Annotated in this window: 45 protein-coding genes (2 of these 45 cut by a window edge); 14 read left to right on the top strand and 31 right to left on the bottom strand. The window is 35.6% G+C overall.

All coding sequences use genetic code 11. The features are described from left to right. The 4 genes from gyrA to G7Y56_RS03820 all read right to left on the bottom strand — a co-directional run. On the bottom strand, window positions 1-1416 hold the 5' portion of the coding sequence (gyrA, locus tag G7Y56_RS03835; protein ID WP_165041225.1) for a DNA gyrase subunit A. 1143 nt of this gene lie to the left of the window's left edge; 1416 of the gene's 2559 nt are visible here — the first part of the coding sequence; its start codon is at window positions 1414-1416; the stop codon falls past the left edge of the window. A 228-nt stretch (window positions 1417-1644) separates the two neighbouring features. Continuing rightward, window positions 1645-4944, bottom strand: a complete 3300-nt coding sequence (gene secA, locus G7Y56_RS03830; protein WP_165041223.1) for a preprotein translocase subunit SecA — start codon at window positions 4942-4944, stop codon at window positions 1645-1647. Window positions 4945-4986: 42 nt separating this feature from the next. Further along, window positions 4987-6567: an alkaline phosphatase family protein gene (locus tag G7Y56_RS03825; RefSeq protein WP_165041221.1), complete on the bottom strand. Its 1581-nt coding sequence runs from the start codon at window positions 6565-6567 to the stop codon at window positions 4987-4989. 17 nt (window positions 6568-6584) lie between these two features. Next, window positions 6585-7811 carry a DUF4105 domain-containing protein gene (locus tag G7Y56_RS03820; RefSeq protein WP_165041219.1) on the bottom strand — a complete coding sequence of 409 codons (1227 nt, stop codon included), beginning with the start codon at window positions 7809-7811 and terminating at the stop codon, window positions 6585-6587. A gap of 152 nt (window positions 7812-7963) precedes the next feature. Here G7Y56_RS03820 and G7Y56_RS03815 point away from each other — a divergent pair, with 152 nt between their 5' ends. Then, on the top strand, window positions 7964-8566 hold the full coding sequence (locus G7Y56_RS03815; protein ID WP_165041217.1) for a SagB/ThcOx family dehydrogenase: 603 nt from the start codon (window positions 7964-7966) through the stop codon (window positions 8564-8566). 83 nt (window positions 8567-8649) lie between these two features. Here the strand turns inward: G7Y56_RS03815 and G7Y56_RS03810 are convergent, their stop codons facing one another. The 3 genes from G7Y56_RS03810 to G7Y56_RS03800 all read right to left on the bottom strand — a co-directional run bounded on the left by G7Y56_RS03810 (window position 8650) and on the right by G7Y56_RS03800 (window position 11028). Beyond that, window positions 8650-9561, bottom strand: a complete 912-nt coding sequence (locus G7Y56_RS03810) for a dihydroorotate dehydrogenase (protein ID WP_165024788.1) — start codon at window positions 9559-9561, stop codon at window positions 8650-8652. Continuing rightward, window positions 9549-10331 (bottom strand): dihydroorotate dehydrogenase electron transfer subunit, encoded by a 783-nt coding sequence (locus G7Y56_RS03805; protein ID WP_165024787.1) that lies wholly within the window; start codon window positions 10329-10331, stop codon window positions 9549-9551. The genes G7Y56_RS03810 and G7Y56_RS03805 overlap by 13 nt, the downstream gene beginning before the upstream one ends. A 193-nt stretch (window positions 10332-10524) precedes the next feature. Further along, window positions 10525-11028, bottom strand: a complete 504-nt coding sequence (locus G7Y56_RS03800; protein WP_165041215.1) for a helix-turn-helix domain-containing protein — start codon at window positions 11026-11028, stop codon at window positions 10525-10527. A gap of 629 nt (window positions 11029-11657) precedes the next feature. Here G7Y56_RS03800 and G7Y56_RS03795 point away from each other — a divergent pair. From G7Y56_RS03795 to G7Y56_RS03785, 3 genes are read left to right on the top strand one after another with little or no spacing between them, the layout of a single operon-like run. After that, window positions 11658-13292 carry a dipeptidase gene (locus G7Y56_RS03795; protein WP_165041213.1) on the top strand — a complete coding sequence of 545 codons (1635 nt, stop codon included), beginning with the start codon at window positions 11658-11660 and terminating at the stop codon, window positions 13290-13292. Window positions 13293-13300: 8 nt separating this feature from the next. Further along, a complete protein-coding gene (locus G7Y56_RS03790) occupies window positions 13301-14332 on the top strand; it encodes an iron ABC transporter permease (RefSeq protein WP_165024784.1) in 1032 nt (343 codons plus the stop codon). Next, window positions 14332-15354 (top strand): ABC transporter ATP-binding protein, encoded by a 1023-nt coding sequence (locus G7Y56_RS03785; protein ID WP_165041211.1) that lies wholly within the window; start codon window positions 14332-14334, stop codon window positions 15352-15354. The genes G7Y56_RS03790 and G7Y56_RS03785 overlap by 1 nt, the downstream gene beginning before the upstream one ends. A 10-nt stretch (window positions 15355-15364) precedes the next feature. Here G7Y56_RS03785 and rodA read toward each other — a convergent pair whose 3' ends face one another. The 8 genes from rodA to dnaE all read right to left on the bottom strand — a co-directional run bounded on the left by rodA (window position 15365) and on the right by dnaE (window position 27098). After that, window positions 15365-16822 (bottom strand): rod shape-determining protein RodA, encoded by a 1458-nt coding sequence (gene rodA / locus G7Y56_RS03780; RefSeq protein ID WP_165041209.1) that lies wholly within the window; start codon window positions 16820-16822, stop codon window positions 15365-15367. Window positions 16823-16842: 20 nt separating this feature from the next. Next, window positions 16843-18798 carry a penicillin-binding protein 2 gene (mrdA, locus tag G7Y56_RS03775; protein WP_165041207.1) on the bottom strand — a complete coding sequence of 652 codons (1956 nt, stop codon included), beginning with the start codon at window positions 18796-18798 and terminating at the stop codon, window positions 16843-16845. Then, entirely contained in the window at window positions 18795-19307 is a 513-nt protein-coding gene (gene mreD / locus G7Y56_RS03770; RefSeq protein ID WP_165024773.1) for a rod shape-determining protein MreD, read from the bottom strand. Before mreD ends, mrdA begins: the two co-directional genes overlap by 4 nt. After that, window positions 19294-20154, bottom strand: a complete 861-nt coding sequence (gene mreC / locus G7Y56_RS03765; protein WP_165024771.1) for a rod shape-determining protein MreC — start codon at window positions 20152-20154, stop codon at window positions 19294-19296. The genes mreD and mreC overlap by 14 nt, the downstream gene beginning before the upstream one ends. Window positions 20155-20195: 41 nt before the next feature. After that, on the bottom strand, window positions 20196-21221 hold the full coding sequence (locus tag G7Y56_RS03760) for a rod shape-determining protein (RefSeq protein ID WP_165041205.1): 1026 nt from the start codon (window positions 21219-21221) through the stop codon (window positions 20196-20198). Window positions 21222-21256: 35 nt separating this feature from the next. Next, on the bottom strand, window positions 21257-22780 hold the full coding sequence (purH, locus tag G7Y56_RS03755; protein WP_165041203.1) for a bifunctional phosphoribosylaminoimidazolecarboxamide formyltransferase/IMP cyclohydrolase: 1524 nt from the start codon (window positions 22778-22780) through the stop codon (window positions 21257-21259). 152 nt (window positions 22781-22932) lie between these two features. Further along, window positions 22933-23250 (bottom strand): thioredoxin, encoded by a 318-nt coding sequence (gene trxA, locus G7Y56_RS03750; protein WP_165024762.1) that lies wholly within the window; start codon window positions 23248-23250, stop codon window positions 22933-22935. A 95-nt stretch (window positions 23251-23345) separates the two neighbouring features. Then, window positions 23346-27098 (bottom strand): DNA polymerase III subunit alpha, encoded by a 3753-nt coding sequence (dnaE, locus tag G7Y56_RS03745; protein ID WP_165041200.1) that lies wholly within the window; start codon window positions 27096-27098, stop codon window positions 23346-23348. Window positions 27099-27334: 236 nt separating this feature from the next. Here dnaE and G7Y56_RS03740 point away from each other — a divergent pair, with 236 nt between their 5' ends. The 3 genes from G7Y56_RS03740 to G7Y56_RS03730 all read left to right on the top strand — a co-directional run bounded on the left by G7Y56_RS03740 (window position 27335) and on the right by G7Y56_RS03730 (window position 31566). Continuing rightward, the gene (locus G7Y56_RS03740; RefSeq protein ID WP_165041198.1) at window positions 27335-29749 is read left to right on the top strand and encodes a TonB-dependent receptor; all 2415 of its coding nucleotides are present in this window, start codon (window positions 27335-27337) and stop codon (window positions 29747-29749) included. A 90-nt stretch (window positions 29750-29839) separates the two neighbouring features. Continuing rightward, window positions 29840-30997 (top strand): iron-containing alcohol dehydrogenase, encoded by a 1158-nt coding sequence (locus G7Y56_RS03735; protein ID WP_165041196.1) that lies wholly within the window; start codon window positions 29840-29842, stop codon window positions 30995-30997. After that, window positions 30994-31566, top strand: a complete 573-nt coding sequence (locus G7Y56_RS03730; protein ID WP_165041194.1) for a hypothetical protein — start codon at window positions 30994-30996, stop codon at window positions 31564-31566. The genes G7Y56_RS03735 and G7Y56_RS03730 overlap by 4 nt, the downstream gene beginning before the upstream one ends. Before the next feature lie 12 nt (window positions 31567-31578). Here the strand turns inward: G7Y56_RS03730 and hemW are convergent, their stop codons facing one another. Beyond that, window positions 31579-32709, bottom strand: coding sequence for a radical SAM family heme chaperone HemW (gene hemW, locus G7Y56_RS03725; RefSeq protein ID WP_165041192.1), 1131 nt, complete (start codon window positions 32707-32709; stop codon window positions 31579-31581). Window positions 32710-32723: 14 nt separating this feature from the next. Then, window positions 32724-34529, bottom strand: coding sequence for a long-chain fatty acid--CoA ligase (locus G7Y56_RS03720; RefSeq protein WP_165041190.1), 1806 nt, complete (start codon window positions 34527-34529; stop codon window positions 32724-32726). 217 nt (window positions 34530-34746) lie between these two features. On the opposite strand from G7Y56_RS03720, the gene G7Y56_RS03715 reads away from it, so the two are divergent. Together G7Y56_RS03715 and G7Y56_RS03710 are read left to right on the top strand one after the other, a co-directional pair. Beyond that, the gene (locus tag G7Y56_RS03715) at window positions 34747-36243 is read left to right on the top strand and encodes an oligosaccharide flippase family protein (protein WP_165041188.1); all 1497 of its coding nucleotides are present in this window, start codon (window positions 34747-34749) and stop codon (window positions 36241-36243) included. A 41-nt stretch (window positions 36244-36284) separates the two neighbouring features. Continuing rightward, entirely contained in the window at window positions 36285-38411 is a 2127-nt protein-coding gene (locus G7Y56_RS03710; RefSeq protein ID WP_165024743.1) for a S46 family peptidase, read from the top strand. A 76-nt stretch (window positions 38412-38487) separates the two neighbouring features. Here the strand turns inward: G7Y56_RS03710 and G7Y56_RS03705 are convergent, their stop codons facing one another. From G7Y56_RS03705 to G7Y56_RS03685, 5 genes are all read right to left on the bottom strand, one after another. Further along, complete coding sequence (locus G7Y56_RS03705) at window positions 38488-39636, bottom strand: cytochrome d ubiquinol oxidase subunit II (protein ID WP_185153981.1); 1149 nt, start codon at window positions 39634-39636, stop codon at window positions 38488-38490. Between the two features lie 45 nt (window positions 39637-39681). Continuing rightward, window positions 39682-41229, bottom strand: a complete 1548-nt coding sequence (locus G7Y56_RS03700) for a cytochrome ubiquinol oxidase subunit I (protein ID WP_165041187.1) — start codon at window positions 41227-41229, stop codon at window positions 39682-39684. A 25-nt stretch (window positions 41230-41254) separates the two neighbouring features. After that, window positions 41255-41482 carry a DUF4492 domain-containing protein gene (locus G7Y56_RS03695; protein ID WP_165024738.1) on the bottom strand — a complete coding sequence of 76 codons (228 nt, stop codon included), beginning with the start codon at window positions 41480-41482 and terminating at the stop codon, window positions 41255-41257. Between the two features lie 179 nt (window positions 41483-41661). Continuing rightward, complete coding sequence (locus G7Y56_RS03690) at window positions 41662-41979, bottom strand: DUF3467 domain-containing protein (RefSeq protein WP_165041186.1); 318 nt, start codon at window positions 41977-41979, stop codon at window positions 41662-41664. A 114-nt stretch (window positions 41980-42093) separates the two neighbouring features. Next, window positions 42094-42546, bottom strand: coding sequence for a YbaN family protein (locus G7Y56_RS03685; RefSeq protein WP_255498630.1), 453 nt, complete (start codon window positions 42544-42546; stop codon window positions 42094-42096). Window positions 42547-42834: 288 nt separating this feature from the next. On the opposite strand from G7Y56_RS03685, the gene G7Y56_RS03680 reads away from it, so the two are divergent. Both G7Y56_RS03680 and G7Y56_RS03675 read left to right on the top strand, forming a co-directional pair. Further along, complete coding sequence (locus G7Y56_RS03680) at window positions 42835-43341, top strand: peroxiredoxin (protein ID WP_165024734.1); 507 nt, start codon at window positions 42835-42837, stop codon at window positions 43339-43341. 118 nt (window positions 43342-43459) lie between these two features. Continuing rightward, entirely contained in the window at window positions 43460-44080 is a 621-nt protein-coding gene (locus G7Y56_RS03675; RefSeq protein ID WP_165041185.1) for an EcsC family protein, read from the top strand. Here the strand turns inward: G7Y56_RS03675 and G7Y56_RS03670 are convergent. Beyond that, on the bottom strand, window positions 44068-44856 hold the full coding sequence (locus G7Y56_RS03670) for a hypothetical protein (protein ID WP_165041184.1): 789 nt from the start codon (window positions 44854-44856) through the stop codon (window positions 44068-44070). The genes G7Y56_RS03675 and G7Y56_RS03670 overlap by 13 nt on opposite strands. Before the next feature lie 83 nt (window positions 44857-44939). Beyond that, entirely contained in the window at window positions 44940-45515 is a 576-nt protein-coding gene (locus G7Y56_RS03665; protein WP_165041421.1) for a superoxide dismutase, read from the bottom strand. A gap of 339 nt (window positions 45516-45854) precedes the next feature. Here G7Y56_RS03665 and G7Y56_RS03660 point away from each other — a divergent pair, with 339 nt between their 5' ends. After that, window positions 45855-46730: a helix-turn-helix transcriptional regulator gene (locus tag G7Y56_RS03660; RefSeq protein WP_165024728.1), complete on the top strand. Its 876-nt coding sequence runs from the start codon at window positions 45855-45857 to the stop codon at window positions 46728-46730. Window positions 46731-46735: 5 nt separating this feature from the next. On the opposite strand, the gene G7Y56_RS03655 is transcribed toward G7Y56_RS03660, so the two are convergent. Then, window positions 46736-48367 (bottom strand): peptide MFS transporter, encoded by a 1632-nt coding sequence (locus G7Y56_RS03655; RefSeq protein WP_165041183.1) that lies wholly within the window; start codon window positions 48365-48367, stop codon window positions 46736-46738. A gap of 121 nt (window positions 48368-48488) precedes the next feature. Between G7Y56_RS03655 and G7Y56_RS03650 the strand changes: the two genes are divergently transcribed. Then, entirely contained in the window at window positions 48489-48971 is a 483-nt protein-coding gene (locus G7Y56_RS03650; RefSeq protein WP_165041182.1) for a hypothetical protein, read from the top strand. Here the strand turns inward: G7Y56_RS03650 and G7Y56_RS03645 are convergent, their stop codons facing one another. From G7Y56_RS03645 to G7Y56_RS03625, 5 genes are all read right to left on the bottom strand, one after another. Further along, a complete protein-coding gene (locus G7Y56_RS03645; protein ID WP_165041181.1) occupies window positions 48972-50828 on the bottom strand; it encodes a DNA topoisomerase IV subunit B in 1857 nt (618 codons plus the stop codon). A gap of 99 nt (window positions 50829-50927) precedes the next feature. Further along, entirely contained in the window at window positions 50928-52067 is a 1140-nt protein-coding gene (locus G7Y56_RS03640) for a hypothetical protein (RefSeq protein ID WP_165041180.1), read from the bottom strand. 52 nt (window positions 52068-52119) lie between these two features. Further along, on the bottom strand, window positions 52120-53730 hold the full coding sequence (locus G7Y56_RS03635; protein WP_255498629.1) for a sulfatase-like hydrolase/transferase: 1611 nt from the start codon (window positions 53728-53730) through the stop codon (window positions 52120-52122). Window positions 53731-53845: 115 nt separating this feature from the next. Continuing rightward, window positions 53846-54625, bottom strand: coding sequence for a C40 family peptidase (locus G7Y56_RS03630; RefSeq protein WP_165041177.1), 780 nt, complete (start codon window positions 54623-54625; stop codon window positions 53846-53848). Window positions 54626-54641: 16 nt separating this feature from the next. Further along, entirely contained in the window at window positions 54642-55193 is a 552-nt protein-coding gene (locus G7Y56_RS03625; RefSeq protein ID WP_165024714.1) for a 5-formyltetrahydrofolate cyclo-ligase, read from the bottom strand. 186 nt (window positions 55194-55379) lie between these two features. Between G7Y56_RS03625 and G7Y56_RS03620 the strand changes: the two genes are divergently transcribed. Then, window positions 55380-56579, top strand: a complete 1200-nt coding sequence (locus tag G7Y56_RS03620) for a glycosyltransferase family 87 protein (protein WP_165041175.1) — start codon at window positions 55380-55382, stop codon at window positions 56577-56579. A gap of 77 nt (window positions 56580-56656) precedes the next feature. On the opposite strand, the gene G7Y56_RS03615 is transcribed toward G7Y56_RS03620, so the two are convergent. Beyond that, on the bottom strand, window positions 56657-57671 hold the 3' portion of the coding sequence (locus G7Y56_RS03615) for a S41 family peptidase (protein ID WP_165041173.1). Its footprint extends 626 nt past the window's final position; 1015 of the gene's 1641 nt are visible here — the last part of the coding sequence; the start codon falls outside the window, past its right edge — the gene reads right to left on this strand; it ends in the stop codon at window positions 56657-56659.

The raw sequence follows: 57671 nt of genomic DNA, 5'->3' as shown, positions 1-57671 counted from the left end.
TCTTATTTCTATCAATTCATCTTTGATAACTTGCATACAAAGTTCTTCATTCGATAGAATTTCATTCAAATAATCAATTAATTTTTGAATTTCATTATATTCGTTATGTAGCTTATCCTGCTCTAATCCAGTTAATTGACGTAGACGCATTTCTACAATAGCACGAGATTGAATTTCAGACAGATTAAACTTGCTAATCAGCCCTTCCATCGCTTCTTGTGGCGATTTAGATGCTCTGATAATCCTTATTACTTCATCTATATTATCTGATGCAATAATAAGTCCTTCAAGAATATGAGCACGTTCTTCCGCTTTGCGAAGATCGTATATAGCTCTACGGATAATAACATCATGTCTGTGTTCAACAAACAGAGAGATCATATCCTTAAGATTCAACATTTGAGGACGTCCTTTAACCAGTGCAATATTATTTACGCTGAAAGAGGTCTGTAATGCTGTTAGTTTATATAATTTGTTTAGAACAACATTTGCATTAGCGTCACGCTTAACGTCAACCACGATGCGCATACCGTCACGGTCAGACTCGTCATTGACATTGCTGATACCGTCTAACTTCTTGTCACCAACTAATTCCGCTATATGCTTGATTAGTTCAGCTTTATTAACAAGATAAGGGATTTCAGTTATAACTATTTTCTCATAGTTACCTTCCATCTCTATCTCGGCACGTCCACGCATAATAACACGTCCTCGACCAGTTTCAAAAGCATCTTTAACACCTTGATAGCCATAAATAAATCCTCCAGTAGGGAAATCGGGAGCTTTAATAAATTGCATTAAACCGTCAATATCAATATCTCGGTTTTCAATATATGCAATAGTCCCGTTTATGACTTCAGTCATATTATGCGGAGGCATATTAGTTGCCATACCTACAGCGATACCTGACCCTCCATTGATCAATAGGTTGGGAACACGTGTAGGAAGAACTGTCGGCTCTTTTAAGGTGTCATCAAAGTTAAGCTGGAAGTCGACTGTTTCTTTGTCGATATCTTTCAGCATTTCTTCTGCCAGACGGCTTAATCGGGCTTCGGTGTAACGCATAGCAGCAGGGCTATCGCCATCAACACTCCCCATATTACCTTGTCCGTCAACCAACATATAACGTAAGCTCCATTCCTGGGCCATACGTATCATCGCGAAGTAAACAGATGAATCACCATGAGGGTGGTACTTACCTAATACTTCACCGACAATTCTGGCTGATTTCTTATGTGGTTTGTTTGATGCATTACCTAGTTCACTCATACCAAATAGTATACGACGGTGAACAGGTTTGAACCCGTCTCTAACATCGGGTAAAGCACGACCTACAATCACAGACATTGAATAGTCTATGTACGCCGATTTCATCTCATCTTCGATGTTGATTTTAATAATTCTATCTTCTGCCATTGCTAATTATATAGTATAAATTTTTTATTGTCAGATGTTTGTATATCACCTATTAATAAAGGTGTTGATGTAAATTCAAAAAGTATGCTAAGATACAAATTTTCTTTGTATTAAGAAAGAAAATATGCCACAAAAAAGCCTAATGAAGAGTAACTTCATCAGGCTTTTTATTAGAAATATTCTATAGTAGAAACTTACTTATGTTTCTCTATATTAGCTATAATTGTATTATTCATTTTGTCCGTGGCAGTTTTTATACTTCTTGCCACTACCACAATAACAGACGTCATTTCTTCCAGGTTTTTTGTCAACATGAACCGGTGCTAATTTAGGTCTTTGAGGTTCTTGTTCACCTGAATGTTGTGGAGTATCATCCATATCGCTACGCTCGGTACGATAGCGGCTATAGTCTGTTTTTTGCTCAGGAGCAGCTTGTCTCACTTGTTCCGGTTCGCGAACAGGGATTTGTCCACGCATCAAAATTGTTACAGTTTTGCTGTTTACTCCACTCAACATTGTTTTGAATAATGTAAATGACTCTAATTTGTAGATCAATAGTGGGTCTTTTTGCTCATAACTAGCATTTTGTACCGAATGACGCAGTTCGTCCATTTCACGAAGGTGTTCTTTCCATTCTTCGTCAATAGTATGTAATACAATTGCTTTTTCGAATGATTTGATTATACCTTTCGATTGAGAGTCATAAGCTTCTTTTAAATTGCAAGATATATTATAAACTCGTTTACCATCAGTAATCGGAATCAATATATTTTCAAATTTATCACCTTGCTCTTCGAATACTTGTTTAATAACAGGATTTGCTACTTCAGCCAAGCGATCCATTTTTTTCTTGAAATTTTGAACAGCAGCTTCAAATAGCATATCTACAAGCTTTTCTGGTCTGGCCGAACGGAAAGTTGATTCATCGAACGGACATTCTACAGCAAGAATACGCAGAGTATCTATTTTAAGGCCTTCAAAATCAAGATTATTAGTGTATTGATCTACAAGATCAACAGCTGTATCGTAGAACATGTTTACGATATCAATACCAATACGTTCGCCCATAAGTGCGTGGCGACGACGAGTATAGATAACTTCACGTTGCGAGTTCATCACATCATCATATTCAAGTAGACGTTTACGTATTCCGAAGTTATTTTCTTCCACTTTCTTTTGTGCACGTTCTACAGACTTGCTAAGCATATTGTGCTCAAGCATTTCACCTTCTTTGAATCCCATGCGGTCCATCATTCCGGCAATACGCTCAGATGCAAATAAACGCATCAAATCGTCTTCAAGAGAGATGTAGAATACAGATGATCCCGGATCTCCCTGACGACCTGCACGACCACGTAACTGACGGTCTACACGACGAGATTCATGTCTTTCTGTACCAATGATTGCCAGACCTCCGGCAGCTTTAACTTCGGGTGCTAACTTGATGTCGGTACCACGACCAGCCATATTGGTTGCAATTGTTACTGCTCCTGGTTGTCCTGCAAGAGATACTACTTCAGCTTCTCGTTGATGTAGCTTGGCATTCAATACATTATGCTTGATCTTACGCATGGTAAGCATCTTTCCTAGTAATTCCGATATCTCTACAGAGGTTGTACCAACAAGTACAGCGCGACCTTCGCCAATCAATCTTTCGATTTCTTCTATAACGGCAGTATATTTTTCGCGTTTTGTTTTGTAGATACGGTCATTCATATCGTTACGGCAAATTGGTCTGTTGGTAGGAATTACCACCACATCCAATTTGTAGATATCCCAAAGTTCTCCTGCTTCTGTTTCTGCTGTACCGGTCATACCCGAAAGCTTATTGTACATACGGAAATAGTTTTGCAGAGTGATAGTTGCAAATGTTTGAGTAGCAGCTTCTACTTTTACACGTTCCTTCGCTTCTATTGCCTGATGTAATCCGTCAGAATAGCGACGACCGTCCATTATACGACCAGTTTGCTCATCTACAATCATTACTTTGTTGTCAATTACTACATACTCGTCATCTTTTTCGAATAAAGTATATGCTTTAAGTAATTGATTTACTGTGTGAACACGTTCTGATTTAACAGAATAGTTTTGCATTAACTCATCTTTCTTCAACGCTTTGTCTTCATCAGAGATTGTCTCGTTTTCTAATTCAGAAAGTAGAGAGCCAATATCAGGAAGTACAAAGAATTGAGGGTCATCAGAATTTCCAGTTAATAAGTCAATACCCTTATCTGTTAATTCGATGCTGTTATTCTTCTCATCTATAGTGAAATATAGCTCATCTGTAACAATGTGCATATTGCGGTTTTGTTCAGCCATATAATGCTCCTCAGTCTTCAGCATAGTTGCTTTAACACCCGGCTCACTTAAGAATTTGATGAGAGGTTTATTTTTAGGTAGTCCTTTGAATGAACGGTATAGGAATAATGCACCTTCTTCTTGTACTTTCTTATCGTCAGAAGCCATTTTCGCTTTGGCATCAGCTAACAACTTAGTACAAAGGTCTCTTTGTGCTTTAACTATTATCTCTACACGTGGACGAATTTCTTCAAATAGCTGTTGTTCGCCTTTTGGTATTGGACCAGATATGATCAATGGAGTACGAGCATCATCAATTAGTACCGAGTCAACTTCATCGACAATACCGTAGTTATGTTTGCGTTGAACAAGATCGGTGGGGTTAATAGCCATGTTATCACGTAGATAATCGAAGCCAAACTCGTTATTTGTTCCGAATGTAATATCTGCTCTATAGGCTTCACGACGAGCTTCAGAGTTTGGTTGGTGTCTGTCGATACAATCTACCGACAAGCCATTGAACATATACAACGGTCCCATCCATTCCGAGTCACGTTTAGCCAGATAGTCATTTACTGTTACGACATGCACTCCGTTTCCAGTCAATGCATTAAGGAATACAGGAAGAGTACCGACTAATGTTTTACCTTCACCGGTAGCCATTTCTGCAATTTTACCTTTATGAAGAACAACACCACCAAACAGCTGTACATCGTAGTGGATCATATCCCATACAATCTCATTACCTCCGGCTACCCAATGATTTTGATAAACAGCCTTGTCGCCTTCAATGTGCACAAAATCATGACTTTGTGCTAGTTTATGGTCAAAATCAGTAGCTGTAACCTCTATCTCTTCATTTTGTGTAAAGCGACGAGCTGTATCTTTTACTATGGAGAAAGCAACAGGAAGCACTTCATCAAGTATTACTTCATATTTCGTTGTAATTTCTTTTTCCAGTTTATCTATCTCTGCCCATACTTCTTCACGTTGATCTATTTCCAGATCTTCGATCCCTGCTTTCAGTTCTTCAATTCTTGTCTTTTCAGCAGCTACATAATCTTGTATTGTTTGCTTTATTTCGACGGTTTTTGCACGTAATTCGTCATGCGAAAGTTTCTCTATCTCAGGATAGGCAGCTTTGATGCGGTCTACATGCGGATTTATTTCTTTCAAATCTCGTTGAGATTTGTTTCCAAATAGTTTTGATAAAAAATCGGTGAATCCCATATATTTAAATTGTTTTATTTTAATTTTTATAATTTGTTCTTGTTATAATAACTCTGATAACGCTTCATCTGTTGCGGCATTAGGCGAACGTATCCGCATTATATGAGTAACTGTTGGCGCTATCTCAGTAGCCTTTATAGTTCTTTTAATTTTTTGAGGCTTAATGCCATTACCAAAGAATATAACAGGACAAATGACTGCATTGTTCCGAACTTGTTTCTCTTTGAAAGAAGCATCTTGTTCATTTACGATCTTGTATCCCGGTTGAATTTCTACAAAAAGATCCCCTGATGTTTCTCTGGTAAAACCATTTTTGTAGTATTCCATAACAGGGTTCCATTCACCATGTAGTATCTGGTGCGATGTATAGACCTCTTGTACTCCCGAAAATTCGGTTACAAATTCAGCTGCTTTTTGTTGTATTTCGCGTAATGAAATATTTTTATCCTTAATCAGTTTTCTGTTAAGGTATATCTGTCCATTATAGTATTTGTCTACCCATTGGTTATCTTTTCCGTAAATAGCCATTAAGTACATATTCAAAAGAGCCTCACATCGGTTGACATAAAATGTTCCGCCTGCAAGGTTTAAGTCTTTTGTATCTTTACTGTTTGAGTTGTAATACCCTGTAGATGTTACGAATATAAGCGTGTTCCTTAATCCGACAGTTTTATCTACTTCATCCAGTAGTTTTTCGATATCTCTGTCTAAACGGGCATAGGTATCTTGCAATTCGATAGAATAATCTTCGATGTTAGGGTAGTTACCTGCATAATAGGTAAGTGACAAGAAGTCCGGATTGATTCGTTTGCCTAATTCAGCTTTAACCAGTAGTTTAGTAGCTATATCTGTTACAGACTCATTAACTATCGGGGTCTGCTTGAATAACTTGTATGTCTCTTTGTCAGCTCCCAAGCTATGTTGGAAAGAAGCTGTACGGCTATATGGAAATGCTTTGTAATCAGCGGCATTTAATAGTGGAGACCACATCATATTCCATGCTCGTACGGCATAAGATGTAGTACTTCTGTTTTCTTGATCTACAACCCAATAGAAGTTCTTATAATAAGTTGAAGAAGCCCATTTACCCGAATAATCTTCTACCCAGAATGCGCTATTTCCTGCACATCCTGCTGTAATTAATGCTTGTGATGCATTGGGGGCAAACGAATATACATCAGAGCCACCCTGAGAAGCAACTTTTAACTCATCTGTGATGGTTGACGACTTAATGGCAAGAGGTGATACTTTATCTTGTGTATAATTCCCGATAAAGTTGGTATCATCAAAAGTTGAGACTTCTTGCTGTTTGGCTACCTGATACTTCTTATTACCCACAATGCCGTGATAAAACGGCGTTGCACCTGTATAAATAGTGGTAATTGCTGATGCATCATCAAGATTGGGAAATTCAAACTTAATATTTTGATATACTAAACCTTCACTCAGCAAGCGTTTGAAGCCTCTTTCGGTAAATGTGCCCTGAAATAGTTCGAGATAATCGCCTCGTAGTTGATCGATAGTAATACCTATTATCAGTTTGGGAGTCTCACGCACAGATGTTTGTGCCTGAATTGAGGTAATAGTAAGTACTGCTACAAGAGACGTTATTATTCTAATCATTATATCTGAATAAGCTGTTATCCAGCTTTTTGCTTTAACTTTTTATATTGTAAAACCCTCATTCCCGATCTTAATGCAATAGCCAAGATTATTGGTATGAAAGCTATTTCTAATTGCTGTGGAATCAAACACCATGCCAAAAGAAATACTATTAACACCGCAAAGTTAATAAAATGATAATAATATACACACTTTGAGAGGGATTTTGCAAAGAATAAAAATGCGAATATAAATTGAAGTGGATTTAGCCACACAATATTCCAATTGGGGTTAGTGCACGGATGTACCGAAAAGAACATCATGAAAAATATGATGCACCCACCAATACCTGCTGTTAGAAACAGGATGAAGTCGTATGCAGTACAAATTGCACGCTTCTTTTTATATCCGTATATTGAAACAAGGACTGATATTGCTAAAAGAATTAAACCTACAAATAGAGGACTTGAAATGAAATTATTTTCAGAAATAATATCCGAATTAGTATCTTCCAATATGAGATTTTTCTTTAAAACTAAAGGTCTGGTTGTTCCATCGCTGTTTAAAATATGACTTTGGTCGAATATATCCATTTCGTATGCAGGTAAAAATATCTTTTCTCTGATTGTGATTGGTTTATCCGCACCACTACCAATAACAAGATCAATACCAAACATTAACCAAGGTTGTTTATCTATATGCTCATAAAGCATATTACGAATAGTCTGTGATTTAGTATCTTGAGGATAAATTACTTTACCGTCGATATTTTGTTCAATAATATCAGCAAGCTTAGTGGTACAGTTATTATAAAAAATATTATAGCGATACACACGGTTCTCAGGCTCTGCATTTGTTAGTAAGAAAGTCCATATTTTTTGTTTCTCCGCTGTTGTAAGGTTAATTATTTGTTCGTGAACAGCTACTCCTCTGTATTCATATTCAGGTAGATACCGTTTAAAACTAACTGCGCCAACCATATAGTCGGTTTCGCCGGCAGTGAATCGATATATGAAATTGGGGCTATTGAAGTCGAACAGTCCATAGTTGAAAACAATGTCAATGCCATATACAGGGTCATATACCCGCATGGCTGAATGTCCGAAAACAGCATAAGCTTCTTCTGCCCATGGTGCACTGGTTAAAACACTGATATGTGCAGAATCACTTAATTCTAGGGGTATTTCAGATGAAAAGGGCTGAGCTTTAGATGCATCTGAAAAACTTATTATTAATGCGAAAAATATGATGAGTATTCTTACCATGTCTGTACAATTGTATTAATTGGAAAGTACAAAAATAATCATATTAGGTGCTTAAAAAAGTAAAAAGCATAGATACTTTTAACAAAAAGGTGTTTTCTTTGAATATAATTTACAACACTAATAGTAATAAAACTAAACCAACAGCTTAAACAATGAAAAAATTATTATTCACAGTATGTCTGCTATTATCCGGAATCTCTCTATTTGCACAGGATATAAAATTAGTATCACCAACAAAAACAGGCGGAAAACCATTGATGGAAGCTTTAGATGGGCGACAGTCTCACAGAGATTTTATAAAGAAAGATTTGCCAACAAAAACACTCTCTGATTTACTTTGGGCTGCCTATGGGTTCAACAGAGAAGATAAACGGACTGTACCATCTTCTCAAAATCGTCAGGAAATAGATGTATATGTAATGTTCGACCATGGTATATATTTTTATCATGCGAAAGATAATGTATTGAAATTACATGCGAAAGGTGATTTTAGAGATGCTCTGAATCAACCTAATATATCGAATAATGCTGCATTATCACTTATTTATGTAATAAATCTGGATAAGGCTTCAAATAGAGAAGCTGGGTTTATCGATACCGGATTTATTGCACAAAATGTATACTTATATACAGCATCGAATGGATTAGGAGCTGTTGTACGTGCTTCATTTAAGAGACCTGACCTTCATAATGCAATGAAATTATCTGATAAACAAGAGATATCTTTAGTTCAAGCCGTGGGTTATGTGAAGTAAATTTTTCTTATGGAATAAAAAAGCGCTATAAATAGAACATTTATAGCGCTTTTTTAATATATGTGGATTGAATAGCAAGTTTATTAAACTTGTAATGATCCGGTTAATTCTTTTACAGATTTGATATTGTGCTTATCGAGATAGGCAGCTATTCCTTCCACCACTTTTATCGATATGGTAGGATCTATAAAATTATGTGTTCCTATTTGTATTGCGGACGATCCGGCAAGGATAAACTCAATAGCATCTTGCCACGAAGATATACCACCCATACCAATGATCGGTATTTTAACGACATTATAAGTTTGCCATACCATTCTGAGAGCAACAGGTTTCACACATGGCCCCGATAATCCTCCCGTAATAGTAGAGAGTACCGGTTGTCTTTTATTGATATCGACAGCCATTCCGAGCAATGTATTTATCAAAGATACGGCATCTGCACCTTCGCCTTCCACGGCTTTCGCTATTTCGGTAATGTCGGTTACATTAGGAGATAGTTTTACAATCAGTGTTTTTTTCCATACCTCACGAACTGCTTTTGTTACTTCTGCGGCAGAGCATGCTGACGTGCCAAAAGCCATACCACCTTCCTTCACATTGGGGCACGAAATATTTAACTCGATAGCGGGAATTTTATCTAAATCGACCAGTTTTTGAGCACAATCTACATAATCTTCGACAGTAGAACCAGATACATTTACTATAACATTTGTATCGAAGTCTTTTATTGAGGGGTAGATGTCGGAAACAAAGTGGTCGACTCCCTTATTTTGCAGTCCCACAGCGTTTAACATGCCCGAAGGTGTCTCCGCCATACGTGGATAATCGTTACCTTGTCGTGCGCGAATTGTAGTTCCTTTTACAAATATACCACCTATTCGCGATAGGTCGATAAAGTCCGTAAACTCTTTTCCATACCCGAAAGTACCCGATGCAGTCATCACAGGGTTCTTCAAATGTAAATCACCTATGTTTACAATTAGTCTATCCATGTCAAGTTTTCTATATTAAATACGGGTCCTTCTGTACATACACATATATTCCCTTCGCGGGTCTTTTCCACACAACATAAACATACGCCAAATCCGCATGCCATCGTGTTTTCGAGCGATACTTCACAGTTAATATTATTACTGTGCGCATACTTGGCTACAGCAACCATCATTGGCTTTGGTCCACAGGTGTAAATTGATGAAAATTGAGTGTTTTTTAAGACCGAATGATTGGTTACATAGCCTTTTTCTCCATGGCTGCCATCTTCGGTAGTACAAAACACTTCTCCATATTTCAAAAAATCATCCAATTGTAGCAAATCATTTTTCGATCGAGCACCCAATAAAAACTTAGGAGCAAATCCTTTGTCTTTTAGGCTAGCTCCGAGAAATAACATTGGGGCTGTTCCTACACCGCCGCCCACAAGTAAAAGTTCTTGCTTTGGATTTTCAGTTGGCAGAGTAAACGAATTACCTAGTGGAAGCATAATATTTACAGTATCACCAACACTATATTCACTCATTTTTTTTGTGCCATCTCCAACAACCTGTATAAGAAGCCATAGTTCATTTTTGCTTTTGTCAACAAAGTTTACAGAAATAGGGCGTCTGAGGTATGTAGAGGGCGAATTTTCGACTTTTATCTCGACAAACTGTCCTGGATACATCTCAGGTAGTAAAGTGCCGTCAGGAGTCGTTAATTTGATTAAGCAATAGTTTTGGTTTAGTTGGTTGTTCTCTGTGACAACTAAATCAAGAAGTCTTTTCATTTATTGCAGTTTTTTTGAATATTCTTTGTGACTACAAAGGTAATAAAGTTTAGTCTTATTGTAATTATTTTGTTCCAATCAATTTTGAATAATGGAGGTGAAAAATTCGTTCTTCACTTTTTTAAGACCACTATTTTTTAGGTGGTATTAAATTGAAGTAAAACTTTAGTCTAAAAAAGATACAATTTTTAGATCAAAGAGGTCGGTGATCAGCATTAAATGTCTCGAAAGTATTATCCGTGTAATAAATAATTATCTTGCTCACTTTTCGTTCCTGCACTTTTTGAGGTGTAGTACTCTGTATATTAGTGTGTTCTGTTAGTTTTTCGGGTTGGTTAACTATAGTTTCCTTACGATATTCAATTTCTTCCTTATCATTATGAGGATTTACATAACTCTGAGTGAATAAATCGGGAGTATTGGCGAGAGGATTATTTGGTAATTCTTTATTTTCGAAAATATGTCGATTGACTTTATCATCTATTTCGGATTTATACATTTTCCCATTTCCTGTAAGAAGCCAATCTGAATTTATATAATCCATCTTTGCCAGGATGCGAGTAACAACATCCAAACTTGGGTTATTACGTCCATTCAATATATGAGATATTACAGCACGTCCGATATCCAGTTTATCGGCAAAGACTGATGGCGTGAGCTGTTCACTTTCCATTATTTGTCTAATCCTGTCTTTCATCTTGTAAATTATTAGTATAAAAATGTATACCACAAATGTAAACAGAATATTTTACAAATGGAAATGGTTGCTATTTATATTTGTAAATCACAAATGTTTTTCTCCGATACAAATGTTCCGTATACATATCTAAATAGTTGTATATTATAAAAAGTAATAGTTAATATTATTTATGTATATTTCTAGAAATTATATAAATATATCATAAATAATGTTTTCATAAAGGCTTTTATTGCTTGAAATAGGTAAATAGCTAATATAATCTATATTTTCTCTTTATATTATACTCATAATATACTCATATATATGTATATATATAATATATTAGCATGTTATTATAATGTATTCATTTGTATATAATACAAAAGTACATAGGCTATATAAATAAATATTATTTGTATTTTTATACAAAATTAAACCAATACATTTGTATATAGATGTGTTTTTGTTAATCGATAATGTATATTTTAGTGTAGTTTACATTTGTATTTTATGTGTTTATATATTAACTCTATTTCCTTGCAATATTTTCGTTAAACTTTTACACTTTGTCAAAATATAATAAGGAATCGTAATCATTAATAAGGTATCTTTACCTATAATTTAAGTTTAATAGAAATTACTTAACTATGAGAAAATTCTTTTTATCGGTTCTATTCATCCTAGCCTGCTCTATACAGGCATATTGCTGTACAAACTTATTAGTTGGAAAATCTGCGTCAACAGATGGTTCTACTATGATTACTTATTCAGCAGATTCATATGCTCTATTTGGAGAGTTATATCATTGGCCAGCACAAAAATATGCTAAAGGCGAGAAATTGAAGGTGTACGACTGGGATAGTGGTAAATACTTAGGTGATATAGCTCAAGCTGCACAAACCTATAATGTTGTGGGTAATACAAACGAATATCAGGTAACAATTGGCGAAACAACTTTTGGAGGACGTGAAGAGTTGACTAATCCCGACGGTATTATAGACTATGGAAGCCTTATATATATTGCCTTGCAACGTTCTAAAACGGCTAGAGAAGCTATTCAGATAATGACTGATCTGGTGGCTGAATATGGTTATTATAGTGGCGGCGAATCGTTCTCTATTGGCGATCCGAATGAGATTTGGGTACTAGAAATGATTGGAAAAGGAAGAGGGGTTAAAGGTACAATCTGGGTTGCAGTGCGTATTCCTGACGATTGTATCAGTGCTCACGCTAATCAAGCCAGAATACAACAATTTCCATTAAACGATCCTAAAAATTGTCTTTACTCGAAAGATGTAATTTCTTTTGCTAAAGAAAAAGGGTATTATTCTGGTAAAGATGCTGATTTTAGCTTTGCTAAAGCTTATAACCCATTAGATTTTGGCGGACAACGTTACTGTGAAGCTCGTGTATGGAGCTTTTTCAATCGTTACAATAAAGATATGGCTAAATTTGTTAGCTATGCTAAGGGTGAAACTCAAGATCCGATGCCTCTATATATTAAACCGGATAGAAAACTATCTTTGACTGATGTAAAAGAAATGATGAGAGACCATTATGAAGATACTGATCTTGATTGGAGATTTGATGTAGGTGCAGGGCCATTCGAAGCTCCTTATCGTTGGGCTCCTCTTGAATGGGAAGTCGATTCTGTAAAGTATTGTAATGAGCGTCCCATTGCTACACAACAATCAGCTTTCGTTTTCGTATCGCAAATGCGTTCATGGTTGCCAAATGCTATTGGAGGTGTTCTTTGGTTTGGTACAGATGATGCAGGACAAACTGTTTTTACACCAATGTATTGCTCTATAACAGAAACTCCTGAATCTTTCCGTGTAGGAAATGGTGATTTATATAACTTCTCTTGGACTTCAAGCTTTTGGATTAACAACTGGGTAGCGAATATGGTGTATAATAAATATAACTATATGTATCCTGATATGAAAAAGGTTCAAAATGAATTGGAAGGTAAATTCTTGGCAGAACAAGACACTACCGAAAAAGAAGCCTTATCTTTGTATAGCCAATCACCTGAGAAAGCAGTGCAATATTTGACAGACTATAGTTCTAAGCAAGCACAATATGCTTTTGACAGATGGAAGAAATTAGGTGAATTTCTGACAATTAAGTATATGGATGGGGTTGTACGTAAGGAAGTTAATGGTGAATTTACCCGCAATGCTTATGGTCAGCCATCAGCTCCGCAACGTGTAGGATATCCAGAAAAATTCTATAAAGGAGTGGTAAAGGAAACCGGAGATAAATATAAAGTATTATACTAACAATTTAAATGAATAAAGGTCTGAAATATAGCATTCTATTTGCGATAATAATAGTTATACTATTTGCTGTAAATCTATTTTTCGGATCAGTATCTATACCGGCGCAAGCCGTTTTAGATATACTTTTAGGACATAGTGTCGAGAAACAAGCATGGACGTATATTATAATTGAATCTCGATTACCTCAAGCTATAACAGCCCTGTTTACCGGTGGAGCAATCGCCGTATCAGGGCTGTTGTTGCAAACAGCCTTTCGTAATCCGTTAGCCGATTCGGGCATATTGGGAATCAGTGCCGGGGCTAATCTTGGAGTCGCTTTAGTTGTCTTGCTATTAGGAAGTAGCGTCGGAATAGTTGGAGGATTAGATTTATCTTACTCACTATCTATTGTTTTAGGTGCTTTTATAGGAGCTAGCTGTATACTTTTGATTATCATGGCTTTTTCGTCTATAATTAAGAATAATATTATGCTGCTCATTATTGGTATAATGATCGGATATCTTACATCATCAGTTATTTCTATTTTAAAATTTTGGAGCACAAGCGAGAATGCTTATTCTTTCATGCTCTGGGGAATGGGTGATTTTTCGAGCGTTTCTTTAGAACAACTTCCTTTCTACTGTATTGTTGTCAGTGTTGGATTATTATTATCAATCTTATTGATTAAGCCGCTTAATGCACTTTTATTAGGAGAAAGATATGCTGCCAATCTGGGTATAAACATTAAATTAATACGTTTCTTACTACTTTTATGTGCCGGATTATTAACTGCAATAACATGTGCCTTTTGTGGTCCTATAGCCTTTATAGGATTAGCTGTGCCCCATATTGCACGATTGTTGTTAGGTACTTCAAATCATAAATCACTTTTACCTGCTACCATACTTATCGGGTCTATAATCGCTCTTTTGTGCAATCTTATCAGCATATTGCCAGGTGCATCAGGGGTGTTGCCATTGAATGCGATTACTCCTATATTTGGTGCTCCGGTTATAATATATGTGATTGTAAATCAGAAGAAAATACAATATTTCAACTAATGGAGCAGAAAAAAATTATATCAGCTAGAAATATAAGTATTGGTTATGGAAAAACTAAACGTGCCGAAATAACTTGCCTTCATTCGGACTTATCGTTTGATCTATTTAAAGGTGAATTAACTTGTTTACTAGGTGCTAATGGTTCAGGAAAATCAACATTATTGCGTACACTAAGTGCTTCTCAGCACGCACTCAAAGGAAATATATATTTCGACAATAAAGATATTACTACTTATAAAGAAAAAGATTTATCACAACTTCTGGGGCTTGTATTAACGGATAAGACTGCAGTCGGAGGATTAACAGTCAGGGAATTAGTTGAATTAGGTCGGTATCCTTACACTGGTTTCTTCGGTCAGTTATCGAAGTATGATAAGGATATTAGTGAAAAGGCAATGATAGATGTCAATATTATCTATAAGGCTGATTCGTATGTTGCTGAGCTATCTGATGGTGAGCGCCAAAAAGCAATGATTGCTAAATCTTTAGCACAAGAATGTCCGGTTCTTCTACTAGACGAGCCGACCGCTTTTCTTGATATAGAAAGTCGTATCGAAATAATGAATCTCTTGCATGATCTAACGATGAATCAAGGGAAAACTATACTATTGTCTACACACGATATAGATATAGCCTTACTCCTCGCCGATCGTCTATGGCTTCTCTCCAAAGATAATGGATTGAGTACCGGAGTTACTGAAGATGTGGTACTTTCGGGCAAGATGGATAATTTTTTCAAGAGTGAGAATATCGTTTTTGATAAAGAATCAGGAAATTTTTATCCAAAACTCAAAAGCGGTAAAAATGTATCTATTCAAGGGGACTCTAGTACATATCGTTGGGGTAAAAACATATTGGAAAGGCATGGCTTTCATGTAATAGAGAAAAAAAATGAGGCTCTGTTTAGTTTAAATTTATCACAATTAGACTCAATTGTTATTGAGATAAACGGAAAAGATGTGAGATTATCTGGTTTCGATGAATTAGCTCAGTGGCTTCGAAGCTATGAGGAAGACAAATAAAACTACTATTTTATCTGCGTTTTCTTGCCATATCTATACGCAAGAATATAAATAACAAGATTGTAAATGCCCACAAAGAAGATCCCCCATAACTAAAAAAAGGAAGGGGAATGCCAATCACAGGAGTTAATCCTATAACCATTCCTATGTTTATTGTTAAGTGAAACAGAAAGATACACGCCACACAGTACCCATATACGCGTCCGAACGTATTCTTTTGCCGTTCAGCTAAGTAGAATAATCTAAGGATAAGTGCCAAAAATAAGATCAATACAGTTACAGAGCCAATAAAGCCTTGCTCCTCACCTACAGTACAGAATATGAAATCAGTATCTTGTTCGGGTACGTATTTCAATTTAGTTTGAGTTCCATTCAGAAATCCTTTGCCTGTGAGTCCACCTGATCCAATCGCTATTTTTGACTGATTAACATTGTATCCAGCTCCCATAAGGTCTTCTTCCATACCTAGAGATACCTTTATACGCATTTGTTGGTGAGGCTGCATCACATCATTAAACAGGTAGTTGATGGAACTGACAAATCCAATACTGCAAATAGCAAAAACAGCCACTAATAGGTATGCTTTCGACCAGTATTTTTTAGCCAACACCAATAGGTATATAATAAGAATACTAATTGCTACAATAGCTATTATACCCCAATTCAGATCGATCTCAGTCAACGATATGAGATATGGAATACCAAATAATACGATCCCTCCTAAGATTATATTTCGTGCAACTAACATGTCCTTACGATAGTTTAAGACTAATAGGGCACTAATGATTACTATAAAAATAGCAGATATTACTTCTCCCATTGTCAGGAGACCTAAATCTTCTTCTGAATATTTTAGCCCGACAACAAAAAACATAATAGCCGATACACCTAGTAATAATACTAATCCGGGTAAACCCTCTCTGTATAAGACTAGAATAAACACAGTATAAACAAGTGCAGAACCTGTTTCTTGTTGTAGTAAGATGAGTATAATCGGTAAAGCTACCAAGCCTAAAATTGTAGATAAGCTTTTCAGAGTCATTAGCTTGAAGTTATATGAACTCATATATTTAGCTAAGGCTAAAGCAACTGCAAATTTGGCAAATTCGGCAGGTTGTAAACGTATTGTATCTGTTATGGCAATCCATGAACGCGAACCTTTTATATCTGGGGCGATAAAGATTGTAAGCAATAAAAGAGCCATAAAGAAGATGTAGATATAATAGGCTAATATATCATATAAATTACTATCCAACTTCAATAATGTAAAGCCCAGTAATAATGATGTACCTATCCAAACGAGCTGCATACCAGCTCTGCCCGATAGATCGAACATACTTGTAGCATTCTCATACTGATAGCTGGCACCATAGATACTGACCCATCCACAAAGTACCATAACAATGTATATGGCTATTGTGAACCAGTCGATGCTGCTCTTTATTTTCTCTTCTTCTCTTTGATACATTCTTTATTAATAAGAAATGTTTAGTTGTTGATGTTTAAATCTTCCATTACTACTTCTACGTCTTGGGCTACTGGAGCAGCTACAGTAATTTGATTGGTACTTTTCCCTCGATTCCAATTGATGAAGTTAGAAGGGAGAATTGTTGTATTCGCAACTCTATCTTCTATATATTTATCGCTTTCGGGAACTTCTCCTTTCAAATACTTTTGAATCATCAATCGTCCGATAGGAACTCCAAATGTAGCACCGAATCCGGCATTCTCAACAATAACGAAGATCGCAACTTTAGGATCGTTTTTTGGTGCAAATCCCATAAAAATAGAATGGTCTTTCCCATGTGGATTCTCTGCTGTACCCGTCTTACCACAAACCTCTATCTCGGGTAGTAGATTCGCTCCTCTACATGTTCCGCCTGTAACAGCGTGTGCCATGCCCTCCACAATGGTATTGAAGTGTTCTTTTTTGATGGTTGTTCGATGTGGAATTGTATATATGCTATCTAACGGAGTATCCTGTATTTCTTTTACGATATGTGGTGCATAATAATGACCTCTATTTGCTATAAGGGCGGCTAAATTAGCTACTTGTAGCGGGGTTGTTGATATTTCACCTTGCCCTATGGCTATCGATATAATATTAGCTGCCTTCCAGTTTTCTGTTTTAAAAGCACGGCTGTAAAATTTACTATTTGGTATAAATCCTCTTTTTTCGGAAGGAAGGTCAATACCCAATCTGTAACCAAAGCCCATATCTACCATATGATTTTTCCAAACCTCAAATGCCTCTTCAATGTTAGGATATTTTTTTCTATTATGTAACATAGCTGTTAATCCATAGCAAAAGAATGAATTACATGATGTTGCTATGGCAGCTTCGATAGCTAACGGTGAACCATGTGCATGACATTTTGGTCGTCCACCCAATGGAGGGTAACCATGTGCACAAGGATAGGCTGTGCTCGTATTTATAATATCTTCATCTAAAAATATAAGTCCTTGAGTAGTTTTAAATGTAGATCCCGGAGGATATATACCTTGAATAGCTCTATTAAATAGTGGTTTGAGAGGATTTTGCTCTAATTCCAAATAACTTTTACTGAATTCTCTTCCCAATAACATTGATGGATCGTAGGTCGGGGAAGTTACCATACAAAGGACTTCGCCAGTAGATGGTTCTATCATGACTATACTACCAACTTTATTTTGCATCAGGTATTCGCCATATGCTTGAAGATCCATATCCATAGACAATGTTAGATTTTTGCCCGAAACAGGTGCTTTATCTAATCTGCCATCTTCATATTTTCCTTGAATACGACCATGGGCATCACGCAGTAGGATTTCACGTCCTTTCTCCCCTCTTAGGATATTTTCGTATGAGGACTCGATACCCGATTTACCACCATAATTACCTCTCACATAATAACTATCGTTATCTAATTGATTTTTGCTGACTTCTGCTACATAGCCTAAGATCAGACCTGCATTTTTGTAATTATATTGTCTTAGTGTTCTATTTTGAATGAAGAATCCAGGGAATTTATAAAGCTTTTCTTGTAATAAGCCTGACTCCTGAATACTTAGCTGAGTCATAAAAGTCTGCATGGTATAGGACGAATAGCCGGGATTTTGGCGCCTATCCTTTATGTCACTAATGCGCTTCTCGAACTGTTCTTTTGTAATACCTAAAGTACTACAAAAATCTAAGGTATCGAATTGCTGTACCTCCCTAGGGATATAAACAATATCGTATGTGGGTTGATTGTAAACTAACAGCTTATTTTTACGATCTGATATTGTGCCTCGGGCAGGATACAACGTTTTATTAAAAAAGGCATTACCATCTGCATAATCCTTATATTCGTTCTTAATTATTTGTAAATTAAATAATTGAAAAATAAATATCAGAACAATTACACAAACTATTCCTGCTAAAATATATTTTCTTTTGTCTAGTTCTAAATTGCTTTTAGTCACAATCTTTTTTTGTTAAAAGAGAATCCTTCAAGTGCAAAAATCAGTACAGATGTCAGAATAGTAGATAATATAATCCGTAGCAATATTAAATTGAAATTGACATATGAGAATGATTCTATTGATATAAGTACAGCGTGATGAATCAGAGTCATTAACACTGTATATTTCATAAATGCAGAACCTAGTAGCGATAAGCGTGGTGTTTGTTCTTCATAATCATCTACCATAAAGAATAGCCCTTGTATAGGACGACGAAGGAAAGCTATAAAAGTAGTTGCTGCTGCATTTATACCCGGTGTATTACAAAATATATCGATAGAAAAACCTAATAGAAAGCCTAACAAGATAGTTAAATTCCTGTTAAACCCAATAGGTAATTTAATTATAAAATAGATGTAAACAAAAGGTATAGCATAGCCAAAAAATGATATCTTATTCAGTACTGTGACCTGTAATAAGGCAAGCAATACGAACATTAAAAGATATTTAATGAAATTATTTTTTAGCATTTTGTACTTTCTTTTCCAGTTCGTATTTCTCTTCTATCGCACTATTTTTGATTAGAAGCACATTCTTAAGTGAGCTAAAGTCTGTTGAGAGTTTTATTTTCAAACTATAGAAATTGTCATTAGATTGACTGACGTAGTCTTCAACAACTCCAACAAATATTCCTTCCGGAAAAATCCCGGAAAAACCGCTAGTGATAATGCTATCACCCACTTCGAATTTCTCAAATTTAGGATAATCGGTTAAACTTGCATATCTTGGATCTTCTCCATCCCAGATTAATGTACCCGGTGTATTTGAGTTTAAGATCTTGCAGCTGAATTTACTGTTGGGGTTCAAAACAGGTTGGATTACAGCAAAGTTGTTGGATACAGCTCGCACTACTCCGACTATACCCTGCTGGGAAATAACACCCATATCTTCTTTAACTCCATCGTTTGACCCTTTATCAATAGTTATATAGTTTTGCGCTTGAGATACACTGTTGTTTATAACTCTCGATATAATGTATTCATATTCTTTTCGTTGATGGAGAGAGTCTTCAAGAAATGCTTCTGTTTTCAAAGAATCATTTTCTATTTCGTAGAGATGATTTTTTAAATTCGATACTTGCGATTGAAGTTCTGCATTTTTCAACAGAAGCTCTTGATTCTCTTGTCTTAATCCAAAATATGATAGAATATTTCCTGAAACAGAATAAACTTTGCCACTTATTTCATTAGAAGAATTTAGAAACACGCTCTTCTGATAAGAGTTGCTGCTAAAGATGAAATAAAAACAGATTATCTCAAGAAATATTAAAACAAACCATGAACTATTTCTTAATAAAAAGTTGATTAGGTTGCGCATGTTTGCTAACTATCAATAATGTATAATTGGGATAAAAGCTATTATCTCATTAGGAAGTTAAACTTCTCAATATTTTTAAGTGCAATCCCTGTACCTTTAGCTACTGCATGTAGCGGATCTTCTGCTACATAGAACTGGATACCGATCCTGTCAGTAAAACGTTTGCTTAAACCTCTAAGTAAAGCACCTCCACCGGTAAGATATATTCCATTCTTAACGATATCAGCATACAATTCTGGCGGTGTTTGTTCCAAAGCACTCAAGATCGCAGAGTCCATCTTTGATAGTGATTTATCAAGACAATGTGCCATTTCTTGATAAGAAACCGGGATATCCATTGGTAGCGATGTCATTCTATTTGGTCCGTGTACAATGAAATCTTCAGGAACATCTTCGTCCGGCAATTCGGTTAAGGCAGCACCAACAGCGATTTTAATCTTTTCTGCTGTACGCTCCCCTACTTTAATATTATGCTGACGACCCATGTATTCCTGTATATCTTCCGTTAGATCATCTCCCGCAATCTTGATCGACTTGTTGGAAACAATACCTCCCAGAGATATAACAGCAATCTCGGTAGTACCACCACCTATATCAACAATCATGTTGCCTTCGGGTGCTTCTACATCTATGCCGATACCAAGTGCTGCTGCCATTGGCTCATATATCATATATACGTCACGTCCTCCGGCATGTTCTGCCGAGTCGCGGATTGCACGTGTTTCAACTTCAGTACTTCCCGAAGGAATACAAATTACGATACGTAATGATGGTGAAAAAAGACGACCTCTGTTATTGAACATCTTTATTAAACCACGTATCATTTGTTCAGCTGCCGTAAAGTCAGCAATAACACCATCTTTCAAAGGTCTTACTGTACGAATATCTTCGTGAGTTTTACCATGCATTTGGCGAGCTTGCTCCCCTACTGCAATTACTTTACCCGACTTACGCTCCAGAGCAATTACTGATGGTTGGTCAACAACTATTTTTCCTTGATGGATTATAATCGTGTTGGCCGTACCAAGGTCCATTGCTATTTCCTGTGTAAAAGAGAATAATCCCATACTAAAATATATTTCAGGTTTATTTATTTAATAAATTAATGCTTGAAATGACGGATTCCTGTCATTACCATTGAGATATTATGCTCATTACAATAGTCTACCGAAAGATTATCCTTAACAGAGCCTCCAGGTTGTACTACTGCTTTTATTCCTACATTACCCGCTATTTCCACACAATCAGGGAATGGGAAGAATGCATCAGAAGCCATTACTGCTCCGTCCAGATTAAATCCGAATGAATTTGCTTTCTCTATTGCTTGTTTCAACGCATCTACGCGAGATGTTTGTCCTGTACCGCCAGCATATAGCTGCTTGTTCTTAACTAGGATGATAGCATTCGATTTCGTATGTTTCACTAATTTATTAGCAAAAAGTAAATCGTCTAGTTCCGATCCTTCTAATTGTCTGTTGGTTACAAGTTTTAAATCTTCTGCTGTTTGTATACTCAAATCTTTGTCCTGAACTAAAACGCCATTTAATAATGAACGGAATTGTTTTCCACCTTTCAAGTCTTCTTTTTGAACAAGTATAATGCGATTCTTCTTTTGACCTAATATTTCGACTGCATCCTCATCATATCCGGGTGCTATAATTATTTCGAAGAATATATTATTAATTTGTTCAGCTGCAGTTTTATCTATTTTTCTGTTTGTAACAATAATACCACCGAAAGCAGATACAGGATCAGCGGCTAAAGCGTCTTTCCATGCTTCTACTACAGTTGCCCGCGAAGCTATTCCACAAGCATTATTGTGTTTCAGTATTGCAACAGTTGTTTCGTCAAATTCGCTGATCAGACTAACTGACGCTTCAATGTCTAACAGATTATTGTAAGAAATTTCACGGCCATGCAGTTGATCGAACATTGCTTTGAAATCGCCATAAAATGTACCTTTTTGATGTGGATTTTCTCCGTATCTAAGCGGCATTGTATTGTCTTCTGTAGCGCGGAAGGCAGAACCTTCGTTATTGTCCATATAATTAAATATAGCACTGTCATATCCCGATGATACGGCAAATGCTTCTTTTGCAAACCATTTACGATCAGTGATATCTGTCACACCATTTTTTGCCTCTAATATATCCATCAATGGTTGATATTGCTGCTTAGAAGCAACAATAGTAACGTCTTTGAAATTTTTTGCAGCTGCACGAATTAACGAAATACCGCCTATATCTATTTTTTCAATGATAGATTGTTCATCAGCACCAGATGCTACTGTTTCCTCGAAAGGATATAAATCGACAATAACAAGATCTATTTCTTGTATATCGTATGCTTTTATTTGTTTCATGTCCTCAGTAAGATCTCTGCGGCAAAGTATGCCACCAAAGATTTTTGGATGCAGAGTTTTTACTCGTCCACCCAAAATAGATGGATACCCGGTTGTGTCTTCTACTGCATCGCAAGGTAATCCTAACGATGTAATAAAATCTTTCGTCCCACCTGTAGATACGAAACGAACACCAAGGCTATTTAACTTTTTTAAGATTTCATCCAATCCATCTTTATGATAGACTGATACTAAAGCGGTTTTAATTTTTTTCTCTGAAGACATAATTAGTTTAATATCGTATTTTTAAGGGAAACAAAGTTAATAAAACTATTGTTACCTATAGCCCTTTATGAGTGAAATTATTATAATGAAACGAAATAAAAAAGGTCTGATATTATTTAATATCAGACCGTATATTATGAACGGATGTTTATTTATTTCAATAGGTTCTCTATTTTCTCTACCAGAGCGGTTCTTTGCGCTGCTCCGACTTGTTTATCTACGATTTCGCCATTCTTAATAAACAGGATTGTAGGGATATTGCGGATACCATACTTAGATGTTATCTCGTCGTTGTTGTCAACGTCTACTTTCCCTATTATTACTCTACCTTCGTATTCGGTAGCTAAATCTTCGACGATTGGTCCTACCATGCGGCAAGGTCCGCACCATTCTGCCCAAAAATCAATAACGATAGGTTTGTCCGATTTCAATATGTCTTCAAATCCTGCATCTGTAATTTCTAGTGCCATAATTTTTGTCTATTTGTTTATATATATTATTGATAAAATTTATAATTTATTTTTCTTTTGCAAAAGTAACTAAACTATTTTATATATTCAAATTTCTAGTTCACTTTAAATACAAAGCTCTCGTTTTCTATAAGATAATCAATTAGTTCCCGTTTTACATCGATTTTGAGACCTCTGGCAAAAAGTTCTACTTTCATATTCCTTTCACCATCAACTACCTCAAAATATAACAATGAATTTCCCGGATTGTTCTTGGTCAATGTCGATAGTTCTTCCACCATTTGACTATTCATATCATGTAAAGGGAGTACTATAGTTAGTTTCTCAATTAAATGATCCTTTACATCAGGGAGTAGTTGTATCGAGTTTATTTTGAACTCCATTTGATTCGCGTCATACCTTCTACCCTGCACACGTCCTTTTATTAAGACATATAATCCCGGGCGACCATACTTACCAAAATTGATGTAGTCATCGCCAAATAGAGGTATTTCACCGCTTCCTGTAAAATCTTCTATGCGAATGATCATAAATGGTTTGCCATTCTTGGTTATTCCTTCGCGAGCACTCGAAACCAACCCTCCGATTGTTACATCTTTATTCTTTAGCGCGTCTTTATCTTCTATCTCGCTCATACCTACATTACATACGTATTTGAGGATAATAGAAAATTCATCGAGTGGATGGGCTGATAGATAAATACCGATGAGATCGCGCTCCTTATTCAAACGCTCCAAGTCAGACCATTTTTCGATGGTTGGAATCTCGGGGCGGGCAATTTCGAAAAATGTATCATCACCAAACAAAGAGTTATTTGCTTGGTCTTTATCTGCCTGATACTTGTTTCCATAGCGGACAAGTTGGTCAATAAAAGTTTCTCCTTTAGTATTTACACCGAAGAATTGTTCTCTGTCTATTTCAGGAAATCCATCAAATCCTCCTGCAAGAGCTAAGGATTCTATATTTTTCTTGTTACATGTACTAAGATTTACACGTTCTACAAAGTCGAAAATATTTTTGAAAGGCCCATTTTTTGTTCTTTCTTCCAATATATCGTTTACAGCACCGCCCCCTACTCCTTTTACGGCAGCCATTCCAAAACGGATATCTCCTGCTTTATTTACGGAAAATTTAAGAAACGATTCGTTCACATCTGGTCCTAATACATTCATATTCATGGAGCGACATTCGTCCATGAATTTTGTGATTTCAGTAATATTCGATAGATTTCGGGATAATACTGCTGCCATGTACTCTGATGGATAATTGGCTTTTAACCAAGCTGTCTGATAAGCAACCCAAGAGTAACATGTGGCATGCGACTTGTTGAAGGCATAGGATGCAAATTTTTCCCAGTCAGCCCAAATCTTATCCAAAGTTTTCTTTTCGTAGCCATTCTTGGTACCTCCAGCGATAAACTTCTCTTTTAGGGCGTTCATTTTGTCTATCAATTTCTTACCCATTGCTTTACGGAGTTCATCCGATTGACCACGAGTGAAATCAGCAAGAAGGCGCGACAATAACATGACTTGCTCCTGATATACCGTAATGCCATATGTATCATCGAGATATCGTTCCATGATAGGTATATCATATGATATTTCTTCCCTGCCGTGTTTACGAGAAATAAATGATGGGATATAGTCCATTGGCCCCGGACGATATAAGGCATTCATCGCAATCAGGTCTTCGAATTTGGTTGGTTGCAGTTCTTTCAGATATTTTTGCATACCTGCCGACTCAAACTGGAATGTTCCTGTTGTTTTGCCTTGGCTATAAAGTTCGTAAGTCTTTGTATCTTCGAGAGAAATGGTGCTTATATCAATCGTTTCGCCTGTAGTATGTCTTATATTTTCAATAGCTTCTTTGATGATTGATAATGTTTTTAATCCCAAGAAGTCCATCTTGATAAGTCCTGTTTCTTCAATTACAGAACCTTCATATTGAGTTACGAGTATTTTTTCACCTGTTTCTTTATCTTCTGCCGTACTTACCGGTACAACATTAGATATATCATCCTGTCCGATAATAATACCGCAGGCATGTACTCCTATATTCCGTACATTGCCTTCGAGCATTTGAGCATATTTGAGCGTATCACTCATTATCTGATCGCGGCTGTTGGCTGCCTCTTTTAGCTCGGGTACATATTCTATAGCATCGCGTAGGGTAACTTTCTTCTTATCAGGAATACGATCAGGTACAAGTTTTGCTAATCTGTTCGATTCTGATAAAGGCAATTTTTGAACACGAGCTACGTCTTTGATAGCTGATTTAGTAGCCATTGTACCATATGTAATAATATGAGCCACACGTTCTTGTCCGTATTTCTCTGTTACCCATTTCAAGACCTCGCCTCGTCCATCATCATCGAAATCGATATCGATATCGGGCATCGATATACGATCGGGATTTAAGAAACGCTCAAATAGTAAGTCGTATTTAATAGGGTCTATATCCGTTATACCTAGACAGTATGCAACAGCCGATCCGGCTGCCGATCCACGACCCGGTCCAACAGCTACACCCATTGTTCGGGCAGCGTTAATGAAATCCTGTACGATAAGGAAATAACCGGGAAATCCCATCTTTTTCATGACATCCAGTTCAAAATCGATTCGTTCGGCTGTTTCCGGATCCAGTTCTTTTCCATAGCGTTTTTCAACGCCAATCATTGTCAGATATTTTAAGTAGTCCGATTCCAGTTTAATCCTTATTACTTTGTCATATCCGCCCAGACGTTTGTAGGCTTGTTTTCCAAATTCCTCTATTAGGTCATCTTCTGTCAACTTTTGCTTATAGCCTTCTTCTGTTCCAAATGACTCATCTATTGTAAAGAATGGCATCAGGGCATCCGAATCGATGGAGTAATATTCTACTTTATCCGCTATTTCGAGTGTGTTTGTCAGGGCTTCGGGGATATCACCAAACAGCTGGTTCATTTCGGCGGTAGTTTTTAACCACTCTTGCTTTGTATAGCGCATACGCTTCGGATCATCGAAATCTTTACCTGTACTCAGGCATATCAGACGATCGTGTGCATCAGCATCTTCTTCTTCTACAAAGTGAACATCGTTGGTTGCAATAATCTTTACACCCATCTTTTGGGCAATTTTTATCAACTCTATATTCACTTTTTCCTGTAAAGGATATACTTCGCTATTGGCATCTATACGATTGGTTTTGTGGCGTTGCAGCTCAATATAATAGTCCTCACCAAACAAATCTTTAAACCATTGCACGGCGTCTTCGGCTCCTTGCGTATTGCCTGCCATAATGTTTTTTGGGATTTCTCCTCCTAAACAGGCCGAAGATATAATCAGCCCTTCATGGTATTTTTCGAGAAGCTCTTTATCTATACGTGGGCGCATATAATAACCCTCTGTCCAGCTCTGCGAAACCATTTTAATAAGATTCTTATAGCCTTGCAGGTTTTTTGCCAATACGATTAAATGCCATCCGCTCATATCGGGTTTACCTTCTTTGAGTTTACGTCCTCTATGCGCTACATAGCATTCGCAGCCTAAAATGGGCTTGAATCTCTTTGCTTCCTCTTCTTTTATTTGTGTTCTAAGAGCCTCAATTTGTCCGGTCTTGTTTTCAGAATCTTCCGATTCTTCAATGCTTTTGATTTCGGCTTTTAGCTCTTTTATTTTGCTGTTATATTTAGAGTTTTTCTTATTGGCGTAGTTATAAAACTCCTTGATACCAAACATAGAACCATGATCGGTAAGAGCAATGGCTTTCATACCATCACCTGAGGCTTTGTCTATAAGCTTAGATATACTTGCCTGACCATCGAGCAGCGAATATTGCGAATGGACGTGTAGATGTACAAAATTATTCATGTTATATTTCAGTAATTATAGAAGTTATAAAGATACAATGAGATCATATCTTTTAGAAGAAAACTATCGAAGAGTTTTCAACAATAAGCTATTTATATAAAGTAAGCAGCTATACAAAGATAGCCTAAGATGATAAAAAATAGCGCTTACTTCTTGCTAAAACATATTAAAATAAGTAGATGTTTGCCGCTGCAAAAATATATCTATAAATTTGCTGGTACTTATAGACATATTACATGATAAAGAAAAGCTTATTACTTACTACACTTATATTAATTTCCCTTTCATTTTTTGCTCAATCGGTAAAAATTAGCGGAGTTGTATATGATGCAAATAAAAAGCCTCTTTCGCATGTATCTGTTTCTTCAAAGGATATTGGTCAAACGAATGGGACTTTTACTACTAATAAGGGAGAGTATTCATTAAATATAATCACTAAAGATTCTGTTAAAATAATATTTTCATCAATTGGATTCCAAACGATCTACCTTACTATTCCACCCTTGACCGAAGATATAAATCTTAATGTTATAATGAAAGATGCTGATCAGAATCTTGAATCGGTAGTAATAAACGCGGATGGGAAAAGCAGGATGCTGAATATGACTGTAGATGTATTCGATCCTAAACGTCGATCCTATTTATTGGATAGCAGCATAGAGTCTTTGTTATTTTCTTTTTCAGGGGTTAGTTCTACGAATGAATTGAGTTCCCAGTATTTAGTAAGGGGTGGTAATTTCGATGAAAATGTTATCTATGTAAATGGTGTAGAGATACATCGCCCACTATTGATTCGTTCGGGACAACAGGAAGGCTTAAGTTTTATCAATCCTAATATGGTGCAGTCGGTGGCTTTTTCGAGCGGTGGCTATAATGCCGAATATGGTGATAGAATGTCTTCTGTCTTAGATGTTCAATACAAAAAACCACAGCGGTTCGAAGGATCAGTTGGAGCCAGTTTAATGGATGGTAGTGTATATATTGGTAATGCAACGAATACTTTTTCGCAAATGACTAGTGTAAGGTATAAAAATACCAGATCGGTATTGAATACTACTGATACAAGAGCTGAGTATGACCCTTCGTTCCTCGATTTGCAATCATATATGACATATAGCCTCTCTCCAAAATGGGACATTAGTTTTTTAGGGAATTATTCACGTAATGCTTACCAGTTTACTCCTCAGACACGCTCAACCAATTTCGGGACAGTTGAGCGATTGAGAAACTTTAAAGTCTTTTTTGATGGATGGGAAGATGATAAGTTTATAACTTACCAAGGAGCTTTAACTTTGAAAGGAAAGATAAATGATAATTTGGAACTAGGTATTATGTCTTCAGCTTTCTCATCTGATGAACACGAACGATTTGATATAGAAGGTCGATATAGACTTACCGAAATCAATACTTTAGATGGTTCTGATAGTGAAACGAATAATCTTCTTGGGATAGGTACTTATCACAATCATGCCCGCAATAAACTGGATATTGATGTATATAATATCACTCATTTTGGTAGTTTAAAACTTGATAAACATCTCATAAAATGGGGATTATCATTTCAGCAAGAGCAAATCAAAGACCGCATCAGCGAATGGGAAATGCGTGATTCTACAGGCTACTCACTGCCCAACGATGGCATCACGGTAAATATGTTTTCCAATCTTAAATCAAATAATAAGGTCAATTCTACACGTATATCAGGATATTTACAAGAAAGATATCAGTTTAATACTGATCGAGGATTATTTACACTCAATGCCGGCTTAAGAGCCAGTTATTGGGATTTTAATAACGAACTGTTGGTAAGTCCACGTCTTGCGTTGTTATTTATACCTGCTGCTAACGAAAACTTTACTTTCCGTTTGGCAGGAGGTGCATATTATCAGGCTCCATTTTATCGTGAGTATCAACAAGTGGTAGATGTAGAAGGGAATAATGTTATAGTACCGAATAAGGATATTAAATCTCAAAAATCGCAACATTTTATATTAGGTAGTGATTATCATTTTAAATCCGGTGAGCGGGCTTTTAAATTTTCGAGTGAATTATTCTACAAACGTTTATCTGATGTAATACCTTATACAATAGATAATGTAAGGGTTAGATATTCAGGTGAAAATGAAGGGACTGGCTATATAACAGGAATCGATATGCAGTTGTATGGTGAATTTGTAACAGGAACCAGCAGTTGGATTAGTTTATCGCTAATGAAAACTCGACAAGATATAAATGGTATAAAAACGCCACTACCTACTGATCAACGTTATAATATATCAGTTTATCTGCAAGATTATTTTCCGGGTTATGATCGTATAAAGATGAGTTTTAGGGGTGCTTTCTCTGATGGATTGCCATTTGCTGCGCCAAATAAGAGTTTCAGTGATGGTTATTTTCGTGCACCTGCGTATAAGCGTGCGGATATCGGTTTTTCGTGGGAGATTCTGGGCGAAAATTATGCCATTAGAAATAAGAACTCGTTTTGCAAAGTATTCAAAAATGTATGGCTAGGCTTAGATGTATTTAATTTGTTCGATATAAAAAATGTAAACACATATTATTGGATTACAGACGTTTATTCTAATCAATACGCTATTCCTAATTATTTAACAGGTAGACAATTGAATATCAGGTTGCTTGCCGACTTTTAAGCTGTTTTAATACAAAACGTAGATTCTTCGAGAGAAAAAAAGTATAACTTTACTCTTACTAAATAGATATATTCTCTAAATAAAAAATCAATGAACAATTTCACATTTACAAATCCTGTAAAAATAATCTTCGGAAAAGATACAATCAAAAATATTACAAGTGAAATACCTGCAGGCAGTAAAGTTCTTATTACTTACGGTGGAGGTAGTATCAAGAAAAATAATGTATATGAGCAGGTTATAAATGCTCTTTCTTCTTTCGAATACACAGAATTTTCGGGAATAGAAGCTAATCCACATTTCGAAACCTGTATGAAAGCTGTGGCTTTGATAAAAGAGAAACATATTGACTATGTTTTGGCTGTTGGTGGAGGTTCTGTTATAGATGCTACCAAATTTATAGTTGCAGCAGCATGCTTCGATGACAGTGATCCTTGGCAGATATTATCTAAAGGACTCGAAATAAAGAAAGCTTTACCATTTGGCACCGTGTTGACGATTTCGGCTACAGGTTCTGAAATGAATGATGGCGGTGTAATAACCAAAGCTGCGACTCAGGAAAAACTGGCTTTCTCCTCTCCTCTTGTATTTCCTAAATTCTCGGTTCTTGACCCTACTGTAACATTTAGTTTGCCTCCTCGTCAGATTGCTAATGGTGTGGTAGATGCTTTCATACATGTAATAGAGCAATACTTGACTTATAATGAAGGAGATTCGTTACTGCAAGATTTAATGTCGGAAGCTATATTGAAAACGCTTGTATTGGAAGGCCCTAAGGCATTGGAGAATCCTACGGATTATGATGTAAGAGCAAATCTGATGTGGGCTTCTACATGGGCATTAAATTACTGGATTTCGTGCGGAGTACCCCAAGATTGGGCTACCCATATGATTGGTCATGAGCTAACTGCTTTCTATGGTTTGGATCATGCTCAGACTCTGGCAATTGTACTGCCGGGTGTAATGACAAGATTGAAAGACCAGAAAGCGAAAAAAATAAAACGACTAGGTAAAGAAGTATTTGGCTTACAAGCTACTTCTGATAGCGAATTAATAGATAAAACGATTGCAGCAGTAGAAGGTTTCTTTGAGCAAATGGGAAATAAGACTCACTTATCGGATTACGGTTTGGGTGAAGACGCAATTAAAAAAGTGGAGAAACGTTTTATTGAACGTGGTTGGAAACTTGGTGAGTGCAAAAATATAACATCGGATGTTGTAGTAGAAATACTCAGACTGAGATTATGATAAAAGCTTCGAAGCAGCTTTATTATATATTGTTGCTGATTATTACTTTAATAATCAGCAATAATTGCTTTGGTCAATTTGATTATAATAAATACGCAAAAATATCTGAATTTAGTTTCGAATCGATATTTGGTGCTAAAAAATCGGAACCTAATAATACATATACATTATTGGGAACAGGTTTTTTTAGGTCTCCTCGCAGTAATAATATTGACAGTTTAGTAAATACTTGGATAAAGAAACATCCTTCAGCTGTTGTTACTTCTGTCTCATCCATATCACCAATCACTACTAATAATCCTAACTCTAAGCTTATCTATTGTTGGGTTATGCAAGGTTCAGATACATTGAATATTTATCTTGTGCGTAATGGTGCTTGTCCGGGAGGTACAATGTTACGCCCACGAACAAATAGTGAGGAAGGTAAAGCCGAATCTAAGGATTCTGATACCCGGATATTAATAGATAAGGAAACGTACAATGATTTTATTGAAAAAGTTAAGGTGGCAGAATTATATGCCCGAAACAAAAAGCTAGGAATTTGGGCTGATTTGAAAAATGGGGATTAGAAACTTTCTATGTTATTTGATATACATCAAATCACTCATTATACCATCCGATATAAATATACCTTCGCGTGTTAGCTTTAATATACTATTCTCATTTTTGACAAAGTCTTGATCGACATATCTTTGCACGTTATTCAAACAGTAAGTCAGCATTTTATCACCAAAACGATTTTTAACCTCTGCTAAATTAACACCCCACATGGTGCGCAGACCTGTGAGTATGAAATCATTGTATTGTGATGTCGGGTCGAGATATTCAATTTCAATATCGGGATTCTTATTATCAATACCTGCTATATATTTGGATATGGAGGCTATATTCCATGCACGATTTTGTCCATCGAATGAATGCGCAGCAGGTCCCAAGCCTAGGTATTTTTCCCCTAGCCAGTACGAACTATTATGTTTTGCATACAGATTGTTTTTAGCAAAATTAGATATCTCATAATGTTCAAATCCGGCATCATTCAATTTATCTATCATTACGGAAAACATATCTACACTCATATCTTCGGCTACAGGCATTACTTCGCCTTGCTTGAACAACTTGAACAGTTTAGTTCCTTGCTCGTATATAAGATGATAAGATGATATATGCTGTACATCAAGCGATATAGCTTCTTCCAGATTATTCATCCAAATATCCATTGTCTGATTGGGAAGTCCATACATCAGGTCGATACTTATATTATCAAAACCAGCTTGTTTACAGAGTTTGACAACATCTTTTGCTCGTTGTGCCGAATGTCGCCTTTTTAAGAAATTGAGTTCCTTGTCATTAAAGCTTTGTATTCCTATACTGAGCCTATTGAATGGTAATGACTGAATCATCGAAATATATGATTCACTCAGATCATCGGGATTGGCTTCCATGGTAATTTCCGCATTCGGAATCACCTCAAAGCTATTATTAATAGCCTCAAATATATGCTTGAAATCATCTTCTGATAATTGAGAGGGTGTTCCTCCTCCAAAATAGATAGTCTTTATCGGTTCTTTTCCCAGATAATCTTTGCGAAGTTCTATTTCTTTAGCAACAGCAGAAATATATCCTGTTTTTGAAGATGTATTAGTCTGAGTGAAGAAATCACAATAGATACATCTTGTTTTGCAATAAGGAACGTGAATATAAATGGCTGCCATCTTTTTAGTGAGACTTATTCTTGATACATTTTATCGATTATATCCTTATATTTCTCTGCAACGAACTTACGCTTAACCTTTAAAGTGTTTGTCAGTTCGCCTTTTTCCATAGTGAGTGGTTCAGGAAGAAGGGTATATTTCTTTATCTTTTCGTAAGGAGCAAAATGTGCTTGCAATAACTCTATGCGGCTATCGAGCATTCGAAGAAAGTCTTTATTGGTAAGTAAATCTTCCTCTTCTTCATAAGGAATACTGTTTTCATCTGCATATTCTTTTACAGCTTTGTAGTCAGGAACTATAAGAGCACTCACAAACTTGCGTTCGTCGGCAATGGCGACAATCATGTCGATATATTTATCTTCGCCTACACGTGTCTCAATAGCCTGAGGAGCTATATACTTACCATTAGATGTTTTGTACAAATCTTTTATTCGTTCAGTCATGTACAACACGCCATTTTCAAATCGTCCGGCATCACCTGTTCTGAAAAATCCATCTTCGGTGAATGATTTCGCTGTTTCTTCCGGTTTATTATAATACTCTCTTAATACTGTTTTACCTTTCACCAGAATCTCGTCACCCTCTCCTAGTTTTACTTCTACACCAGGCATTATAGTTCCCACCGAACCTATAATAAATCCTTTTGGTGGATAAAAACTAACGGTAGCAGATGTCTCGGTTAGTCCATAACCAACAATGATAGGGATATTTACAGATAAAAGGAATTCGCAGATAGCATCTGAAATGGGCGCACCAGCGCAAGGGAAAAGGTTTCCTCTTTCGATACCTACAACCATTTTTAATACTCTGAATACCGTGTTGTTATAGATATGAAATTTAATCTTAGTTCCTGTCGAAATTTTGATTCCATTATTTTTATAATCCAGATTATATTTTTTGCCGGCTCTTATAGCATCGGTATACAACCATTTCATAAAGCCTTTGGATGAGTTTATCTTCTCACTAACTCCGGCATATACTTTTTCCCAAAAACGAGGAACACTGCACATTAGTGTAGGGTGTACCTGTTTTATCGATTTTTGTATCTCTTTCGCATCTTGATTCATTGCTATAGTCACCCCTTTGTGAATACAATAGTATGACCACGCCTTTTCGAATATATGTGCGAGAGGTAGAAAATTCATCGAAAGATCTTTGTTCGTAACCATTGGCAGTCGTATATCATGGATACGGAAGAGCTCTAAAAAGCATGAGTGAGGAAGAACTACACCTTTGGGTTCGCCTGTTGTTCCCGATGTGTATATAATACATGCGATATCAGTTTCTTGTCTTGACTTTGTACGAACATTGACCAATACTTCTGCATCCGAATTTTCGCCTGTAGCTATGAAATTGTCGTAATAAACAGATGTCTTATCTTCTGGATGAAATTTGACAGCATTGTCGAAAACAATGATTTTCTTTAATACAGAAGAGTCTTGCTGTACTTTGAAAGCATTATTGTATTGAAATTGTTCACCAACAAACAATAATTTTATTTGAGCATCATTTACTATATATTCTACCTGTGCCGGTGACGAAGTCGCGTAAATAGGGACATTGGAGGCTCTATTCGCGTACGAACCGAATTCAGTGAATAAGTACTGCGCCATATTTTGGGAGTAAATTCCGATTCTATCCTCTTCTTTTACACCTAGTTCAGCCATTGCCCAAGCAGTTTTTTGAACTGTCTTAGAGAATACTTTCCAAGAAATATTTTTCCATTTCTTTTCAACGCTGTTTCTATACTTAAGGGCTGTACGTTTGCCATATCTGGCAGCTTGTCTGTGCACAAGCACGGCTAAATGATAGTAATTCATGGTTGTTTACCTATTAATATATCGCAAAGTTAGATTTTAATATGATAAAACTGTCAAGTATAACGGTTTTTTATAGTTGATTAGGCACCTGTTGTCTGGTCAATTATGCGTATTATGTAATATCGTCAATAATGTTAAAGATTGATTGTCAACTTCATTCTCAAATTAATATTATTCCAAATTATATATATTACTTTTGTAGGCAAATAATTGATCTATGGCAGAGGGTAAAATGAAAAGTTTGGCGAAGGATACGGCGATCTACGGATTGAGCAGTATTGTTGGTCGCTTTCTTAATTGGTGCTTGACGCCATTGCATGTATATATTTTTACCAATCCTATCGAATATGGGAAAGTCAGTTATATATATGGTTTTACGGCTCTCTTTATGGTATTGCTTACATATGGTATGGAGACGGGTTTCTTCCGTTTTATGAATAAAGAAGATGAGAATTCGACAACTGTATATTCAACATCTTTGATATCATTAGGTACAAGTTCTCTTCTATTTATACTTTCCTGCTTTATATTTATTGGTCCTATTTCTTCGTGGATGGACTATACCGATCATCCCGAACATATATTGATGATGGTTATTGTGGTGGCTTTAGATGCATTCATGACGATTCCCTACGCCTATCTGCGTTATAAAAAAAGACCAATACGTTTTGCAACAGTAAGGCTGGCATTTATCTTCTTCAATATACTGTTTAATGTGTTTTTTCTTGTTATTTGCCCGTCAATATACACATCATATCCATCGTTGATCGATTGGTTCTACGTTCTTGATTATGGCATAGGGTATATATTCCTAGCCAATATGATTAGCACTGTTATCATTCTTATTATGTTAGTTCCTAATATGATGGGATTCAAATATAACTTTGATAAACAGTTACTCGGGCGCATTTTAAAATATTCATATCCACTACTAATATTAGGTGTTGCAGGTGTTATTAATCAGGCTGTAGCACAATTGACCTATCCTTATATATTTGACGATAAGGATGAAGCTTTTAGTCAATTAGGTATTTATAGTGCTTGTTTGAAAATCACCTTGGTTATTGCTATGTTTACGCAAGCATTTCGTTATGCTTACGAACCTTTTATTTTTGCACAGAATAAAGATAAAGACAATACTCGATCGTATGCACAGGCAATGAAATACTTTATCATATTTGCTTTATTGGTATTTTTGGGTGTAACATTTTACATGGATATATTGAAATATTTTGTTGGTGAAAGATACAGGGCTGGTGTTGATATTGTCCCTATAGCTATGATGGGTGAGATATTTTTTGGTATCTATTTCAATTTATCGGTGTGGTATAAACTTACCGATAAAACACATTTTGGAGCAAGCTTTTCCATATTCGGTTGTATTATTACCGTTCTCATAAATATAATATTTGTACCTATATATGGCTATGTAGCCAGTGCTTGGGCTACATTCTTCTGTAACCTGATAATAATGTCTATCTCCTATTATTTTGGTCAGAAGTATTATCCTATAAAATATAACGTAAAAGTGATCGGATTTTATACCATACTGACCTTGGTATTTTATCTGGCAGGAACTCAATTGTATATTGAGAATGAGATTTTACGATTACTATACCGTACAGTATTACTAATCATATTTACTGTAATTATTATCAAGCGAGATTTGCCTTTAAGTCAAATACCTATTATCAATAAGTACTTTAGAAAGTAACACAATTGAAATACAATATTTATAAATTATAATAAACTAAAATGAGAAAATTATTTTTAGGGATAGTTATTTTCTTCTTAGCTTTTTCGGTAAAAGCTGATGAAGGGATGTGGCTATTAAAAGAACTCAATGAATTGAGTGTAGCTCGAATGAAAGAGCTGGGTTTCACATTTCCTACGGATAGTATTTATAGTGAAACAAATCCATCGTTAAAAGATGCTGTTGTAATATTTGGCGGAGGCTGTACAGGTGTTGCTGTATCCGATCAGGGATTGATTTTCACTAATCACCACTGTGGTTATGGTGCCATTCAGAAGTTGAGTTCGGTAGAGCATGACTATTTGAAAGATGGCTTTGTGAGTCAAACGTTTGATGAAGAGTTGAAGGCAGATGGTTTGTCTGTGTCGTTTTTACAAAAAGTAGAAGATATAACAGCCTATGTTACAGCCGGAGTATCGGAAAATGATAGTGAAGAAGTGCGCCAAACTAAAATAGATTCATTATCGCAAGAGTATTTGAAACAATATGAGGGTAATGAGTTTTTAACTGCAAAAGTAGTACCCTTCTATTCACACAACAAGTATTATGTGGTTGTTTATGAAGTATTCAAAGATGTGAGATTGGCATTTGCTCCGCCATCATCTGTCGGTAAATTTGGGGGTGAAACAGACAATTGGATGTGGCCACGTCAGACAGGCGATTTCTCAGTATTTCGTGTATATGCCAATAAAGATAATGGTGCAGCTTATTACAGTGCTGAAAATGTACCTTACAAACCTAAATATTCAGTGCCTGTTTCATTGAAGGGGTATGAGGACAATAGTTATGCAATGACTATTGGCTATCCCGGAAGTACAGAACGCTATATGACATCATGGGGTATTACTCAAATGGTTGAATCGGAGCATAAACCACGTATCGAAGTTCGTGGAGCAAAACAAGATATATGGAGAGCAGCAATGAATGCTGATGACGCAATTCGTATAAAATATGCATCGAAATATGCAGGTAGCTCTAACTATTGGAAAAATGCAATGGGGATGAATGAAGCTATTGCTAAGCTAGATGTAATAAAAGGAAAAGAAGAGCTTGAAGCCCGATTCAATCAGTGGATTGCTTCAGATGCAAGCAGGCAAACTAAATATGGTTCGGCACTTCCCGCGCTAAAAGAAGCATACGAGGCAACTATGGATGATGCTAAGATACGTACTTACTTTCAGGAGACTTTCTACAATGGTATTGAGGTTGTCCGTTTTGCGAGCACTGCATATTATGTGAGTAACGATAGTACAATTACAAATAAGGAGACCTCATTGAGAGGAAGGTTGACTACTCCTTACAAAGATTATGAGCCTAACTTGGATAAAGTAGTAATGCCTGTATTGCTTAGACTGTATGCAGAAAGAGTTCCGGCTGCGAATTTACCAAGTGTATATAAAACTATTGAGAAAAAATTCAAAGGTGATTATGATAAGTATGCAGAATGGTTTTATAAAACAACTAAGTTTACAAATTTGGAAGATGTAATTGCTTTAATCAGCAGTGGTAAAAAGAAAGATATAGAAAAAGATCCTGCTATTGAGCTTGCTAATTCGCTAACATCATGCATGGAGTATATATACAATAAGTTGTCTCCTTATTATCCTGCAATGAGCCAAGGCGATCGTTTGTTTATGGCTGGATTGATGGAAATGGAGCCTAATAAAGCTTTCTCTCCAGATGCTAACTTTACTCAACGTTTAAGTTATGGTTCTGTAGGTGGTTATAAGCCTGCTGATGCAGTGTACTACGATTATTTCTCGACATCGGAAGGTGTATTGGAAAAGGAAGTGGCCGGTGATCCTGAATTTGGTGTGCAAGAGTACATTCTTGATAATTTGAGATCAGGTAATTTTGGTCAATATGCAGATAAAGACGGTACTATGCATGTAAACTTCCTTTCTAATAATGATATTACAGGAGGAAATTCGGGTAGCCCTGTATTCGATGGCCAGGCGCAACTTATCGGATTAGCTTTCGATGGTAACTGGGAGGCTCTAAGCGGTGATATTGTATTTGAGCCAAAGGTACAACGTACCATCAGCGTAGATATTCGTTATGTACTTTACACAATAGATAAAGTAATGAAATGTCCTCGTATTATAAACGAATTGAAGATTGTGAAATAAAAGCACAATCATATATAATAAAAAAGACCTGCAAGAAATTGCAGGTCTTTTTTATTATAAATTAAAGAACGATTAATTAATAAACGTGTCCATCATCTTCGAAGTCTTTCACATCGAAAGGTTTTTTCTCCATTACTCCCCATGCATATATAATATATCCCAGTACTATTGGTACAAGAATAGATACTACAGCCATAACTGAAAGAGTAAACTCACTTGAAGAAGCATTCTCGATTGTAAGAGAGCTTTGCAAATCGTGGGTTGAAGGATAGAAAGCTGTATTGTTGAAACCTGTTATAAGAAGCAGGCAGCATACTGTCAAAACTGTTCCTATCCCTGAAAACCAGATACCTTTATTATATTCGCTGCTGATTATTGATTTACCGATCCCTAGAAGAACCAATAAAACACCTGCAACAAATAATATTCCAACCACTGGCATTTCTAGTAAGTTATTGAAATATTTGTAGAGAACCATTGACACTTCTTTGGTTTCAGGATCTACAGCAAATCCGGGAGATGCGAATGTCCAGATAACAAATACTAAGAAAAATAGAACAAATGGAAATGCATTAAACATTAGAAGTTTACGAGCTCTTGATACCAACTTCTCATCTTGCAGACGATTGATAAAGAACAAACAAGCTAAGGTTCTGGATAAGAAGAAAACTGCAAGCCCAAGCGTCCAGTTACGGGGATTAGCTAATGCTTCTAATCCGTGCCATGCACTCTCCCAACGGCTGATTGTAGGATTAATCAAATCTGTAATATTTCCTTTTCCTACAGTAAATTCAGAACCGGTAAAAAATGTAGCAATAGCGGTTCCTAGTAAAAAAGTACCAAGTAATCCATTTAAGAATAAGAAAACCTGATACGTTCTTTTTCCGTAAACATTGCCCGGTTTCGACTGAAATTCGTAAGATACTGCTTGTATAACAAAACAAAACAGAATTGCCATCCATACCCAATATGCTCCACCGAAACTAGTAGAATAAAATAGTGGGAATGAAGCAAACATAGCTCCACCAAATGTTACAAGAGTAGTAAATGTATATTCCCACTTACGTCCTAAAGCATTTACTAATATATGGCGCTCTTTTTTATCTCTGGCTAGTGAGAACAACATCGATTGTCCTCCTTGCACAAAGAGAAGGAAGGAAAGGAGTCCACCAATCAAGCTAATTAAGAACCACCAATAATGTTGTAAAAATGAATATGTAATCATAATTATATCTTTTTATTTATTTAAAAATCTGATTTACACTTAATATTAGTGAGATCCCGGACCCTTCCTTATTTGATTTAACATAATACGAATCTCTGCAATCAACAGAGCTGTAAATAGAATAAGGAATAGGAAGAATGTTATTATCACAGAGTTGGTAGATATGGCTGAAACCGCGGCCTGAACGGGCAAAACATCTTGTATAGTCCAAGGCTGACGGCCCATTTCTGCTACTATCCATCCTGCTTGTCCGGCAATGTATGCGAGTGGTATAGACCATACACATGTCCATAAAAACCATTTTTTAGACTCCAGATTTTTTCGATATAAGAAGAATAGTACTGCTGTAAATAATAAAATGAAATATCCACCTAAATAAACCATAATGTGGAAAGCCCAAAATACCATTGGTATATTAGGTATTAATTGCTCAGGAGTTTCTAAATAGCCATAGCCAAAATAAGCATAGTTTTCACGTAATACTTCTTTAAATCGGGCTGCTTCTGTTTCGTTGCCAGCCTTTTTGGCTATTTTATAATCAGCAAGAGCTTGAATAGCTGTTCTTCCTTTAGTTTGTTTTTCAGTAAAAGATAGTGCCTTACCTCCTTCGGGTAGTTCATAACCACCTTCTACTATGTCTTTTATTCCGGGAACAAATGCATCGAAATCATTATATCCCATCAGCGAAAGAGCCTTAGGTATTTTTATGTCGAAAATATATGGTTCAATACCGTCATTATATGATTTTTTATCGGGGTTAGGTATTGCTACTGCAATAAGACCCTCACCATGTGAACCCTCGTAAAGGCCTTCCATCACAGCAAGCTTCATAGGCTGTTTTTGGGCAACTTGATAAGCTGATCCATGACCTGTCCATGCTGTTAATAAAGAAGCTACTAATCCAAAGACGGCAGCTACTTTCATGCTTTGTCTTGCAAATTCGATATCTCTCTTCTTGATGAAATACCAAGCTGATACACCTACTACAAAAACTCCACCTAATATCCAACAAGATAATACGGTATGGAAAAATTTATTGATGGCTACAGGTGATAACGCAATTTGCCAAAAGTTAATCATTTCATTTCGTGTAGTATCTGGATTAAATTCCATGCCTACTGGATATTGCATCCATGCATTAGCGATAAGGATCCATAGAGCCGATAGTGTAGCTCCTAGTACTGTAAGCCAGGTGGCAGCAAGATGGGCTTTTTTACCCACACGTTTCCATCCGAAGAACATGATTGAAATAAATGTGGCTTCCATAAAAAAGGCTAATGAGGCTTCGATAGCTAATGGTGCTCCAAAGATATCACCTACAAACCAACTGTAGTTGGACCAGTTGGTTCCGAATTGGAATTCAAGTATAATACCTGTTGCAACTCCAATTGCAAAGTTGATACCGAAAATAACCATCCAGAATTTGGCGGTTTTTTTCCACTGCTCGTTACCTGTACGAACATACATTGTTTCCATGATCGCCATGATAACCCCTAGTCCTAAAGTAAGAGGCACAAACAACCAGTGATACATTGCTGTCATTGCAAACTGGGCTCTAGACCAGTCTATTAATGATGCATTCAATAATTCCATAAACATTGAGTATTAGTTAATGATATCAGTCTTTTGATTTATTTATTAGTTCTTCACTTACATAGTCAGCCTTGCTGCTAGCATCGTCAAACTTTGAATTCAAGAAATTGGGAAAGAAAAATGGACGCAGAATTAAGAACATGATAATCAGTTTTATAATCACCAAAGTCCATAATGTTTTTCCTATCGTCATGCTTTTAAAGCCATCTCGAAACATAGTGAAGAAGTTGAATTTAGGTAATGTTTCGCTCATATCTATTCAGTTTATTAGTTATATCTATTGTACTTAGTAATATTTATCACAAACCGTATGTAAACAGCTGTTTACATATCTTTTGTTTTTTTGATACAAAAATTAATATATTGTATTGTAATATATTAACTCTTAGGAATGTATAATCTCTATTGTGTGTAAAATTATAAAAATATATCTTAAGCCTCTCCTATCGGACCATTACTCATCGGAGGGAGAAAACCTTCTGCATTGTCAATGTCTACATGCCCATTTTGTTTTTCATATCTCTTGATATTCTCATTCAACGCATGTAGCAAACGTTTTGCCTGATCGGGCGTTAATATTATTCGCGACTGTACCTTTGCTTTTGGTAATCCCGGAACTACCCTTATAAAATCAATAACAAACTCAGATGAAGAATGTGATATTATAGACAAGTTTGAGTATGTACCTTGTGCAATATCTTCGGGAAGTTCTATTTGTATCTGATTTTCGTTATCTCTATTGTTCTCCATTGAATTCTTAAATGTTTTTCAAATTTACTTTAATAAATGGTTTCTACACAAAGGAAAGAAAATCAGTTATAAAAACAAAATATAAAAACGATATTTTAAAGCACTATTATATTATTATTCTTTATTAGCCGTAACCTCTGCTTTTATACTGTAAACCGTTCTTTCTATATTGCCATTTTGTATCTCGACTTCTATTGGCTGAACTTTAGCTTTTCTTTTTCTAAGCACTATTAATTGAGCTATAGTTCCTATTACCCCTAAGCCTATCATTATAAACCGCATCTTCCCATAATCGAAGATCAAGAATGCAGTAATACAGACCATACACCACATAAAGGCTATTGAGATAATTCGGGCTTTTACACTTAAGCCTCCGCTTACCCGATTGATATAGTGACCAGTGAGTTTATTATTTAATAGTCTTTTGTGCAATTTTGGCGATCCTTTGGCAAATAAGAAAGCTGTGAGTAGTATAAAAGGTGTCGTTGGTAAACCGGGAGTTATTATTCCCATTAAACCCAATGTTAAAGTTATCAACCCCAATGATATGTATATATACTTCAGCATAATTACTTATTTATATTCGAAATCCCTTATCAGTAAAGGAAAAGCAAAGTAATGAAAAAACAGTGAATTATATTATCTATAACTCATCTTAATTATCTATAACATTACATTTTAACTAATTGCTTGCCAGAGTGTAAAAAATGTAGTATATTTGCGCCGTTAAAAATGCAGGATGATATATTGCTCTAAGAGTAGAGGTAGTTATTCTGTTCCCAAAAATTGGGAGGGTCTGTTTCTTTTCTGTGAGGAATTGGAAATCGGCTTTAGTGGTAACCTAATGATTATTTTATGAAGTATTTGAAGTACTTCTTGATTGTAGGCGTGGTCTTTATAAGTTTATCGTCGAATACAACAAGAACTTCTAGGCTTTCGGAAGGTATTTATCCGGGAAACCTGTTTCCTGATATACAAAATTTAGAAAACGTATCAGGAACAAAAATTAGTTTGTCTGATCTAAGGGGACAAAAAGTATTGGTAAACTTCTGGGCGGCTTACGATGCCTATTCTCACAAGAATAACGTTCTTTTTTCGAATGTAATTGAAAAAGAAAATTATCCGGTGAAAATGGTATCAGTATCGTTCGATGAAAGTGAATCTGTTTTTGAAAAAACAGTAGCTATAGACAAAATAACTGAAGAATATCAGTTTATGGCTAAAGGAGATGTTTATACAGACCTGTTCAACCGTTACCAATTGGAAAAAGGATTCAGAAACTACTTGATCGATGAGAATGGAGTAGTTGTTGCAATGAATTTAACAGCCAACCAATTAGATCAATTGCTGAAAGAAAATTAATTAAATTTACTATTTATTAAAAGCGTTTCATTTTTCGAAGTGAAACGCTTTATTCTTTATACCTTGTATTTTATTTGGTACTTTAAGATAAAACAATTACTACAAAACAAAGCATAATATGGGAAAAGGGTTGATTTCAAAAACATTAGACTGGGCATACTCAAAAGCAATTGTCGGTTTTACCGGTGTTGACTCGGCCTATGATTTAGCCAATAGTTATTTAGAGCAAAAAGGGACTCTTAGCCATCAAGTAGATTCTCTCATAAAATGGCAGGTAGCAAAAGCTGCAACCAGTGGCTTCGTTACAGGATTAGGAGGTGTAACAGTAATGCCTTTAACAGTTCCCGCGAATGTTGCCAGTGTGATTTATGTGCAAGTGAGAATGATTGCAGCGATAGCTTATATGGGAGGTTATGATATAACGAGTGATAAAGTGAAATCGCTAATTTATATCAGTATGGCAGGTAATGGGGCAAAAGAGCTTTTGAAAGATTTAAGTATAAGATCCGGAGAGAAAGTTCTGACAAAAGTACTTCAAAAAATCAGTCTAAAGGTTGTATCCACTAATGCCGGAGAGAAAACTGCGGCTAATATAGGAAAGGCAATTCCTGTTTTAGGCGGTATAATTGGTGGCTCTTTCGATGGTATATCTACAAAAATTATAGGTAAAGTAGCTAAAAATATTTTTATTGACAAGGATAGTCAATCTATAGAAGTTGTCGAAGTTTATAAGATATAATCTGTTGATAATTTAAATTTTACACCTTGTTTTATCGCTTTTTCAAATATCAATTCTGCTCTTTTATTATTGGGGTTAATCCATGACATGCAATCAGTTAGCACAACTATCTTTTTTGCCAATTCATCACATTCATCCAATATGTCATTTAGAGAGTTAGCTACACAATAGTCGGCAGCTTCACCGACTAATATAACTTCATCATAAGAATTTAGCAGAGATAACAGTTTTGTATTGAGACTGGTTTCTGGTTGTCCCTCCCACTCTACTGCTGCCTTAAATATGCTGTAATGCTCTGTCGATTGATTATAACCTTTATAGAATAGTTCGTAAAATTTGTTGTTGGAGATTGCCCAAGTAGATAAGCAGCCGATAAGATGTTTGTTTATAGCCCAACCTTCACTACCTAAAATACAATGCATTGGCCATATTGTACACACTTCCCCTTTTTCTGTAAGTTTTTCGAAGTAGGGAATAGCTAGCTCTTTATTATATTGCGGTATCCAACGACTATTACTAACATCGTCTAATGATATAGTAGTAAATGGAGAGGGAGTGTTTCCATCTTTATCTTTCCAATAGCATTGGTGAGCTATATGTATTGGTTGATGCGAGTCGAGAGTAAGGGCTACATAGTCGATTCTAGCTTGATTTTTATTTATGAAACTTACTATTCTTTCCATATCGCTATCTACTCCTTTTACAAATAACGACCCGGTAGGTGATGTAAAATCATTCTGAAGGTCTATACCTAATATTGCCACATTCGTTTTCATCTCTGTAACTTTATATATGATACAAATATAAACAAAAAAGCAACCCCGAGAGGTTGCTTCTTCTATCTAAGTAAGTAATGTTATTAATAACGAGCTTCTACTTTGCTCCAGTCAATAATTTTCCACAGTTCAGTAAGATGATCGGCACGACGGTTTTGGTAATCCAAATAATATGCGTGTTCCCAAACATCAAATCCTAAAAGTGGAGTTAAGCCTTTTGTTACAGGATTACCGCCATTTGGTTCTTTAGTGATTTGCAATTTACCTGCCGAATCTTTGGCAAGCCATGTCCATCCCGAACCAAATAAGCCTGTTGCAGCTGTATTAAATTCTTTTTTGAAGTTTTCGAAAGAACCCCATTCAGCATTTATAGCGTCAGCTAGTTTGCCTTTAGGTTCACCGCCTCCTTTTGGAGAGAATGTTTCGAAATAAATTGTATGATTAAGAATTTGTCCGGCATTATTAAATATAGCGCCATCGCTTTCTTTTACTATTGTTTCTATGTCAGCATTTTCGAACTTAGTTCCTGGTACAAGGTTGTTCAGGTTTGTAATATATGTTTGAAAGTGCTTACCATAGTGAAGTTCTACAGTTTGTTGACTGATAACTGGTTCTAAAGCATTAGTTGCATAAGGCAACTTAGGTAATTCAAATTTCATAGCTTTTGTTTTTTGATTATTATTAGTATTGTTTATATCTTGAGCCTTTACTCCGCATACAGTCAGAGCAGAAAGCATTATACATGTCAAAATTGTTCTTTTCATAAACATAATTTCTTAAATGAATGTACTAAATTAACAAATACAATCCGGATTTGTTTACTTTTTCGGTCATAATTAATATAGATTATCTTTAACTTTCATTGATAATACTAATGCGCTACTCATTATCAATAGATAACGTCTATTTATTTTCTATTTTTATTTCATTCCATAAAATATATTCTGCAGAATTATATACCTTTGTGACATACATAATTATATAAGGCACCTAATGCTATGATATTTTTAGATAAAGCATCCGTATTGTCAGAAGTAATAGAAGAAAATCATCAGTTGATACCTGTTCTAAACCGATTTGGTATAAAACTGGGATTGGGTGATAGAACAATTGGTGAGATATGTAAGGTATCGGATATTAATGCCGATTTCTTCCTTGCTATTCTAAATACCTACCTTAATGAAGAATATTTTCCGGAGCGTATATTGCAAAAGTTTGATATAGAGCTAGTCGTAGGATACTTAAAACAAACCGATATGTATATGGTGAAAGGTCAACTGCATAATTTAGAAAAACATATGCATGCTTTCATCGCCATGAGCGATCCTAATAACAAGCAATTAGAATTGATCGGTCGTTTGTTTTTCAAATTCAAGAATGAGCTTATCAGTCAGATAGAACAAGGAATGGTAGAAGGAGAAACTCCCCTAGCCTTACTTGTCGATCTTAAAAGTATTATTATAAAACATCTTTCAGGAAACTTCAACGAGAATATGTGCTACGCTGTAATATTTTCGATAGACAGTTTAGAAAAAGACTTATATAGGCATAATAGAATCAGGGAGAAGATACTTAAACCAATGATAGCCGATTTAGTAGAATCGGGTGTTGATGATTGGCAAGACCTAATATCTAATGACAGTTCACAGAAAGCAGATAAAGCTGCAATCTCTCAACGAGAGTTAGATGTGCTTCGCCTTGTTGCTATGGGTTTTCTAAATAAAGAAATAGCCGACAAACTGAATATCAGTTTGAATACAGTTTTGTCGCATCGAAAGAATATCACATCCAAATTAGGGATAAAGACTGTTTCCGGACTTATATTCTATTGTATCACGCATGGATATATTTCTGCTGACGAGATTGAATTATAATATGATTAATGTTGCTGGATAATTCCTCTCAACCATTTTACTAGAAGCATAATAGCAATAGCTGCCACAAGGCAAGCCGTAAAATTCATTAAGAAGTAATAGGCTTTATTATCGAAAGAATCCCACAAGCCGGCGACCATTCCACTTAGTTTATTTCCTATCGAGGTTGATAGAAACCATCCCCCCATCATAAATGATGTGATATTTTTAGGGCTGACTTTAGATGTCAGAGATAGGCCGATCGGGCTGATTAATAATTCTCCAACTGTAAGCACTCCATAAGTACAAATAAGCCATAGAGCGGACGCTTTGTCTGTATAAATATCTGTAAATATCACGGCGCAAGCCATTACTAATGACGATAGTCCCGTTATTAGCAGCCCCCATCCCATTTTGGCCGGAGTAGAAGGTTCTTTACCCTTACGTCGTAAAAATGTAAATATGCTGAGCACCAGAGGTGTAAGTATTATGATAAAAAAAGGATTTACCGATTGAAATATTTCGGTAGAAATAAGGCTTGTAGATTCTCCATCTTGTGGTAATTTGGCTGTGGCTGTATTTTTATAATAGTAAGGATAATCAATACCTTTCATTACTTTACCATTTTCGTCTATGATCGTTGCCATTTTACTGTCAAGTAAGATAACTGAATCCTTTTTATAAGTAATGTTTTCTACAAAGCCAAGCGCATTTGCTTTGTCAGCAATAGAGGGACTTATAGAGCGTTCTGTATAGTTCTCGGCAAAGGTGGTTAATGCTGTGGCATTTTGTTTAAACACAGCCCAGAATACAATCATGATAGCAAATATCGCTAACAAAGCTTTTATCTGTGGACGCTCATGCTTAGGCGATCTTAATATCAATGACGCGTAGAATATAATTACAGGAATAGTTCCTATAAGAAAAGCATCATTCGAGTCTGAACCAAATATATTGCCGGGTATGAGCCATCCTATACCACCGCAAATAATGGCGGGAACAAATACATACAGCAATACTTTACCAATATCGGAACCCGAATTCTCGGATTTTTTAATTATGTCCCCTTCTTTTATGTGACGTGTTCCGGATAAGAATATAATGATACCTATAAGCATTCCTACTCCTGCAGCTAAAAAGGCATATCCCCATCCATAATTATTGCGCATATATGCTGCTATGAAGTTACAAATGAAAGCTCCAAGGTTTATTCCCATATAGAAAATGCTATATCCCGCATCTTTATTGCCTTTGTATTCATCTTTGGCATATAGATTTCCCAGTAATGTAGATATGTTCGGTTTAAAGAAACCATTTCCGACAATAATAAGTAATATAGCGATCCACATAGCTGTTTCGCCCGGTATGGCAAGTGTGGAGTAACCGGCTGACATAAGGATTCCTCCCAATAATATTGATTTGCGATAACCTAATAATTTATCAGCAATCAAACCTCCAAGAAAGGGTGTCAGATAAACTAATCCCAGATAAGTTCCTACTATATCGGCGGCACTTGCAGGCGAAAGACTCAGTCCATCGGCATCCTTCAAATAAAGAAGGAAGATACCCAACATGAGGTAATAACCGAAACGTTCCCACATTTCGGTGAAGAACAAATATTTTAATCCTTTTGGGTGGGCGCTTACTTTCTTTGTCATATATTGTTTTAGATGTGTTTTTCAAAAATAAGAAATATACTTCTTTGTCTAATGAACTAACCTTGAATAATTATATATACTTTTGCAGAAATATTTTACTGAACTCAATAATGAATTAATCATGGATAAATTAAACAGGTATATTTCATTCGAATTACTGCTGGCTCTTCTCATTATTATTGCATTCTTTCTTCCATGGATAGATGCCGGATTGGTTAAAGTAGTTGGTTGGGATATTCCCAGAACTCAAAAGTCTGTAACTAAAGTGACCAATTTCTTTTCAAAAAATAAAGAATCTATTTATCAGACTTATGCTATATTCCTAGTTCCTGCGTTCAGTCTTTTATCAATGATATTCTGGATATATATGAAACAAACAATATCCAGAGTTATACTATTTATCAGCGGACTATTCGGATTTATACTATCTATCTATTTGTTCTTCAATCTTCCTAAAATAGGTAATGGCGTATATTTACTATGTATTTCGTCACTTATCTCTATAATATATTTATTCTTTAGCTTTAAGAGCATGAAGAAAGTGGATAATACAGAAGAAAATATTGAACTCCTGCCAAAGCAAGATAATGTATTAGAAGAATAATTAATCTTCTTCTACAACCAGATTGTCGATAATAAATTCTTGTCGTTCGGGTGTATTTTTACCCATATAGAAGTTAAGCATATTGCTTACAGAGTCTTCTTTCTTCATTGTCACACGGTCGAGACGAATATCTTTTCCTATAAAGTGCACAAATTCGTCGGGTGAAATCTCGCCGAGACCTTTAAATCGGGTAATTTCGGGGTTTACTCCCAATCTATTCATAGCATCAATTCGTTCTTCCTCCGAATAGCAATAAATTGTTTCTTTTTTATTTCGAACACGAAATAATGGTGTTTGCAAAATGTAAACATGATTTTTCTTTACCAAGTCTGGGAAGAATTGTAAGAAGAATGTAAGTAATAGCAAACGAATATGCATACCATCAGTATCAGCATCGGTAGCAATGATTATCTTATTATAACGTAGTCCATCCAAACCATCTTCTATATTTAAAGCGGCTTGTAACAGATTAAATTCCTCATTTTCGTAAACTATTTTTTTAGTCAGTCCAAAGCTATTCAACGGTTTACCACGAAGACTGAATACTGCTTGTAGATTAGGATTACGGCTTTTGGTAATTGATCCACTGGCCGAGTCGCCCTCTGTGATAAAAATAGAACTTTCATCCAGATTATCACCTTTAGTATCATTGTAATGGATACGGCAATCACGTAGTTTTTTGTTATGTAAATTAGCTTTTTTCGCACGCTCGCGAGCCAGTTTGGTTACACCGGCAATTGCTTTGCGTTCTTTTTCTGACTCAAGTATTTTCCTAAGTAAAGCTTCTGATGTATCGATATGTTTGTGGAGGTAATTATCCAGTTCTTTTTTCAAGAAATCACTAATGAATTTTTGAACAGATACACCACCGGGACCCATATCTCTCGAGCCTAATTTTGTCTTAGTTTGAGATTCAAAAACAGGCTCTTCTACTTTTATACTGATAGCAGCAACTATACCGGTGCGTATATCGGCATAATCGAAATTTTTATTGTAATATTCTTTTATAACACGTGATACTGCTTCACGAAAAGCCGACTGATGGGTTCCTCCTTGTGTTGTATGTTGACCATTTACAAACGAGTAGTATTCTTCACCATATTGATTGCTATGTGTTATAACAACTTCTATATCTTCATCTTTCAAATGAATGATCGGATAGAGTGGCTCAGAAGTCATATTCTCGTTAAGTAGATCTACAAGACCATTCTTGGAGAAGAATTTCTTACCGTTATATATGATTGTCAGCCCTGTATTCAAAAATACATAGTTTTTCAAAAGATTCTCTACATAGTCATCTTTGAAAATATAGTTAGTAAATATTGTACTGTCAGGGATGAACTCGATTAATGTACCATTCTCTTCTGTAGATGGCTGTATTTTGTCCTCTTTGGTGGTAATTGCCTTACTATATTCGACAGCTGTAGTCTGCCCTTCGCGGAAACTTTGGATTTTGAAATAGCTCGATAAAGCATTAACTGCCTTGATACCAACCCCATTCAGACCTACAGATTTTTTAAAGGCTTTAGAGTCATATTTGGCTCCGGTATTCATCTTAGAAGAAACGTCCTTGACTTTCCCTAAAGGTACACCACGACCGTGGTCGCGAACGCGGACTTCTCCATCTTGTATAGTTACTTCGATTGTTTTACCGAAGCCCATCATAAATTCATCGATAGAGTTGTCTAATGTCTCTTTCAGAAGTACATAGATACCATCATCAGCAGATGAACCGTCACCCAATTTTCCAATATACATACCCGGACGTCGGCGGATATGCTCCTGCCAATCAAGGGTTTTTATATCATCATCCGAGTAATTTCCATCAAGAGGTAAATTATCTTTTTCTTCTTCCATAAACTATCTTTATCCTTTCTTTATCGATTTCTTTTGTAAAAATATGAAAAATATCGGAGGATGAGAAATTATTTAGTCATCCTGTTTCTATTCCTTGTCTTAGTTGAGATGCTTTATATATGCTACACGTCTCTTATGATTTTCCGCATCGAAACCATCCCATAGAGATGATACTTTATTGTTCATTTCCAATTCGGGATTGGATTCGGCAAATTTGAAACCACATTTAAAAGAAGAAGGTATAAAGTCATTGAATATAATCGCATTAACTCCTTTTCCCTGATATTCGGGAGCAATCCCGATTAATAAAAGGTCTACTACTTTATTTTTCTTTCCTTTCAAATCTCTTAGCAACGGATACCATCCAAAAGGAAATAGCTTACCTCTCGATTTGATTAATCCTTTGGACAGACTCGGCATTGCTATAGCAAAGCCTACAACTTCGTCTGTTTCTTCTTTTATGATGATAGTGACCAGATCCCAACGAAGGAGTGGCACATACATATTTACATAATAATCTATTTGCTTTTGTGTAAGCGGTGCAAAACCGTATAAAGGCTTATAAGCTACGTTAAGCAAATTAAACAAGGCACTAACGTATGGTGTAATCTGTTTCAGGCTTTTAAACTTTAATACTTTTAAGCCATATCGTTGCGAGATCATATTGGCTATACGTTGATGCCTTTCGGGAACGGCAGTCGGTACGGGCATACGGTATTCGTTCCATACCACTTCTTCCTCAAACCCAAGACGCTCTATTTGTTCTTTATAGTACGGGTAACTATAAGTTGTAGCCATGGTTGATACTTTGTCGTAGCCATGTACAAGCAACCCTTCGTGATCTAAGTCGGTAAAGCCCATCGGGCCTACTATCGCTGTCATACCTTTGCTGATAGCCCATTTGGTCGCTGCGGCAAATAAGGCATCTACTACTTCGTTGTCATCAATGAAATCGACAAAACTAAAGCGGGCATTTCTTCGCTCCCATATTTCATTGGCATTATGATTAATAATTGCTGCTATTCGCCCTACTATTTTATTATCCTTGTAGGCTAAAAACAATTGCATTTCGCAAAAATCGAAAGCCGGATTTTTTTCTACATTGAGGGTTTCCAATTCATCTAAAATCAATGATGGAACATAATAAGGGCAATCCTTATATAATTTGATCGGAAACTTGACAAATGCTTTTTTTGCAGCTTTATCACTATTACTTATTTCTTTTATAATTACAGACATGCGATATTATTAATTCATCTTGTTTCTAAAATCTTTTAAACTTCTCTCTATATTATTTGACAGTATCATATTTATATATTTTTCCATCACCATGCAGGATATATCTTCCATCAATAATCGATTTCTCAACATTTTCTTTAGATACAGAATATCCTAAATATTCAGATAATATATAAATACTACTCGATCCATTGATCAATGATGTTTCGGGATCAATATATTTATCAACAATCGTTTCTATTTCGGCTGCTTTATTATTGATCACAATTATAGGTACTTCAAATTGAGAAGTTCCCTGATTAGGAAAACCATGTCCTAATCCTATAATTTCGCTATGATCGGGTATATAATACAATACAGAGCATAAATCTTTTTGCATTTCGTTATATATACCTCTTAGTACCCTATCTGTATGATGTATAGTCCTATCATACTGAGTTATCTGATCATTACCTCCTGCTATTGCAGCAGCATCTATTTCGTCAAATCTTTCGCTATATGATAAATGACTACCCGTAAGATGGATTATAATAAATTGCTTTTTGCCTTGTTTTTTCCTATCAGCTATTACAGGAAGCAAATCTAAATCATTTTCAGATGTTTTAGTGTTAAAAAAGTTATAATTCGCATTCATCGCTACATAACCGATGTAACTGCCATTAAAATCCAGTTGTGCTTGATTTGATATCCAAAGGGTTTCGTATCCGGCATGATGAGCTAAATCTATTATACTTTTCTCTCTGAAGAACGGATTTATATCAGTTGGGGTTGCAAACGATAATAAAATACGGGTAGCATCCCGCGTAAAAGGAGCTGGAGCTATACCATCATAATATTTAATATTATTGGGGGATGCAGCATTCAGGCTATCCAGAAATGGTGTAGTCTTTTTAGAATATCCATATAGAGAGTAATGGTTTCTCCACGAACTTTCACCTATGATATAGTATATTTTTTCTGGTGCTAATTCTGTATTTTCTAAAACAATACCTTCGGGCAAGACTCTTTCGGATGTTTTATAAGAGTTTAATTTACTCATCTCATCCCTATAAACTAAATAAGTTACACAATCATTATATATCAATGGAAAATGTTGTGCGGTAAGTAATTGAACTGTGTTTAATGGGAACATGGCAAAGTCACCCATTCTTACTTCATTTATTGTAATTTTACGATACAGTATTCCGGGAATAAATAAACAGCTATATATTAAAAATACTGCTAGTGATTTTTTTATTGAGAAGTTGATCGGTTTAAGTTCTTTTTTTGATTGGAATATCAAAAGTAAGGTTATCCCCAATATTATAATTGCCTTGAATAATGCATCAGTAAGCACCTCTTTGGCTTCTGCTGCATTCGTTTCAAATATTGATCCTAATATACCGGATGTTATGGAGGTTGAATATACAAATGCAAAATAAGAATCTATGGAAATAAGTATAGCAAAAACAACACTAAATATACTTGAATATTTCATCTTAGCAATGATGTTAAGAATGAAAAAGAAAGATAAAGCAGTGGCTATTGCAGGTTTACTTATACGACCTTCTAAGTTAGAATATGTAGCAAGTATGGATATAATACAAAAATATAAAAGACAAAGTATCGTGAATTTATATTTAAAAATGAAGCCGGGGATTTTTTTTACAAAATCTATAATCATTAGTTGTATATTCTATTTAAATTAGATAGCGAATGGCTTTTAAACCATAGGCGCTTTATTATATTCTTGGTTTATCAGCTTTAATATGCAAAGATACAATTTTATTGATTCCAGTTCAAGCCAGTCTTTTTATCTTCGATAGTTTATAGGTATATATACCTGGTACCTCATAAGTACCGTTCTGGTCTATATTGTCAATTCTGGCGTTATTTGCCACATGAATAGCTTTATAACCTCCCATATAGATACCTGCGCGGAATATTTTACTATCCTTCTCAAAGAATAATAAATCTCCCGCTTCTGCATCCGATATATTTTCGATAATTATACCTTCATTTGACTGTTGGCGAGCAAAACGAGGTAATATATAACCATTTACAGAGAATACTGTTTGTACGAAACCAGAACAGTCCATCCCGAATATATTTTTCCCGCCACATAAATAAGGAGTATTAAGCAAAGACATAGCTGTTGGGACAATCCCCTCTTTATTGCTTTCGGGCAAATATGTTATAAAACTGGGGTGTATCTGATATATTTTACCGGCAAGTTCAAATTTACTGGTATTTGCGTCATAATTTGGAATAAGGCTTCCTATTGTAAAGCGGTATATGGTTTTATCAGTCAGACAAAACACATCAGCCATAGGCACACAAACCCTTATGGTAGGCTGTTTTTTTATTTCTTCTATTTCTTGTGACGATAATGGGTGAAGCCCATCTTTTTTTACCCATCCGATATGTTTGTCAATGCAGTTTTCTATTTTGCAAAAAGCTTCGTTTTCCTCTAATATTGCACAGTATTCTCCAAATAATAGCTGAGATGTCATTTCAGAGCTCTCTTCGACATCTACTCTAATAGCTAAAATCGTATTTGTATTTATCGCAAAATCCATAATTGTAGCTATTTTATTACCAAATGAGTTCATTTTCAGAAATCAGATAATCCATTTTAATATCGTTATCATCAGTCGGGATTTGATCTAATAATTGAAAATCGAAACATATCCCTACTTTAGGGGCTGATAACTTTGGTAAAAAACGGTCGTAATAGCCTTTTCCCCTACCCATTCTGTTCATCTTACGATCGAAAGCCATGCCTGGAACTATAATAAGATCTACTTTCTTGAAATCGGTAAAGTTTTCGCCTTTAGGCTCTTGTATACCATACGACGACTTGCTGAAAATTGTAGAAGAATCATATTTACGGAAAACAAGATTGTCATTTTCCACTACAGGCAGATAAAAATCTTTAGTATTGTGCCACCTTTCGATAAAATCTACTGTAGAGACCTCGTCGAGTAAACTGTTGTATATAAATATAGTCTTAGAATCTTGAAAAATACCTGTAATTTCTAAGATTGAAAATACCTCCTCGGAACGAATAAATAATTCTTTAGGTGTGTATTTTTGTTTAATAGTAGAAATTTCTTTCCTAAGCTTCTCTTTTGCTTGTTGTTTCATCTTAAAAAACTAGAACTCTAGTATTGTAATATATAGAGTATATTGTGATTTTATTTAAATTAGTGCAAATTTACATTACTTTGCTAATAATGCCTTATTTTTAGGCCTTAAAACATTTTGACGATCAAAATAAAGTATTATTTCGTTTGTTTTTATGACGAATCTAACTTAAACTGAATGTAAAGAATGGGTTTTATAACTAGATTTTTTCAAAGACCGATTTTCTCAGATAAACGGTTTGTTTTTTCTATTTGGATTTTAGTAGCTTTATTTGCCGGTTTAAAGCATGCTTTGAATGGAGTCAATAATAATTATTTAATCTTTAAATATGTATTTTATAACACTCTTGATCAGGTTAATTTGTATGCAGGATACGCTGATAAGTATTTTGATGTAAATCATTATGGTCCTATATTTAGTTTAGTTATTGCCCCATTTGCTTTATTGCCAGACTCTATTGGAACTATATTATGGGAGGTTTGCATTGCAATAACTTTATTAATAGCTATCTATAAACTACCTATTATTTGGAAGGGCAAAGTTATTATATATTGGATCGCACTGCACGAATTATATGTAAATGCAACAAACAGTAATACTAATACACTTATCGCAGCTCTTATTATTGGTACTTTTATCTGTATAAAATCCCAAAAGGAATTCTGGGCGGCATGCTTTATTACTTTAGGATTATTTATTAAGCTGTATGGAGTTGTTGGGTTAGCTTTCTTTTTCTTTTCGAAAAATAAAATCAAACTGATAGGTTATCTATTTTTATGGAGTTTTATCTTCTTTGTCTTGCCAATGCTTATATCTTCTCCACAGTTTGTAGTACAGAGCTATATCGACTGGTATAACGAACTTATAGTGAAAAACGATTCAAATACTATCTCACTTATGCAAAACATATCAGTGATAGGAATGATAAGAAAGATCGGCGGATTGTATGAAATATCTACTCTTGTTATAATTTTACCTGCCATGTTTCTATTTGCATTACAATATATACAAGTCCGGGCTTATAGTAATCCTGTGTATCAATTTGGTATTTTGGCTTCCACATTGATGTTTGTAGTATTATTTAGTAGTGGGTCAGAGACTTGTACTTATATAATAGCCATCACAGGTGCTGTGTTGTGGTTTTTAATTCAGAAAAAACCGTATAGTAAATATGTAATGTCGCTTTTCATTATTACAATAATCATCACTATTTGTGCCGGTTCTGATATTGCCCCTGCTTTTATCAGGAGCGATATTATCAGACCATATGCTTTAAAGGCTTTGCCATATTTCATTGTATGGCTGACATTGATATATCAACTCGTAACATTTCGAAAGTCAGAAACTAGCGTTTTATCAAATGGCTACATAACAGATAATAAATAAAAATCAGATAAAAGGAAAAAGGGTAAGAATTCCAAATTCTTACCCTTTTTCCTTTTATAGTTGATCTTATTAGTGATTTACTTATATTTCCCTTTTCTTATAGATTCTGGTGTTGCTTTATTATTTTGGAGAAGCTCTACCGCCTTCTTTATAGCTGTATCGTCTCTTTGGTATAACTGGTAAAAACCTTCGTCACCAAATACGTTACGTATAATTAGTGCCTCTAATTGATTTTGCATAAGTCTCCTTGACTCATCAATGAGATATGGACGACGGCGTATTCCTTTATTCTCGGCATAACTTACCAAATTCTCAACCAAAGGCTGCTTTGTTAAATAGTCAGCAGCATCTTTCCATGTTTTAAATCCTTTTAATTTTGCACGATTACTTTCGGTGTAAGCAAATGCGTATTCTTTTAATAATCCGGCATAGGCCACCTTAAGATAGTATGAATTTACACCAATAGTATCTCGTGGAACAAATACATCGGCTAATATCCCGTCATTACCATATACTGGTCTTCCACCTGTAGTGTGGAATAGAGGAAGGTTATCGAATTTAATGCTGTCTCTGCTATCGAATTCACCTCTTTTGTATCTATTTTCCAGATCCTGTCCATATACATCACCTTTCCCTCTTTCGTATGCTTTTTGTATGCATCTGCCTGATGGAGTGTGGTAACGAGCTATCGTTAATCGGAGAGCTGAACCATCGCCGAATATATGTTGACTTTGAACAAGTCCCTTTCCGAATGAACGGCGGCCAACTATTAGTCCTCTATCGTTATCTTGTATAGCCCCTGCAAATATTTCACTGGCCGAAGCACTGCCTTCATCGATAAGTACTACTACTTGATTTGTTTTGCATGTACCCGAATTATCAGCGAAAACATTTTCCCGAGGATAAGTACGCCCTTCTGTATAGACAATTAATTCACCCCCAGGCAAAAACTCATTTGTCATCATTATTGCAGCGCCCAGATATCCTCCTACATTTTGTTGAAGGTCGATAATAAATGATTGGCAACCTTGGCTTTTTAATTTGGCAATAGCAGATATGAATTCATCATATGTTTTGCCTCCAAATTTGCTT

The sequence above is a fragment of the Dysgonomonas sp. ZJ709 genome, assembly GCF_011039195.1.
Taxonomy (GTDB): domain Bacteria; phylum Bacteroidota; class Bacteroidia; order Bacteroidales; family Dysgonomonadaceae; genus Dysgonomonas.
This window is presented reverse-complemented; position numbering and strand designations above follow the sequence as displayed.

Excerpts from the sequence above, each read along its gene's own strand:
- hemW (WP_165041192.1), bottom strand. The coding sequence starts at position 32,709 with ATGGCAGCCATTTATATTCACGTTCCTTATTGCAAAACAAGATGTATC.
- mreC (WP_165024771.1), bottom strand. The coding sequence starts at position 20,154 with ATGCGCAACCTAATCAACTTTTTATTAAGAAATAGTTCATGGTTTGTT.
- G7Y56_RS03625 (WP_165024714.1), bottom strand. The coding sequence starts at position 55,193 with ATGAAACAACAAGCAAAAGAGAAGCTTAGGAAAGAAATTTCTACTATT.
- G7Y56_RS03650 (WP_165041182.1), top strand. The coding sequence starts at position 48,489 with ATGGATAAATTAAACAGGTATATTTCATTCGAATTACTGCTGGCTCTT.
- G7Y56_RS03715 (WP_165041188.1), top strand. The coding sequence starts at position 34,747 with ATGGCAGAGGGTAAAATGAAAAGTTTGGCGAAGGATACGGCGATCTAC.
- G7Y56_RS03680 (WP_165024734.1), top strand. The coding sequence starts at position 42,835 with ATGAAGTATTTGAAGTACTTCTTGATTGTAGGCGTGGTCTTTATAAGT.
- G7Y56_RS03800 (WP_165041215.1), bottom strand. The coding sequence starts at position 11,028 with ATGAAAGACAGGATTAGACAAATAATGGAAAGTGAACAGCTCACGCCA.
- rodA (WP_165041209.1), bottom strand. The coding sequence starts at position 16,822 with ATGTATCAAAGAGAAGAAGAGAAAATAAAGAGCAGCATCGACTGGTTC.
- G7Y56_RS03675 (WP_165041185.1), top strand. The coding sequence starts at position 43,460 with ATGGGAAAAGGGTTGATTTCAAAAACATTAGACTGGGCATACTCAAAA.
- G7Y56_RS03620 (WP_165041175.1), top strand. The coding sequence starts at position 55,380 with ATGGGTTTTATAACTAGATTTTTTCAAAGACCGATTTTCTCAGATAAA.
- purH (WP_165041203.1), bottom strand. The coding sequence starts at position 22,780 with ATGTCTTCAGAGAAAAAAATTAAAACCGCTTTAGTATCAGTCTATCAT.
- secA (WP_165041223.1), bottom strand. The coding sequence starts at position 4,944 with ATGGGATTCACCGATTTTTTATCAAAACTATTTGGAAACAAATCTCAA.
- G7Y56_RS03645 (WP_165041181.1), bottom strand. The coding sequence starts at position 50,828 with ATGGAAGAAGAAAAAGATAATTTACCTCTTGATGGAAATTACTCGGAT.
- G7Y56_RS03820 (WP_165041219.1), bottom strand. The coding sequence starts at position 7,811 with ATGGTAAGAATACTCATCATATTTTTCGCATTAATAATAAGTTTTTCA.
- G7Y56_RS03735 (WP_165041196.1), top strand. The coding sequence starts at position 29,840 with ATGAACAATTTCACATTTACAAATCCTGTAAAAATAATCTTCGGAAAA.
- G7Y56_RS03670 (WP_165041184.1), bottom strand. The coding sequence starts at position 44,856 with ATGAAAACGAATGTGGCAATATTAGGTATAGACCTTCAGAATGATTTT.
- G7Y56_RS03705 (WP_185153981.1), bottom strand. The coding sequence starts at position 39,636 with ATGATTACATATTCATTTTTACAACATTATTGGTGGTTCTTAATTAGC.
- G7Y56_RS03660 (WP_165024728.1), top strand. The coding sequence starts at position 45,855 with ATGATATTTTTAGATAAAGCATCCGTATTGTCAGAAGTAATAGAAGAA.
- G7Y56_RS03685 (WP_255498630.1), bottom strand. The coding sequence starts at position 42,546 with ATGCTGAAGTATATATACATATCATTGGGGTTGATAACTTTAACATTG.
- G7Y56_RS03635 (WP_255498629.1), bottom strand. The coding sequence starts at position 53,730 with ATGATTATAGATTTTGTAAAAAAAATCCCCGGCTTCATTTTTAAATAT.
- G7Y56_RS03690 (WP_165041186.1), bottom strand. The coding sequence starts at position 41,979 with ATGGAGAACAATAGAGATAACGAAAATCAGATACAAATAGAACTTCCC.
- G7Y56_RS03795 (WP_165041213.1), top strand. The coding sequence starts at position 11,658 with ATGAGAAAATTCTTTTTATCGGTTCTATTCATCCTAGCCTGCTCTATA.
- G7Y56_RS03710 (WP_165024743.1), top strand. The coding sequence starts at position 36,285 with ATGAGAAAATTATTTTTAGGGATAGTTATTTTCTTCTTAGCTTTTTCG.
- G7Y56_RS03720 (WP_165041190.1), bottom strand. The coding sequence starts at position 34,529 with ATGAATTACTATCATTTAGCCGTGCTTGTGCACAGACAAGCTGCCAGA.
- G7Y56_RS03825 (WP_165041221.1), bottom strand. The coding sequence starts at position 6,567 with ATGATTAGAATAATAACGTCTCTTGTAGCAGTACTTACTATTACCTCA.
- trxA (WP_165024762.1), bottom strand. The coding sequence starts at position 23,250 with ATGGCACTAGAAATTACAGATGCAGGATTTGAAGACATATTGAAATCG.
- G7Y56_RS03810 (WP_165024788.1), bottom strand. The coding sequence starts at position 9,561 with ATGGATAGACTAATTGTAAACATAGGTGATTTACATTTGAAGAACCCT.
- G7Y56_RS03815 (WP_165041217.1), top strand. The coding sequence starts at position 7,964 with ATGAAAAAATTATTATTCACAGTATGTCTGCTATTATCCGGAATCTCT.
- G7Y56_RS03730 (WP_165041194.1), top strand. The coding sequence starts at position 30,994 with ATGATAAAAGCTTCGAAGCAGCTTTATTATATATTGTTGCTGATTATT.
- dnaE (WP_165041200.1), bottom strand. The coding sequence starts at position 27,098 with ATGAATAATTTTGTACATCTACACGTCCATTCGCAATATTCGCTGCTC.
- G7Y56_RS03790 (WP_165024784.1), top strand. The coding sequence starts at position 13,301 with ATGAATAAAGGTCTGAAATATAGCATTCTATTTGCGATAATAATAGTT.
- G7Y56_RS03695 (WP_165024738.1), bottom strand. The coding sequence starts at position 41,482 with ATGAGCGAAACATTACCTAAATTCAACTTCTTCACTATGTTTCGAGAT.
- G7Y56_RS03760 (WP_165041205.1), bottom strand. The coding sequence starts at position 21,221 with ATGGGATTATTCTCTTTTACACAGGAAATAGCAATGGACCTTGGTACG.
- G7Y56_RS03805 (WP_165024787.1), bottom strand. The coding sequence starts at position 10,331 with ATGAAAAGACTTCTTGATTTAGTTGTCACAGAGAACAACCAACTAAAC.
- G7Y56_RS03655 (WP_165041183.1), bottom strand. The coding sequence starts at position 48,367 with ATGACAAAGAAAGTAAGCGCCCACCCAAAAGGATTAAAATATTTGTTC.
- G7Y56_RS03740 (WP_165041198.1), top strand. The coding sequence starts at position 27,335 with ATGATAAAGAAAAGCTTATTACTTACTACACTTATATTAATTTCCCTT.
- G7Y56_RS03700 (WP_165041187.1), bottom strand. The coding sequence starts at position 41,229 with ATGGAATTATTGAATGCATCATTAATAGACTGGTCTAGAGCCCAGTTT.
- G7Y56_RS03665 (WP_165041421.1), bottom strand. The coding sequence starts at position 45,515 with ATGAAATTTGAATTACCTAAGTTGCCTTATGCAACTAATGCTTTAGAA.
- G7Y56_RS03630 (WP_165041177.1), bottom strand. The coding sequence starts at position 54,625 with ATGGATTTTGCGATAAATACAAATACGATTTTAGCTATTAGAGTAGAT.
- G7Y56_RS03785 (WP_165041211.1), top strand. The coding sequence starts at position 14,332 with ATGGAGCAGAAAAAAATTATATCAGCTAGAAATATAAGTATTGGTTAT.
- mreD (WP_165024773.1), bottom strand. The coding sequence starts at position 19,307 with ATGCTAAAAAATAATTTCATTAAATATCTTTTAATGTTCGTATTGCTT.
- G7Y56_RS03640 (WP_165041180.1), bottom strand. The coding sequence starts at position 52,067 with ATGTCTGTAATTATAAAAGAAATAAGTAATAGTGATAAAGCTGCAAAA.